General features: G+C 39.0%; 52 protein-coding genes, 1 rRNA gene and 2 pseudogenes (1 of these 55 running past the window's edge). 40 read left to right on the plus strand and 15 right to left on the minus strand.

Annotated elements, in window-relative coordinates:
• The first annotated feature begins 5 nt into the window (after nucleotides 1–5).
• The 10 genes from rrf to ABD005_RS03175 all read left to right on the plus strand — a co-directional run bounded on the left by rrf (nucleotide 6) and on the right by ABD005_RS03175 (nucleotide 8,209).
• Nucleotides 6–120: ribosomal RNA gene (rrf, locus tag ABD005_RS03130) — 5S ribosomal RNA — on the plus strand.
• 1,125 nt (nucleotides 121–1,245) lie between these two features.
• The gene (locus ABD005_RS03135; RefSeq protein WP_215978427.1) at nucleotides 1,246–1,632 is read left to right on the plus strand and encodes an ATP synthase subunit I; all 387 of its coding nucleotides are present in this window, start codon (nucleotides 1,246–1,248) and stop codon (nucleotides 1,630–1,632) included.
• Nucleotides 1,633–1,674: 42 nt separating this feature from the next.
• Nucleotides 1,675–2,445: a F0F1 ATP synthase subunit A gene (gene atpB, locus ABD005_RS03140; RefSeq protein WP_215978428.1), complete on the plus strand. Its 771-nt coding sequence runs from the start codon at nucleotides 1,675–1,677 to the stop codon at nucleotides 2,443–2,445.
• A 53-nt stretch (nucleotides 2,446–2,498) separates the two neighbouring features.
• Nucleotides 2,499–2,720 carry a F0F1 ATP synthase subunit C gene (atpE, locus tag ABD005_RS03145; RefSeq protein WP_076417406.1) on the plus strand — a complete coding sequence of 74 codons (222 nt, stop codon included), beginning with the start codon at nucleotides 2,499–2,501 and terminating at the stop codon, nucleotides 2,718–2,720.
• Nucleotides 2,721–2,768: 48 nt separating this feature from the next.
• Nucleotides 2,769–3,239 (plus strand): F0F1 ATP synthase subunit B, encoded by a 471-nt coding sequence (gene atpF, locus ABD005_RS03150; RefSeq protein WP_343814885.1) that lies wholly within the window; start codon nucleotides 2,769–2,771, stop codon nucleotides 3,237–3,239.
• 12 nt (nucleotides 3,240–3,251) lie between these two features.
• A complete protein-coding gene (gene atpH / locus ABD005_RS03155) occupies nucleotides 3,252–3,785 on the plus strand; it encodes a F0F1 ATP synthase subunit delta (RefSeq protein ID WP_215978430.1) in 534 nt (177 codons plus the stop codon).
• A gap of 15 nt (nucleotides 3,786–3,800) precedes the next feature.
• Nucleotides 3,801–5,342, plus strand: coding sequence for a F0F1 ATP synthase subunit alpha (gene atpA, locus ABD005_RS03160; RefSeq protein WP_215978431.1), 1,542 nt, complete (start codon nucleotides 3,801–3,803; stop codon nucleotides 5,340–5,342).
• 37 nt (nucleotides 5,343–5,379) lie between these two features.
• Entirely contained in the window at nucleotides 5,380–6,243 is an 864-nt protein-coding gene (atpG, locus tag ABD005_RS03165; protein WP_215978432.1) for a F0F1 ATP synthase subunit gamma, read from the plus strand.
• Between the two features lie 98 nt (nucleotides 6,244–6,341).
• Nucleotides 6,342–7,727 (plus strand): F0F1 ATP synthase subunit beta, encoded by a 1,386-nt coding sequence (gene atpD / locus ABD005_RS03170; RefSeq protein WP_215978433.1) that lies wholly within the window; start codon nucleotides 6,342–6,344, stop codon nucleotides 7,725–7,727.
• 59 nt (nucleotides 7,728–7,786) lie between these two features.
• The gene (locus ABD005_RS03175) at nucleotides 7,787–8,209 is read left to right on the plus strand and encodes a F0F1 ATP synthase subunit epsilon (RefSeq protein WP_343814891.1); all 423 of its coding nucleotides are present in this window, start codon (nucleotides 7,787–7,789) and stop codon (nucleotides 8,207–8,209) included.
• An 88-nt stretch (nucleotides 8,210–8,297) separates the two neighbouring features.
• On the opposite strand, the gene ABD005_RS03180 is transcribed toward ABD005_RS03175, so the two are convergent.
• From ABD005_RS03180 to ABD005_RS03195, 4 genes are all read right to left on the minus strand, one after another.
• Nucleotides 8,298–8,726, minus strand: a complete 429-nt coding sequence (locus tag ABD005_RS03180) for a response regulator (RefSeq protein ID WP_343814894.1) — start codon at nucleotides 8,724–8,726, stop codon at nucleotides 8,298–8,300.
• 114 nt (nucleotides 8,727–8,840) lie between these two features.
• Nucleotides 8,841–10,916, minus strand: coding sequence for a CHASE domain-containing protein (locus ABD005_RS03185; protein ID WP_343814897.1), 2,076 nt, complete (start codon nucleotides 10,914–10,916; stop codon nucleotides 8,841–8,843).
• Nucleotides 10,917–10,957: 41 nt separating this feature from the next.
• A complete protein-coding gene (locus ABD005_RS03190; RefSeq protein WP_343814900.1) occupies nucleotides 10,958–12,649 on the minus strand; it encodes a two-component system response regulator in 1,692 nt (563 codons plus the stop codon).
• 303 nt (nucleotides 12,650–12,952) lie between these two features.
• Nucleotides 12,953–15,220 (minus strand): TonB-dependent receptor family protein, encoded by a 2,268-nt coding sequence (locus ABD005_RS03195; protein ID WP_343814902.1) that lies wholly within the window; start codon nucleotides 15,218–15,220, stop codon nucleotides 12,953–12,955.
• 227 nt (nucleotides 15,221–15,447) lie between these two features.
• Between ABD005_RS03195 and glmU the strand changes: the two genes are divergently transcribed.
• From glmU to ABD005_RS03220, 5 genes are all read left to right on the plus strand, one after another.
• Nucleotides 15,448–16,821, plus strand: a complete 1,374-nt coding sequence (glmU, locus tag ABD005_RS03200; protein ID WP_343814904.1) for a bifunctional UDP-N-acetylglucosamine diphosphorylase/glucosamine-1-phosphate N-acetyltransferase GlmU — start codon at nucleotides 15,448–15,450, stop codon at nucleotides 16,819–16,821.
• Between the two features lie 44 nt (nucleotides 16,822–16,865).
• Nucleotides 16,866–17,615 carry a substrate-binding periplasmic protein gene (locus ABD005_RS03205; RefSeq protein WP_343814906.1) on the plus strand — a complete coding sequence of 250 codons (750 nt, stop codon included), beginning with the start codon at nucleotides 16,866–16,868 and terminating at the stop codon, nucleotides 17,613–17,615.
• Nucleotides 17,616–17,831: 216 nt separating this feature from the next.
• The gene (locus ABD005_RS03210) at nucleotides 17,832–18,590 is read left to right on the plus strand and encodes a DeoR/GlpR family DNA-binding transcription regulator (protein WP_215978441.1); all 759 of its coding nucleotides are present in this window, start codon (nucleotides 17,832–17,834) and stop codon (nucleotides 18,588–18,590) included.
• A gap of 50 nt (nucleotides 18,591–18,640) precedes the next feature.
• Nucleotides 18,641–20,473 (plus strand): glutamine--fructose-6-phosphate transaminase (isomerizing), encoded by a 1,833-nt coding sequence (gene glmS, locus ABD005_RS03215; RefSeq protein ID WP_343814909.1) that lies wholly within the window; start codon nucleotides 18,641–18,643, stop codon nucleotides 20,471–20,473.
• Nucleotides 20,474–20,830: 357 nt separating this feature from the next.
• Nucleotides 20,831–22,963 carry a TonB-dependent receptor gene (locus ABD005_RS03220; protein WP_343814911.1) on the plus strand — a complete coding sequence of 711 codons (2,133 nt, stop codon included), beginning with the start codon at nucleotides 20,831–20,833 and terminating at the stop codon, nucleotides 22,961–22,963.
• Nucleotides 22,964–23,135: 172 nt separating this feature from the next.
• On the opposite strand, the gene ABD005_RS03225 is transcribed toward ABD005_RS03220, so the two are convergent.
• The gene (locus ABD005_RS03225; RefSeq protein ID WP_343814913.1) at nucleotides 23,136–24,092 is read right to left on the minus strand and encodes a calcium/sodium antiporter; all 957 of its coding nucleotides are present in this window, start codon (nucleotides 24,090–24,092) and stop codon (nucleotides 23,136–23,138) included.
• A 133-nt stretch (nucleotides 24,093–24,225) separates the two neighbouring features.
• On the opposite strand from ABD005_RS03225, the gene ABD005_RS03230 reads away from it, so the two are divergent.
• The 12 genes from ABD005_RS03230 (at nucleotide 24,226) to ABD005_RS03285 (ending at nucleotide 33,955) form a co-directional block, all read left to right on the plus strand.
• Complete coding sequence (locus tag ABD005_RS03230) at nucleotides 24,226–24,747, plus strand: Na+/H+ antiporter subunit E (protein ID WP_343814915.1); 522 nt, start codon at nucleotides 24,226–24,228, stop codon at nucleotides 24,745–24,747.
• A 1-nt stretch (nucleotide 24,748) separates the two neighbouring features.
• On the plus strand, nucleotides 24,749–25,042 hold the full coding sequence (locus ABD005_RS03235) for an MrpF/PhaF family protein (protein ID WP_215978446.1): 294 nt from the start codon (nucleotides 24,749–24,751) through the stop codon (nucleotides 25,040–25,042).
• Nucleotides 25,029–25,370 carry a monovalent cation/H(+) antiporter subunit G gene (locus ABD005_RS03240; RefSeq protein ID WP_343814918.1) on the plus strand — a complete coding sequence of 114 codons (342 nt, stop codon included), beginning with the start codon at nucleotides 25,029–25,031 and terminating at the stop codon, nucleotides 25,368–25,370. Before ABD005_RS03235 ends, ABD005_RS03240 begins: the two co-directional genes overlap by 14 nt.
• Nucleotides 25,367–25,678: a hydrogenase subunit MbhD domain-containing protein gene (locus tag ABD005_RS03245; protein WP_343814920.1), complete on the plus strand. Its 312-nt coding sequence runs from the start codon at nucleotides 25,367–25,369 to the stop codon at nucleotides 25,676–25,678. The genes ABD005_RS03240 and ABD005_RS03245 overlap by 4 nt, the downstream gene beginning before the upstream one ends.
• Nucleotides 25,675–26,358, plus strand: a complete 684-nt coding sequence (locus ABD005_RS03250; protein WP_215978449.1) for an MnhB domain-containing protein — start codon at nucleotides 25,675–25,677, stop codon at nucleotides 26,356–26,358. The genes ABD005_RS03245 and ABD005_RS03250 overlap by 4 nt, the downstream gene beginning before the upstream one ends.
• On the plus strand, nucleotides 26,358–26,729 hold the full coding sequence (locus ABD005_RS03255; RefSeq protein ID WP_215978450.1) for an NADH-quinone oxidoreductase subunit K: 372 nt from the start codon (nucleotides 26,358–26,360) through the stop codon (nucleotides 26,727–26,729). The genes ABD005_RS03250 and ABD005_RS03255 overlap by 1 nt, the downstream gene beginning before the upstream one ends.
• 1 nt (nucleotide 26,730) lies before the next feature.
• Nucleotides 26,731–28,212 (plus strand): complex I subunit 5 family protein, encoded by a 1,482-nt coding sequence (locus ABD005_RS03260; protein ID WP_343814923.1) that lies wholly within the window; start codon nucleotides 26,731–26,733, stop codon nucleotides 28,210–28,212.
• A gap of 62 nt (nucleotides 28,213–28,274) precedes the next feature.
• Nucleotides 28,275–31,574 (plus strand): complex I subunit 5 family protein, encoded by a 3,300-nt coding sequence (locus ABD005_RS03265; protein WP_343814925.1) that lies wholly within the window; start codon nucleotides 28,275–28,277, stop codon nucleotides 31,572–31,574.
• 88 nt (nucleotides 31,575–31,662) lie between these two features.
• On the plus strand, nucleotides 31,663–32,520 hold the full coding sequence (locus ABD005_RS03270) for a VOC family protein (protein ID WP_343814927.1): 858 nt from the start codon (nucleotides 31,663–31,665) through the stop codon (nucleotides 32,518–32,520).
• On the plus strand, nucleotides 32,520–32,768 hold the full coding sequence (locus ABD005_RS03275; protein ID WP_215978453.1) for a hypothetical protein: 249 nt from the start codon (nucleotides 32,520–32,522) through the stop codon (nucleotides 32,766–32,768). The genes ABD005_RS03270 and ABD005_RS03275 overlap by 1 nt, the downstream gene beginning before the upstream one ends.
• 147 nt (nucleotides 32,769–32,915) lie before the next feature.
• Nucleotides 32,916–33,395: a hypothetical protein gene (locus ABD005_RS03280; RefSeq protein ID WP_343814928.1), complete on the plus strand. Its 480-nt coding sequence runs from the start codon at nucleotides 32,916–32,918 to the stop codon at nucleotides 33,393–33,395.
• 92 nt (nucleotides 33,396–33,487) lie between these two features.
• The gene (locus tag ABD005_RS03285; protein ID WP_343814930.1) at nucleotides 33,488–33,955 is read left to right on the plus strand and encodes an OsmC family protein; all 468 of its coding nucleotides are present in this window, start codon (nucleotides 33,488–33,490) and stop codon (nucleotides 33,953–33,955) included.
• A 102-nt stretch (nucleotides 33,956–34,057) separates the two neighbouring features.
• Here the strand turns inward: ABD005_RS03285 and ABD005_RS03290 are convergent, their stop codons facing one another.
• Nucleotides 34,058–34,357 carry a hypothetical protein gene (locus ABD005_RS03290; protein WP_215978456.1) on the minus strand — a complete coding sequence of 100 codons (300 nt, stop codon included), beginning with the start codon at nucleotides 34,355–34,357 and terminating at the stop codon, nucleotides 34,058–34,060.
• Nucleotides 34,358–34,481: 124 nt separating this feature from the next.
• Nucleotides 34,482–35,237 (minus strand): endonuclease, encoded by a 756-nt coding sequence (locus ABD005_RS03295; protein WP_215978457.1) that lies wholly within the window; start codon nucleotides 35,235–35,237, stop codon nucleotides 34,482–34,484.
• Nucleotides 35,238–35,556: 319 nt separating this feature from the next.
• Between ABD005_RS03295 and ABD005_RS03300 the strand changes: the two genes are divergently transcribed.
• The 7 genes and pseudogenes from ABD005_RS03300 (at nucleotide 35,557) to ABD005_RS03330 (ending at nucleotide 41,970) form a co-directional block, all read left to right on the plus strand.
• On the plus strand, nucleotides 35,557–37,779 hold the full coding sequence (locus ABD005_RS03300; protein WP_343814933.1) for a TonB-dependent receptor: 2,223 nt from the start codon (nucleotides 35,557–35,559) through the stop codon (nucleotides 37,777–37,779).
• 99 nt (nucleotides 37,780–37,878) lie between these two features.
• Nucleotides 37,879–38,559 (plus strand): Fe2+-dependent dioxygenase, encoded by a 681-nt coding sequence (locus tag ABD005_RS03305; protein ID WP_343814935.1) that lies wholly within the window; start codon nucleotides 37,879–37,881, stop codon nucleotides 38,557–38,559.
• A 417-nt stretch (nucleotides 38,560–38,976) separates the two neighbouring features.
• Entirely contained in the window at nucleotides 38,977–40,002 is a 1,026-nt protein-coding gene (gene trpS, locus ABD005_RS03310; protein WP_343814937.1) for a tryptophan--tRNA ligase, read from the plus strand.
• A gap of 42 nt (nucleotides 40,003–40,044) precedes the next feature.
• Nucleotides 40,045–40,274 (plus strand): annotated as a pseudogene (locus ABD005_RS03315) (PKHD-type hydroxylase); the annotation flags it as partial.
• A gap of 453 nt (nucleotides 40,275–40,727) precedes the next feature.
• On the plus strand, nucleotides 40,728–41,042 hold the full coding sequence (locus ABD005_RS03320; protein WP_343814939.1) for a hypothetical protein: 315 nt from the start codon (nucleotides 40,728–40,730) through the stop codon (nucleotides 41,040–41,042).
• Between the two features lie 2 nt (nucleotides 41,043–41,044).
• A complete protein-coding gene (locus tag ABD005_RS03325; protein ID WP_343814941.1) occupies nucleotides 41,045–41,452 on the plus strand; it encodes a hypothetical protein in 408 nt (135 codons plus the stop codon).
• Between the two features lie 113 nt (nucleotides 41,453–41,565).
• Nucleotides 41,566–41,970, plus strand: a complete 405-nt coding sequence (locus ABD005_RS03330) for a hypothetical protein (RefSeq protein WP_215978461.1) — start codon at nucleotides 41,566–41,568, stop codon at nucleotides 41,968–41,970.
• Between the two features lie 137 nt (nucleotides 41,971–42,107).
• Here the strand turns inward: ABD005_RS03330 and ABD005_RS03335 are convergent, their stop codons facing one another.
• Both ABD005_RS03335 and ABD005_RS03340 read right to left on the minus strand, forming a co-directional pair.
• The gene (locus ABD005_RS03335; RefSeq protein WP_343814945.1) at nucleotides 42,108–43,220 is read right to left on the minus strand and encodes an alpha-hydroxy acid oxidase; all 1,113 of its coding nucleotides are present in this window, start codon (nucleotides 43,218–43,220) and stop codon (nucleotides 42,108–42,110) included.
• A 143-nt stretch (nucleotides 43,221–43,363) separates the two neighbouring features.
• Entirely contained in the window at nucleotides 43,364–45,709 is a 2,346-nt protein-coding gene (locus tag ABD005_RS03340) for a TonB-dependent hemoglobin/transferrin/lactoferrin family receptor (RefSeq protein WP_343814948.1), read from the minus strand.
• Between the two features lie 340 nt (nucleotides 45,710–46,049).
• Between ABD005_RS03340 and ABD005_RS03345 the strand changes: the two genes are divergently transcribed.
• From ABD005_RS03345 to ABD005_RS03370, 6 genes and pseudogenes are all read left to right on the plus strand, one after another.
• Nucleotides 46,050–46,592: a sigma-70 family RNA polymerase sigma factor gene (locus ABD005_RS03345; RefSeq protein WP_343814951.1), complete on the plus strand. Its 543-nt coding sequence runs from the start codon at nucleotides 46,050–46,052 to the stop codon at nucleotides 46,590–46,592.
• Between the two features lie 15 nt (nucleotides 46,593–46,607).
• Nucleotides 46,608–47,627, plus strand: coding sequence for a FecR family protein (locus tag ABD005_RS03350; RefSeq protein WP_343814954.1), 1,020 nt, complete (start codon nucleotides 46,608–46,610; stop codon nucleotides 47,625–47,627).
• A 240-nt stretch (nucleotides 47,628–47,867) separates the two neighbouring features.
• Complete coding sequence (locus ABD005_RS03355) at nucleotides 47,868–48,641, plus strand: TonB-dependent receptor (RefSeq protein WP_343814956.1); 774 nt, start codon at nucleotides 47,868–47,870, stop codon at nucleotides 48,639–48,641.
• Between the two features lie 15 nt (nucleotides 48,642–48,656).
• A pseudogene (locus tag ABD005_RS03360) lies at nucleotides 48,657–50,303 on the plus strand (TonB-dependent siderophore receptor); the annotation flags it as partial.
• A 159-nt stretch (nucleotides 50,304–50,462) separates the two neighbouring features.
• Nucleotides 50,463–51,176, plus strand: coding sequence for a ZIP family metal transporter (locus tag ABD005_RS03365; protein WP_215978464.1), 714 nt, complete (start codon nucleotides 50,463–50,465; stop codon nucleotides 51,174–51,176).
• Nucleotides 51,177–51,263: 87 nt separating this feature from the next.
• The gene (locus tag ABD005_RS03370) at nucleotides 51,264–52,133 is read left to right on the plus strand and encodes an alpha/beta hydrolase (RefSeq protein ID WP_343814958.1); all 870 of its coding nucleotides are present in this window, start codon (nucleotides 51,264–51,266) and stop codon (nucleotides 52,131–52,133) included.
• On the opposite strand, the gene ABD005_RS03375 is transcribed toward ABD005_RS03370, so the two are convergent.
• The 6 genes in view from ABD005_RS03375 to ABD005_RS03400 are tightly spaced (at most 46 nt apart) and all read right to left on the minus strand, a layout consistent with a single transcriptional unit that may run on beyond the window.
• Complete coding sequence (locus ABD005_RS03375) at nucleotides 52,130–53,617, minus strand: DUF2271 domain-containing protein (RefSeq protein WP_343814960.1); 1,488 nt, start codon at nucleotides 53,615–53,617, stop codon at nucleotides 52,130–52,132. The genes ABD005_RS03370 and ABD005_RS03375 overlap by 4 nt on opposite strands.
• 46 nt (nucleotides 53,618–53,663) lie before the next feature.
• Entirely contained in the window at nucleotides 53,664–54,584 is a 921-nt protein-coding gene (locus ABD005_RS03380; protein WP_343814963.1) for a hypothetical protein, read from the minus strand.
• A 45-nt stretch (nucleotides 54,585–54,629) separates the two neighbouring features.
• The gene (locus tag ABD005_RS03385; protein WP_215978468.1) at nucleotides 54,630–55,478 is read right to left on the minus strand and encodes a metal ABC transporter solute-binding protein, Zn/Mn family; all 849 of its coding nucleotides are present in this window, start codon (nucleotides 55,476–55,478) and stop codon (nucleotides 54,630–54,632) included.
• Entirely contained in the window at nucleotides 55,471–56,361 is an 891-nt protein-coding gene (locus ABD005_RS03390) for a metal ABC transporter permease (protein ID WP_343814968.1), read from the minus strand. The genes ABD005_RS03385 and ABD005_RS03390 overlap by 8 nt, the downstream gene beginning before the upstream one ends.
• A complete protein-coding gene (locus ABD005_RS03395) occupies nucleotides 56,362–57,138 on the minus strand; it encodes a metal ABC transporter ATP-binding protein (RefSeq protein WP_343814970.1) in 777 nt (258 codons plus the stop codon).
• Nucleotides 57,128–57,671 carry the 3' portion of a metal ABC transporter solute-binding protein, Zn/Mn family gene (locus tag ABD005_RS03400; RefSeq protein ID WP_343814972.1) on the minus strand. Its footprint extends 389 nt past the window's final position, so 544 of the gene's 933 nt are visible here — the last part of the coding sequence; its start codon lies beyond the right edge, outside the window; it ends in the stop codon at nucleotides 57,128–57,130. The genes ABD005_RS03395 and ABD005_RS03400 overlap by 11 nt, the downstream gene beginning before the upstream one ends.

Genomic DNA, 57,671 nt, shown 5'->3' on the forward strand with positions numbered 1-57,671 from the left:
TTTTGTTTAGCGACCATAGCACTGTGGTACCACCTGATCCCATTCCGAACTCAGAAGTGAAACGCAGTAGCGCCGATGGTAGTGTGGGAGTTCCCATGTGAGAGTAGGACATTGCTAAACTTCTATTAAGAAAAGCCCGATTCGAAAGAGTCGGGCTTTTTGCTTTGTGGTTTTTAAAGAATTTATAAAACGCAGTAGCAGGATAATTAACGACAGTAGCGCCGATGGTAGTGTGACTTATGTTGCAGATAAGCCCATGTGAAAGCGCAGCGAGACATTGCTAAACTTCTATTAAGGAAAGCCCGATTCGAAAGAGTCGGGCTTTTTGCTTTGTGGCTTTTAAAGAATTTATAAAACGCAGTAGCAGGATAATAAACGATAGTAGCGCCGATGGTAGTGTGACTTATGTTGCAGATAAGCCCATGTGAAAGCGCAGCGAGACATTGCTAAACTTCTATTAAGAAAAGCCCGATTCGAAAGAGTCGGGCTTTTTGCTTTGTGGCTTTTAAAGAATTTATAAAACGCAGTAGCAGGATAATAAACGATAGTAGCGCCGATGGTAGTGTGACTTATGTTGCAGATAAGCCCATGTGAAAGCGCAGCGAGACATTGCTAAACTTCTATTAAGAAAAGCCCGATTCGAAAGAGTCGGGCTTTTTGCTTTGTAGTTTTTAAAGTTATGCGTCAAACGATCTAGCGTTTGTCGTTTTTAAATCAAAATGTTTTACGGCATTAGTACACCCTTGCACATCATGGTAGTAGTTTTACTAAAAATTACGCTTTGACTCTCATAGAACCCTTTATATTATCAACTACGTCTTATTAGCTGATATGATTTACCTAATTATAGAAAGGTATTTTATATGTTCAGTGTAGAGGGGGGGGTCAATATTTAGTCTGGTTTCCCTTTTGTTAAATGTAATAAATTGTTATTTAAGATCTTCTGTGTAGCGCATTTTAAGATAATCGAAAAATTTTAGAGTAGATAACTATTTAATAACATTTTTAGCCCTTGAATTTGCTTGTAGAGCGCTTATTTTTAAATGTTATATAGACTATTATCTGTTGATATATTTTTATTATGAATATGGGTTATTGACTTAAATAAAGGGCTTTAGGCTGTGTAATATCTTGCAAAAAAAGACAAGTTAAGTATACTTGCGCAAACTTTTTAGCGTTAAAGTTTTTACTTTAAATAAACTGTAAGTCATACGATGTTTTTCGTAATGATTTAATGCAATTACTATGAATAATAAACTAACAGGGCCAGGGCGAATTTTTGCCTATAAACAATGTGCTCTTATCAGTATTTTAGTATTGCTCTGTTCGCTATTATTGTATGTTTTTCTAGGGAAGACCACGGCGATATCTGCGTTAGTAGGTGGTGCGATTGGTGTTTTACCTAATATATTATTTGCCTATAAAGCGTTTAAATACGCTGGGGCTAAGTCGTCAAAAAAGGTTGTAGAATCTTTTTTTAGCGGCGTAAAATTAAAAATGGCTTTAACGGCTTTTCTGTTTGCACTAGCATTTAAATTTTTAGTGATCGTACCGTTACCATTTTTTGCAATGTTTTGTTTAGTTATGGCGATGCCGTTAGTAACTCCGTTTGTTATTAAGCATGAGTCGTAATTTAAGAATTTTTTTTAAACTTTAATCATTGGGATAATTAATATGGCTTCAGGTGCTGAATTAACAAGCCAAGAATATATTAAACATCACCTTCAGAATCTAACTGTGGGCGAGGGCTTTTGGGCTCTCCACATAGATACTTTAGGCTGGTCTATATTTTTGGGCTTAGTTTTTCTTTTATCATTTCGTTCGGTAGCAAAAAAGGCGACTACGGGTGTTCCCGGTAAGTGGCAATGTGCAGTTGAAATGATTGTTGAATTTGTAGATGACAGTGTTAAAAGCACTTTCCATGGTAAAAACCCGGTTATTGCGCCATTAGCGTTAACCATTTTTGTATGGGTTTTATTAATGAATGCAATGGACTGGGTTCCTGTAGATTTAATACCAACAATATTTAGCTGGTTTGGCGTTGAGTACATGAAAGCTGTACCAACAACCGATCCAAATATGACCTTTGCTTTAGCATTAGGTGTATTTATCTTAATTATTTACTATTCAATTAAAGTGAAAGGCATTGGTGGCTTCATTAAAGAGCTTACTACACAGCCTTTTGGTCACTGGTCATTATACCCAGTAAACTTTATTCTTGAGATGGTTACCTTATTAGCACGCCCATTATCACTTGCCCTACGTTTGTTCGGTAACTTATATGCGGGTGAGTTAATTTTCTTACTGATAGCAACAATTGGTTTGTTCCAGTTGCCAGTACATTTCTTATGGGCTGCATTCCACTTGTTGGTTATCCCATTACAGGCGTTTATTTTCATGATGCTAACGATTCTATATTTGAGTCTAGCTCACGAAGATCACTAGTTTTTTTAACCTTAAATTTTTAACTTTATAACTTTAAATAATCGGAGATAAATATGTTATATATCGCTGTTGCGTTACTTATCGGTCTAGGTGCACTTGGTACTGCGATTGGTTTTGGTCTTTTAGGTGGCAAGTTCTTAGAATCTGCTGCTCGTCAACCAGAATTAGCCCCACAACTTCAAGTAAAAATGTTCATCGTAGCGGGTCTTATCGATGCTATCGCGATGATCGGTGTTGCGATTGGCTTATACCTATTATTCGCAGTTGGTGCTTAATTTTTTAAGTCCATTGTTTAATCGCGAATTTTAATAGGAGGTACACAAATGAATATTAACATGACCCTTTTTGGTGAATTGATTGCATTTGTCGTATTTGTAATATTCTGTATGAAGTATGTCTGGCCACCGATTATTGGTGCCATTGAAGCTCGTCAAGCAACTATTGCTGATGGACTTGCTGCTTCAGACCGTGCTGCTAAAGATCTTGAGCTTGCTCAAGAGAAAGCGAAAGCTCAATTAAAAGAAGCTAAAGTTCAAGCTGCCTCTATCGTAGAAGCCGCTAAGAAACATGAAGCTAAAGTAATTGAAGAAGCTGCAGGCAAAGCACAAGTAGAGAAAGATCGTATCTTAGCTACTGGTCACGCAGAAATTGAAACTGAACGTAACCGAGCTAAAGAAGAACTGCGCGCACAAGTTGCACTTCTTGCTGTTGCCGGTGCCGAGAAAATTCTTGAGCGTTCAATTGATGCCGCTGCACATAGCGACATCTTAGACAAACTCGTCGCTGAACTTTAAGAGGAAAGAGCTATGTCTGAATTGACAACTGTCGCTCGTCCTTACGCTAAAGCAGCGTTCGATTTTGCTGTTGAAGCTAAAGCACTTGATAGCTGGGTTGACCAGCTAACTTTTGCTGCTGAAGTTGCTAAAGATGATACTGTTAAAGGTTATTTATCTGGTGGCACTTCAGTTGAGCTAGCACAAACGTTATTTTTAAATGTTTGTGGTGAGCAAGTAGACAGCCAAGGTCAAAACTTTTTAAAGTTATTGGCCGAAAACGAACGTTTGTTGGTGCTACCACAAATTCTTGAACAATTTTTAGCGCTTAAAGCTGAATTTGAACAAGAAGTCACTGTGGATGTAACCTCAGCTGTAGATGTTACAGCAGAGCAAAAAACAACATTAAGCGCCGCGCTTGAAAAGCGCTTGGCACGTAAAGTTAAGCTTAATTGTTTTGTTGATGCGGGTATTGTTTCTGGCTTAATTATTAAAGCTGGTGACATGGTAATCGATGGCTCTATCAAAGGTAAACTGAGCCGTTTAGCAACAACATTACAATCTTAGATAAGGGAACAGAGCATGCAACTGAATTCCACTGAAATCGCTGAACTGATCAAGAATAGAATTGAACAGTTTAACGTTGTCAGCGAAGCTCGTAACGAAGGTACTATCGTTTCTGTAACAGATGGTATTATTCGTATCCATGGCCTTGCCGATGTAATGCAAGGTGAAATGATCGAACTTCCTGGTAGCCGTTTTGCTATCGCGTTAAACCTTGACCGTGATTCGGTAGGTGCGGTAGTAATGGGTCCTTACGCTGATTTAGCGGAAGGCCAAAAAGTTAAAGGTACTGGTCGTATTTTAGAAGTACCAGTAGGTCGTGGCTTATTAGGCCGCGTAGTTAACACATTAGGTGAACCAATTGATGGCAAAGGCCCAATTGAAAATGATGGCTTCTCTCCAGTAGAAGTTGTTGCACCAGGTGTTATCGACCGTAAATCAGTAGACCAACCAGTACAAACTGGTATTAAGTCTATTGACTCTATGATTCCAATTGGTCGTGGACAACGTGAATTAATCATTGGTGACCGTCAAATCGGTAAATCAGCGATTGCACTTGACGCGATTATTAACCAAAAGAACACAGGTATTAAGTGTGTATACGTAGCGATTGGCCAAAAAGCTTCTACTGTAGCGAACTTAGTTCGTAGCTTAGAAGAGCACGGCGCGTTATCAAACACTATTGTTGTTGTTGCATCAGCGTCTGAAGCGGCTGCATTACAATACTTAGCACCATACTCTGGTTGCTCTATGGGTGAATACTTCCGTGATCGCGGTGAAGACTCACTAATCGTATATGATGATTTGTCTAAGCAAGCTGTTGCTTACCGTCAAATTTCATTACTTTTACGTCGTCCGCCAGGTCGCGAAGCATACCCAGGTGACGTTTTCTATCTTCACAGTCGTTTATTAGAACGTGCTGCTCGTGTAAACGAAGCATACGTTGAAAAATTCACAAACGGTGAAGTTAAAGGTCAAACAGGTTCATTAACTGCTTTACCAATTATTGAAACGCAAGCGGGTGATGTATCTGCTTTCGTACCAACTAACGTAATCTCAATTACCGATGGTCAGATTTTCTTAGAATCTAACTTGTTTAACTCAGGTATTCGTCCTGCTGTTAACGCTGGTATTTCTGTATCTCGTGTTGGTGGTGCTGCACAAACGAAAATCATCAAGAAACTTGGTGGCGGTATTCGTCTAGCACTAGCTCAATATGCTGAATTAGCAGCATTTGCTCAGTTCGCATCAGATTTAGATGACGCGACTCGTGCTCAGTTAGAGCATGGTCAACGTGTTACTGAATTGATGAAGCAAAAGCAATACAGCCCATTATCAATTGCAGAAACAGCAGTTTCATTATTTGCTGCTGAAAAAGGTTTCTTAAACGACGTTGCGATAAACAAAGTTGTTGATTGTGAAGCTGCTTTACATGCATACATGAGCAATGAGCAAGCTGAGTTGATGGCTACTATCAACGAAAGCGGTGACTACAATAAAGATATCGAAGCTGGTTTGACTAAAGCACTTGAAACTTTCAAGTCTACGCAAAGCTGGTAATCGAGTCTCAATAAAGTAACCTTTTCGGAGAAGAGTCATGGCCGTTGGTAAAGAAATAAAAACCAAGATTTCGAGTGTTAAAAACACTCAAAAGATCACAAACGCTATGGAAATGGTAGCTGCTAGTAAAATGCGTAAAGCGCAAGATAGCATGGCAGCATCACGTCCATATGCGACAAATATACGAAATGTGATCGGTCATATCGCGCTTGGTAACTTAGAGTATCGTCATCCTTATATGGAAGAACGTGAAATTAAGCGTGTTGGCTATATTGTCGTCTCAACCGACCGTGGTTTGTGTGGTGGCTTAAATATTAACTTATTTAAGAAAGTACTTGCTGATGCTGCTAAAAAGCAAGCATCAGGTGCTGAAGTTGAATTTGGTGTTGTTGGCGCAAAAGCCACATCATTTTTCAACAACATGGGCGCTAAAGTAACCGCACAAATTTCAGGCTTAGGTGATAGCCCTTCACTAACCGACTTAGTTGGTAGTGTTCAGGTTATGCTTAAAGCTTATGATGACGGTGAAATTGATAAGCTATACGTTGTGTATAACAAATTTGTTAATACTATGACGCAAGAAGCGACAATGGATCAATTGTTACCTCTACCTAAATCAGATGACGAAGAAATTAGTCATCGTTGGGATTACATTTACGAACCTGACGCTAACGCTTTGTTAGATCAATTATTAGTTCGTTATATTGAATCTCAAGTATATCAGGGTGTTGTTGAAAACATAGCTTGTGAGCAAGCTGCTCGTATGGTTGCGATGAAAGCCGCAACAGATAACGCGGGTGAGTTAATCAAAGACCTTCAGTTGGTATACAACAAAGCGCGTCAAGCGGCAATCACTCAAGAATTGGGTGAAATTGTTGCAGGTGCTGCTGCAGTAGGGTAACGCTACATTTTAATAAAATGTAGATAACGAAAGTTTCGTAATTTAACGACAAGTTAGCTGAGCATAGCCCAGCTAAACTTAAATTAAGAGGAATAAACATGAGTACAGGTAAAGTCGTCCAAATCATTGGCGCAGTTGTGGATGTTGAATTTCCACAAGATGCCGTACCTCAGGTATATGACGCATTAAATGTAACCGAAGGTAACCTTGAAGGTTTAGTACTTGAAGTTCAACAGCAGCTAGGTGGCGGCGTTGTACGTACTATCGCAATGGGTACCTCTGACGGTTTGCGTCGTGGTCTGAATGTAGTTAATACAGGTCAAGGGATCCAAGTACCAGTTGGTGTTGAGACATTAGGTCGCATCATGAACGTATTAGGTGAGCCTATTGATGAAGCTGGCCCAATTGGCGAAAAAGACCGTTGGTCTATTCACCGTGAAGCTCCAGCCTACGCTGAACAATCAATGTCTAACGAATTGTTAGAAACAGGTATCAAAGTAATCGATTTAGTTTGTCCATTCGCTAAGGGTGGTAAAGTTGGTCTTTTCGGTGGTGCTGGTGTTGGTAAAACAGTAAACATGATGGAACTTATCCGTAACATCGCAATCGAGCACAGTGGTTACTCAGTATTTGCTGGTGTTGGTGAGCGTACACGTGAAGGTAACGATTTCTATCACGAAATGAACGACTCTAACGTACTTGATAAAGTATCGTTAGTTTACGGTCAAATGAACGAGCCTCCAGGAAACCGTTTACGTGTTGCCATGACAGGTTTAACTATGGCAGAAAAATTCCGTGACGAAGGTCGTGACGTATTATTCTTCGTAGATAACATTTACCGTTATACTCTTGCGGGTACTGAAGTATCAGCTCTACTTGGTCGTATGCCATCAGCGGTTGGTTACCAACCAACACTTGCTGAAGAAATGGGTATATTACAAGAGCGTATTACTTCGACAAATAAAGGTTCAATCACTTCAATCCAAGCGGTATACGTACCTGCGGATGATTTAACTGACCCTAGCCCAGCAACAACCTTTGCTCACTTAGATGCAACTGTTGTACTAAGTCGTGATATTGCTTCACAAGGTATTTACCCAGCTATCGATCCACTTGACTCTACTTCTCGTCAATTAGATCCGTTAGTTGTTGGTGCTGAGCACTACGAAACGGCACAAAGTGTTAAATCAACACTACAACGTTACAAAGAACTTAAAGATATCATCGCCATCTTAGGTATGGATGAGTTATCTGAAGAAGATAAGCTAACAGTATCTCGCGCACGTAAGATACAACGTTACTTATCTCAACCGTTCTTCGTTGCTGAAGTATTTACTGGTTCTCCAGGTAAATATGTATCATTAAAAGACACCATTGCTGGCTTTAAAGGCATTTTAGCAGGTGATTATGATGATATGCCTGAGCAAGCGTTCTACATGGTTGGTTCTATTGAAGAAGCCGTAGAGAAAGCGAACAAGATGTAATCATCTAGTAAGTATCTAAACCGCTGTTTAGATACTTACGCTAATTGAGGTCGAGTCAAATGGCATTATTTACTGTAAATCTAAATGTTGTTAGTGCAGAGGAAAGCTTATTTTCTGGTAGCATTAAATCATTACAGATCACAGGTAGTGAAGGTGAGCTAGGTATTATGCCTGGTCATGCACCTTTATTGACCTCACTAAAACCAGGTATGGCATTAATCACTAAGGAAGATGGTACTGAAGAAGTTATCTATCTTTCAGGTGGTATGCTAGAAGTTCAACCAAATAACGTTATTGTGTTAGCTGATGTTGCTACACGTGCCGATGATTTGAACGAACAAGCTGCTCTTGAAGCTAAGCAACGTGCAGAAGAAAACATGAGTGCTAAAGGCATTGATGTAGACTATGCGGCAGTTGCTGCTGAATTAGCTCGCGCTGAAGCACAATTACGTGTTATTCAAGCAACTAGCAAGAAAAGCTAAACACTTGTTTTAGTGGTTATAGATTTTAAAACGGCGCTTATCGTAAGATAAGCGCCGTTTTTGATCACAGTTATTTAATTTCAATTATTTAGTTATCAGGAAGCTCTACTATTCTCCAGTAGTGATCTAATAGCTTAACCAGTTCATCAAAACCGTGCTGTAACTTTTCCTTAACAATATAACCTGCAATATTTTTATCGTAAGCAGCAAGCTTGTCCTCATCATCTTTACTGGTTGTTAAGACAAAAACAACGCTATTTTTTAGGTTTTTATCATTACGTAGTTCGGCTAATAATTCTAATCCGCCCATTCTTGGCATATTAAGATCTAATAGCATTATATAAGGTTTATCAATAGAGCCGCTTTTTAACAATTCTAAGGCTATAACACCATCTTTAGCACGTACGATAGGGTTACCAATTTTAAGCTTCTTAAATGCTCTTTCTACACCCATTGCATCTATATCATCATCTTCTACTAGCAATATTGTGGCAGGTTTATAATTATTATCACTCATTGTTACTCCATGATGTATTCACATTAATAAAGGCAACTAATAGAGAGAGGTTTATGCGTCTAAACACAGTTATTTATCCAATAGCTAGAGGTGAGTTTATTATCTCTAGTTAGGTTATTTAGGCCAAGTAAAAGTAAAGCAACTGCCACTTTCTCCATCAGAAGTCACCTTTATTGCACACTTCTTATAGTCGAGCAATTTTTTAATGATAGAAAGACCCATACCACTACCTTCTACTTCATCTCTAGGTCTAAGTGTTTTGAACAAGTCAAAAATCTTCTCGTGATGTTTTTCAGGAATACCTAAGCCATCATCTTCAACTGAAAACTGATAATAAGTGGGGTATTCTTGAGCTGTAATGTTGATACAGAGTTGGTCGCTATCTCTATGCTTAATAGCATTACTAATTAAGTTACGAAGGATAATTTCTAGTGGTAGTAAATCTGTAGATATATCTTCTAATGAACCTTGGTAAGTAATTGAAATACCTTGAGGAGGGCTTTGTAAATCAAATATAGATAAAACCAACTCGTTAATATTAACCGTTTGAATATCGCCTAGGTTACGACTGATACGAGCATATGTTAATAAGTCTTCTAATAATTTCTCTAAACGAGAGGTTCTGTTCATTAATAATGCTAAGTTATTTTTAGTGTCTTGTGTCGCAAAATCAGCAGTATCTTCTTCAATCCAAGAGGCAAGCTGCATTATACCTCTAAGTGGTGCTTTTAAATCATGAGAGGCGACATATGCAAAGTCATGTAATTCCTTGTTACTACGTTTTAGTTCATCAGTAATTTGAACATGTTCGCTTATATCAATAACGGTAGCGAGTATTTTAAAGTTATCCCCTTCTTTGAATTGTGCCAAACCAATTTCAGCAGGGAACTCCTCACCTTTTTTTGTTAAGCCAAAGACTTCTCTGTTTAACCCCATTTGCCTATTTGACGGGTTCTTATTAAAACCTTCACGAAGCTTAGGGTGTTGTTGTTGAAATCGCTTTGGGATCAGCATATCAATTTTTTGATTAATTAACTCATGACTTTTATAACCAAATAATAATTCTGTTTGTGGGTTTATCTTTTCTATTTCCCCCTGCTTATTGGTAATAATCATTCCACAAGGAGCTGATTCGATTATATGCTTATAATGCTTTTCACTTATTGCGAGTGTTTTAGCAATACTATTCGCTTTTTGTTGAGATCGTATCAAGGTAATAAAAACAAGTAACAACAAGCTATTAATAATAATACCACTACCTAAAATAATAAGAGGTTGGCTTGAATGTGTGGCTTTTTTAAAAGAAAGCGCAGTTTGCATGTTGAATGTCCATGGTCGACCATACATTTCCATGGTGATTTTTTTCTGAAAGAGGGGGTTGCCATCATAATTGTTATTGTCTGTGGTTAGTTCATTATAAAAGCTCTGATTACCGTCAAATAAACTAAATACTATATGCCTATTTTTTTGTTTAAGTGTCGCCTCCATTAGTTTGTTCATGATAAAAGGGGCATATATATGACCGACAAAATGTTTTTTACGCTGTTCCTGTGTTGTAAGATCGGTGGCATTATAAAATGGAATAAACTGCAAAAATCCAGGTGATTTTTCGGTATCTTGCACCAGCACTATGGGCGCGGTAATTTGCGTGGTAGCTGTATCCCTTGCTTTTATTGCAGCGGCTAGACGGTGTTCTTCAAAAGTAATATCTAATCCTACGGCTTTGTCATTATCCTGCAAGGGTTCTATATGAGTAATCGGCCAATACTCTTGTTTAGTATGTTGAGGATGAATATTGAAGTGGGCTCTATCTATACGTTGTTGTGCGATAAAATGCTCAACTTTGCTTTGAGGTAAGTAATAAATAACACCAATACCATTAATGCCAGGATAGGTCTCTGTTAGGTTCAATTGTTCAGAAAATGTCTTCCAATCGGTTATTAGCTCATTTTCGGGAATATTTTTGATAGTAGCCGCCCCAGCTTTTAAAGCGACTTCATAGTAAGACATTCTTTCGGATATTTGATCTAGTAGTTGCTTTGTTTCTACTTTAAATAATTCTAGTCGCTTTTCCTGAATTTGATTATCAGAAACCTTCCAAGCAATCAGGGTAAGTAAGAGTGAAGCGGATAATACTAACCAATGATACCAGTGTAACAACTTGTTCGGTTTATCAAGTTCTTCAGTCAATGGATATATCCTTTAATGTTTTTTAGCATGTTGATGGATATTTACAGATACTCTTTTTCAATATCATGCTGGCTTTTAGGGCGAGAATAATAATAACCTTGGGCACGACCAATATTGAGCTCTTGGCAAAATAGTGAGTGTTGTTTTGTTTCAACACCTTCAGCAATTACCCTCAAGCCTAATATACTTGCCATAGAAACAAGTCCTTTAACTAGGGCAATATTTCTGATGTCTTGACTATTAATAGGCATCAAGCTTTTATCAATTTTGACAATATCAATGGGGTGGTTACTTAAATGGGCAATAGAGGAATAGCCAGTACCAAAGTCATCTAATGACAAATGACAACCGCCTTCAGTTATGCTGGCAAGTATTTGACGCGAAGTCATGGAATCTTTGAGTAAAGTGGTTTCGGTTAACTCAATTTCAATTAAGTGTGCGGGTACATTATATTTTAATAAGCATTCGCTAATGGCTTCGACAACGGTAAAATCACCTATTTGTACGGCAGAAACGTTAATTGCCATCGTTAAGGGTTTTCGTCGTCCTTGGTTCCATTTTGATAAGGTGGATATCGCCTCTTCGATGACCCACAGGCCTATAGCTGAAATTTGCTGTGTTTCTTCTGCGATTTCAATAAATTCATCGGGCGTACGAATAACATCATTAATTTGCCAACGAATGAGCGCTTCAAATCCGGTCAAACTTTCATTGATGGGGTCAATTACTGGTTGATAAAATAATTTAAACTGCTGCTTATTAATAGCTTCTCGTAGTTCTAACTCAATTTTTAATCGCTGATGAAATTTTTGCTGCATTTCATCTTCAAAACAACAAATCTGATTACGACCTAGTTTTTTAGCACGATACATTGCGATATCGGCATACTTAAATAATTCTTCACTAGTCCTGCCATTACAGGGATGAAAAGCAACGCCAATACTGACGGTAGAGTTTATTGTAGAAGTAGAAATCTCAATTGATTCTTGCATTGCACTGATGATACGCTGAGCTACAAGTAAAGCTTGTTCATTGCTTTCGAGATTGCTAAGCGTTATTGCAAATTCATCACCGCCTAACCGTGAGAAAAGTTCATTTCCTCTCAAGCATCCTTTAATTTTAGAAACCGTCTTATTAAGTAAGCAGTCACCAACATCATGACCAAAGTTGTCATTTATTAATTTAAAGTTATCAATGTCGAGTAATAGTAATGCGAGTGTATGATTATTTCGTCGATTATTGGTTATCGCTAATTTTAACGACTCATCAAAGAAGTAGCGGTTGGGTAAGCCAGTTAACGAATCAGTTTCCGCGAGTTGCTTAACTTGTTGATATGTTTGAAATAGCTGTTTTTCTAGTTCATGTCGTGTTGTTGAGTGGAGTATTGCTCTTCGTAGTTTTTTTACAGAAACATCTGATTTTGTTAGAAAATCCTGAGCACCCGCTTTAATGCATTCTAAAGCAATATTCTCATCTTCAACGGTGCTCATCATTACGATAGCAGTCCCTGAGCCTTTAAATTCATTTCTAATGTCTAAAATCATTTCAATACCATCGCGTGCTGGCATTTTATAGTCCAGCAAAATAATATCAAAAGAGTGTTTTGAATATAATTCTAGTCCTTGATCAACAGTTACTGCCTCGACAATATTAACGTTTAAGTTACTTTTTTTTAAGGTACGAACAATGGCGGCTCTATCAACTTGATCATCATCTACTAACAATATATCCATATAACCCCTTTAGTATTCCTATTACTTGATATTTAACTACCAGTAATTTGTGCACTTTATGAGATGAACTGAAATACACAAAAAGAATAGTATCGCGTTGTTCACTATTTTTCAGAATACTTACAACTATAGATCATAAAAATATCAATGCAGGTAAATTTTCATATTACTATCAAACTCGTTTGCTAGCTTTAAAGCCGAAAGTTCTATTAAATGATCAGCATTGAATATTATGATTTGATTAATGAATTTAACGGCTTAGTTTTTGATTAGCCTTACAGTGATTTAAATTGTGTATTCAATTTAAAATTGATAATTCACACCAGCAGAGAACTGTTGCTCTCGACCTGCAACCATGCCATCAACACGACTAACTAAATAAAGCTCATCAGTAATGTTTTGACCATTAATATAAAGGGTTAGTTGCTCTGTTGGTCGATAATTAACGGTTAAGCTGAATATAGTATGTGAAGGAATTATGCCTTCTTCGCCACTCTCAGAGGGAATAGTGGTATTTGCTCCATCTACAAACTGCTCACTAACATAATTGAGTCCAATACGGGCATCAACAGTACCCTGTGCGGTTTCAAACCCTAATGCTAATGAAGCCATGTGTTTAGGTGCATACGGCAGGCGATTTCCAGCTTCAAATGATGCGCTTTTGATAATGTTTTCACTACTGTCGTCTCGTATTTCTTTTAAGCTGTTGAATTCAGCTAAAAATAAGTTTGTGTAATTACCTTGCAGGTAAACGTTGTATAGGGTTTTATAAAGATCGGCAAAATTCAGTTGTCCAGCAACTTCTAAACCTGCTTGGCGAGATTCGCCCGCATTGACGTAGCGACCACTGGTTGCTTGAACAACAATTTCATCAAAGTCAGTTAAAAACAAAGTGGTATCTAGGCTTATTGCGGTTATTTCAGTGCTCCTAAAACCGAACTCATAATTAGTACTTTGCTCTGGTTTAGTCGCTAAGTATGAAGCATCAGGGTTTTCGTCTTCAATATCTCGATTGGGTCTTGCAGGTGAAAAACCTTGGTGAACTCCTGCAAAAACTGTGCTGTTATTGTTTATTTCATATGTTGCACCAATACCTGGTAGTAATTCACTATGGCTTTGGGTATATCTTTTTTCTGGATTTGTAGGGGCTGCACCTTCGGTTCTTATATAGTCGGTGGTTGCGGTGATATCTTCTAAACGTAAACCAGGAGTAATTGTCCATGCACCTGCTTTAAAAGCATTTTTTATATAATATGAGCGTGCTGTTACATCAATTTGAATATGCTCTTGGTGCCAGCCTGCACGGTTATCGTCTTGATCAAAATCCGTGTAGGTTTTGGCAAAATCAAGCGATTGAAAGCGAGAATCATACCCTCTAAATTGATGGCGTTGAATATCTTCACGGTGATAACGAACACCAATAATTGCTTCACTGTCTGACCCTAACCATTGGTGATTAAAGGTGAGACGTGGCTCTATGCCCCAATAGTTATAATAACGTGGCCGCCAACGACCACCACAAATTTGTGAGTTATCTTCTGTTGCTGGCAACGCTCGGCGCGCACCAGGAACATCAGAAAGGTCATCAACGGTTGGGCAATATTCTATCGCTTCACCGGGGCCATTAATTTGTCGAAAAGAGGCACGGTCATTATCAACATGGTAAAACTGGCTCGATAGCACTACATCATTATTGATTTTGTAATCATGAATTAAGTGCAGAGTGTCACGTTGCTGAATAAAGCCATCAACTTTACCCGTTGGTGCTTGAAAAGGGTTTGTGGCATATTCTGCTTCAGATAGCCCAGTTTCTGAAATGTTAGAGTCTTCTTTAAATTGTGCGTACTTCGCGGTGATAGTGTGGCTATTATTGATATTCCACTGTCCTTTGAAGGAGAGCTCACTGATATCAAGCTGATGATTCTCGCGAATACCATCACCACTTTTATCTGTTGCACTGATCAGTATTCCACCTTTTTCACTACCTACACCCGCGCGGGCGTAAATGTTCTGAAACCCATTAGTGCCTAATTCAATATTTACGTTACCTGTTACACCTGATGTTGGTACAGGTGTAGTAACAAAGTTAATCATACCGCCAATAGTTTGTGGGCCATAAAGAACTTGGCCAGATCCTTTGACTACTTCGATATATTCAAGATTTTCTATTGGTGGAGAGTAATGGGCTGATGGATCACCATAAGGAGCCAAATATAGTGGCATACCGTCTTCCATTAACAGCGTTCGTGCACTGCGCCTAGGATTTAAACCACGCATACCAATATTTAAGTGAGTTGAAAATACATCTTCACCGACCACATTAATACCAGCAATATTCTCAAGCGCTTCTTTGATAGAGAAAGGACGTTGACGCTCTATTTCTTCTTTATTTAAGGCAACAATGGCACCAGCAATATTATTATGATTTGGTGAAATTATATGATTAATTGTAATGCGCTCTATCGCTTGTTCTTTATTGTTTTCTTGTTCTGTCGTGATTGTTTCTGCTTGTGTAGGCAGTTGAATACTTAAAGCGGTTATTAGAGCGAGAGAAATAGAGCTTAATTGCATAGAAAACTTACCGATATGTGAACAAAATATTGAACGTAAGCCACATTATAGTACATAGGTTGTTATGCATAATAGCGCCAAATACATTAATTACTAATGGTAAGATCAGTAGCATTTCATCCTGAGTTTCAACTAATAATTACGGTGCTATATTTCAGTGCTAGTAAAGTTAACTTATTCTTAGTTACAATAGTGCATTATAAAAATGCTAACTGAATGGATTTTCTATGTCGCTCTCTGTTGTTATTCTTGCTGCGGGTAAAGGTACCCGCATGCGCTCATCTCTACCTAAAGTACTGCACACTATTGCTGAAAAGCCAATGGTTAACCATGTTATTGATAGTGCTCGCCACTTAGGTGCCAGTAATATTTATGTTGTGTATGGTTTTGGTGGGGATATTTTAAAGCAACAAGTTACCGGTGATGATTTAACTTTTGTTGAACAAACAGAACAGTTAGGTACAGGCCATGCGGTTGATCAGGCCTCACCTTTTTTAAATGACGATGAAGATGTGTTAGTGCTTTATGGTGATGTGCCACTAACGAAAGTGTCTACTTTAGAAAGCTTATTAGCGGCAAAGCCTGATAATGGTATAGCGTTATTAACTGTGCATTTAGCCAACCCAAATGGTTATGGTCGCATTGTTCGTGACTTCTCCAGCAATGAAAATGGCACGGTTGTAGGTATTATTGAGCAAAAAGATGCTAACGATGAACAGCTAAAAATTAATGAAGCCAATACTGGCATACTATTGGCCAATGGTGGTGACTTAAAGCGTTGGTTAAGTGGGCTTTCTAACGACAATGCCCAAGGTGAATATTACCTTACGGATATTATTGCCAGTGCTCATCAAGAGGGCAAACTTATTGCCACTGCGCACCCTGACACTGAAATTGAAGTTGAAGGCGCTAATAATCGCGTACAACTCGCTGCCTTAGAGCGCGCATTTCAAGCCCGCGTCGCTGAAGAATTAATGATTGCTGGCGCTAGTTTACGTGATCCTGCGCGTATTGATGTTCGTGGTAACTTAACCGTGGGCGCTGAAGTTGTTATTGATGTGAATTGTATTTTCAATGGAGATGTTAGCTTAGCAGATGGCGTGGTTATTGGAGCCAACTGTATTATTACTAATAGTATTATTGCTGAGAATACCGTGATTAAGCCTAATAGTATTATTGAAAATGCAACTATTGCACGCGATTGTAGTGTTGGCCCGTTTGCCCGAATTCGTCCTGGCTCAGTTATGCAACAAAATACCCATATTGGCAACTTTGTTGAAATGAAAAACACCACGCTTGGTGAGGGTAGTAAAGCAGGTCATTTAAGCTATTTGGGTGATACCATTATTGGTACTAACGTAAACATTGGCGCAGGTACTATTACTTGTAACTATGACGGCGTGAATAAATCAAAAACGGTAATTGGTGACCATGCTTTTATCGGATCAAACAGTTCATTGGTGGCGCCCGTTACTATTGGTAATAATACTACGGTTGGTGCTGGCTCAGTAATTAGCAAAGACGTAGATAACGACCATTTAGCCATTGCCCGTACTAAACAGCGTAATATTGAAGGTTGGCAGCGACCAGTGAAAAAATAGCTGCTAATATATAGGTATGCTAAACAAATAAGGTTAGCTCCGTTATGCCATTAAAAGTAATCATAATATTATTATTGTTTACGACACAGCCTGGTTACTCTGTTGCTGCTAGCAGAGAATCGTCTGAGTTAATGGTAGTTGCCAATACTAACTCTTTGCTTCAATACCAAGATGATGGTGTAAACAAAGGTCCTAGCATTGAAATTTTAAATGGTATTTTAACAGAGGCACAGCTGCAAGCGGATGTGTCTTTTATGCCATGGGCTAGAGCCTTTTCAATTGCCAACAACAGACCTAATACCTTAATTTTAAGTATGATAAGAACGGCGGAACGAGAAAGCAGTTTTTATTGGTTACTTAAGGTTAGTCATATTGTTCGTGTTTTTATCTCATTAAAAAGCAAGCCCGAAAATTATGTTGACTCGATTGAGCAAGCTAAGCAAAAAATTATTGCGGTGATTCTAGACTCTGCTGCCCATAAAGAGCTGACCATTGCGGGTTTTTCTGAGCAAGAAAACCTCTATATCGTCTCATCTGACGAACAAATGGTGAAGTTGTTAGCTACGGGCCGTGTTGATTTGGTTTACACCGATCCTAATAATGTTACCAGCTATCTGAAAAAAATTAATATGCCACATGTTGAAATTCGCTATAAAGAAATTTCAGTACAAAATCAGCGTAATGGCTATATCGGTTTAAGTATCAATAGCGATAAAGAAATTGTAGAACAATTACAACAAGCGGCAAAAAGATTTAGTAAAACCACCGAGTACACCTCACTACTGCTTCAGTAACTTACCTCACCTTAAATATCTCTTCAACCTAGCTCAGGTTAAATAATAAACTCATCTCATGCTGGTTTTGATGTTCACTGCGTTGAACTTACCTGCTATCGCTAGTTATAGCGTCTTCATCATACCCCCAGGTAGTTAAAGATTAATTGCATTATCTTTCGAAATGAAACACAATATAATCAAAGTGAAAGTTAACTGAAGATTTATTGATTAACCATGTCTAAAAGAAATACCCAACAACGTCGCCATAATATTATTTTAGATCTTAATATTCATGGTGAAGTTAGTGTAGAAGCACTTGCTAAGCATTTTGAAACATCAGAAGTGACTATCAGAAAAGATCTCGCTGCCCTAGAAAACAGCGGATTGCTGTTAAGGCGTTATGGCGGTGCTATCGCATTACCCAGTGAAATAACCGAAGTGAAAGCAGAAAAGCTTTCACAACAAAAGCGCGCTATTGCAAAAAAAGCTGCCATGCTCATTCGTGATCATAACCGTATTATTATTGATAGCGGTCAAACAACCTCTGCTTTAGTGGCTGAGCTTACCCATAAAAAAGGCTTAGTAGTGATGACTAACGCCTTAAGTATCGCAAATGAAATTCATGCCTTAGAAAATGAACCAACCTTATTGATGACCGGAGGCACTTGGGATGCTAATTCTGAAGCATTTCAAGGGCAAGTTGCTGAGCAAGTATTGCGCTCGTACGACTTTGATCAACTCTTTATTGGTGCAGATGGTATCGACATTGAGCGTGGTACTACCACGTTCAATGAACTTATTGGTTTGAGTCGCGTCATGGCTGAAGTGGCGCGTGAAGTGATTGTGATGATTGAGTCGGGGAAAATAGCGAAAAAAATTCCTAACCTCGAACTTGCTTGGGAGCATATTCATACTGTGATCACCGACGACGGCCTGTCTGATGAAATGCAAGCTGCATTAATAAATCAGGGCGTTAAGCTCATTGTTGCCTAAACTTAGTTATTAGTTTGGTATTCACCCCCTATTGAACAAGGAAAAATATTATGTGCGGTATAGTCGGTGCGGTAGCACAAAGAGATGTTGCAGACATTCTAATTGAAGGACTTAAACGTTTAGAATACCGAGGTTACGATTCAGCAGGTATTGCTGCTATTGATCAAAATAACCAACTTATTTATGCGAAACGCTTAGGTAAAGTGCAAGAATTAGCACAAGCTTTACAAGATAATCCATTAGAGGGGAGTACAGGTATAGCACATACGCGCTGGGCTACACATGGCTCACCAAGCGAAGTGAACGCTCACCCTCATATTTCTAATAGCACTATTGCCGTAGTACACAATGGTATTATTGAAAATCATCAAGCATTACGTAGTAAGTTACAAGGTTTAGGTTATGAGTTTTTATCGCAAACCGATACTGAGGTTATTACTCATCTTGTACATCATGAACTAAAAACAAATGATACGTTATTAAGTGCAGTGCAGCATGCGGTAAAACAGCTAGAAGGTGCTTACGGTACCGTTGTAATGGATAGTACCAATAAAAGTAGTGTAATAGTTGCCCGCTCAGGTAGCCCATTAGTGATTGGTCATGGTTTGGGGGAAAATTTTATCGCCTCAGACATAATGGCGTTATTACCAGTAACTCGTAAATTCTCTTATTTAGAAGAGGGCGATGTTGCCGAAGTTACTCGCTTTGCTGTGAATGTATTTGATATAAACGGTGTAGCGGTTGAGCGCCCAGCGAAAGAAGTTAATGTTTCGCATGATAGTGGTGATAAAGGTGAATATCGCCATTATATGCTTAAAGAAACATATGAGCAGCCAACCGCAATTCGTAATACTTTAGAAGGCCGTCTAGTCAATAATGAAATATGTACCCAAGCCTTTGGGGCTGGTGCAGACGAAATTTTTAAAACCATTGAACATGTACAAATAATTGCCTGTGGCACTAGTTATCATGCCGGTATGGTTGCTCGTTATTGGCTAGAGTCACTTGCAGGAGTTTCTTGTAATATTGAGATTGCCAGTGAGTTTCGTTATCGAAAATCATTTGTACCTAAAAACTCCTTGTTAGTCACTATTTCACAGTCTGGTGAAACCGCTGACACCTTAGCTGCGCTACGTTTAGCGAAAGAAATAGGTTATCAAGCTAGCTTAGTTATTTGTAATGTTGACGGCTCGTCATTAGTGCGTGAATCTGATCTCGCTTTTATGACTAAAGCTGGCGTTGAAATTGGCGTTGCATCGACTAAAGCATTTACAACACAACTGGTTGGCTTAATGTTAATGACACTCGCTATTGGCAAGCACCATGGCATGCCAGCAGATAAACAAGCTGAAATTGCTCAATCATTAATGTCACTACCAGCAAAACTTGATGAAGTATTAGCACTGGCAAGTGATATTGAAGACTTAGCGGAAGACTTTGCTGATAAACATCATGCTTTATTTTTAGGTCGTGGTGATCAATACCCAATAGCAATGGAGGGCGCACTAAAGCTAAAAGAAATCTCATACATACACGCCGAAGCTTATGCGGCTGGCGAATTAAAGCATGGCCCACTGGCATTAATTGACGCTGAAATGCCAGTAATCGTGGTAGCTCCAAAAAATGATTTAATTGAAAAATTAAAATCAAATGTTGAAGAAGTACGTGCTCGTGGTGGTTTAATGTATGTTTTTGCCGACAGTGAAGCTAACTTTGCTAGTGATGAAACTATGACCGTAATAAATGTCCCCGTATGTGATGATTTAATTGCGCCAATTGTTTACACCTTACCGCTACAGCTGCTTTCTTATTATGTTGCCATTATAAAAGGCACTGACGTTGACCAACCGCGTAATTTAGCGAAATCGGTTACTGTAGAGTAAGCGCTATCGATTTCAGCACAATATAGCTAGCTATGATTACCGAATAACGACCACCTTGTTTACGAGTGTAAGCAAGGTGGTTTTTTTATGCTGTTGTTATTACTTCAATGGCTATCTATATAAATCTTCAATACCTCGTAAGGTCACTTATGCATTGCTGTAATTAATAGCTTTAGGTTTATCTTTAAATATTAACTAGGTAGTTAGAGTATGAAAAAACCGTAAATTATCATGCATAAAAATGAACTTTATTAATAATAACTTTATTTCTTAGTGGCTAGCTGTGTACTAATAGAATCTAAATGGTTATAGTTATCATTTGTATGTACGATCTTTTTATTGTTTGAGACTTAATCGATGTTAACTAAAAAAAATTTTTTAAAAGCGCCTATTGCAAGTGCTGTTATAGCCGCTTTTTGTTGTAGTAATGTATACGCTGAGCAAGTGGCTTCTGAGCCAAAAGAGAAAAAAATTGAAAGAATTACAGTTGTTGGAGCAACAACAAACTCAGAGATAACCCCAGAAGAATTAGAAAATTACCAAGCGAATGATTTAGAAGATATTTTTCGTCACACCCCTTCAGTGACTGTTGGTGGCTCGTTAGGTATTGCGCAAAAAATATTTGTTCGTGGTATGGAAGATTCAATGGTTAATGTAACGGTTGATGGCGCGCCGCAAACCAGTACTTTATTTCACCATATTGGTCGTGTTGCGATAGAGCCTGAACTGCTACAAAGTGTTGAAGTACAAGCTGGCGCAGGTGAGGCAACATCAGGTACAGGTGCTGTTGGTGGTGCTATTCGCTTTAAAACAAAAAGTGCTGACAATTTATTACGTGCAGATGAAAAATTTGGTGGTATTGCCAAGGCTAGCTACTTTTCTAACGATGGCCACAAAGAAAGTATTTCGTTATACGGTAAGCTAACGGATGAGGTGGGTGTACTTGCTTCTTACGTGAATGTTAGCCGTAATAACATGAAAGATGGCGATGGTGCAGAAATTCCGGGTACAGCAGCAGATCAAACTCTAGGCTTTATTAAAGTAAATGCTGAAATTACCGAAAACCAAGAATTAACCGTAAGTTACGAAAATCGCCAAGAAGAAGGTGAGTTTGGTAAACAAACTAACTGGGCGCCGCTAGCAACCGATCCATTATTTAAGTCATGGGGCGAGCGTGAAACTATCGTCTTAAATCATGCTTGGTACTTAAATGATCTAGTAAACCTTGAAACAACCCTTTATAGCACAGAATCATCGTTTAAACGTGAGCTATACACATGGGATGCTACCATCAAAACGACAGGTTTTGATATACGCAACACGAGTGAAATAGGTATGCACTCAATTACTTATGGTATCGAGCGAAAAGTTGACGAAGTGCACTCGCAGTCTTATGAAGACTTTGGCGGTATTTTTGACGAAGAAGGCACCGTAACGGGAGTTTATGTACAAGATCACTGGCAATTAACCGATGATTTTTTACTTAGTTTTGGTGCACGTTATGATGCTTATGAGCTTGACCATAACGGTATTGAAGCAAACTGGATCAAAGTAGACGGTAAATGGGTTATTGAAACCGATGCTAGCGGAACGCCAGTTACTTCTAATTCAGAGTTTTCAACCGATAAACAAGACGGTTTTAGTGGCAATATTGGTTTTGAATATAGCTTTACCGATGCACTTAAACTTTCAGCAGGCTACGCACAAGCATTACGTGGTAGACAAGTTGCCGATGCTTTTACTGTTGGCGAGCTGTCTCACAACCCTGAACTTTCACCTGAAGACGTTGATAACACTGAGCTTGGTTTAGTGTATAACGATGGTACATGGTTATTTGAAGCATCTGTTTATTTAAGTGTTATCAACGATGTTGTTTTTGACAAATTTAAAGGTCGTGAAGGCGTATTTTACGAAAATATTGGTGATTTAGAAACTAAAGGTGTTGAACTGGTAGCTGGTTATCAGGGAGATAATTTTGATGTTATCGTTAGTTATAACCACAACAATGTTGAGTTAAATAACGCTGCATTTGTTTGGCCAGATGCAAATGACGCATCAGGATATAGTACTGTTGTGTTAGATGGTGTTGATATGGCTGCTTATGAATATGGTGGTTTGGGTAATGCCGTTGGTGACGCACTAAACATTAATTTTAATTATCATATTAATGATCAAATTCAATTAGGTTTGAACTATAACCATGTTGCCAGCTTAAATGACATTGAAGTATTCCATCGTTCAATGGAACTCGGTTGGGTAACAGAGTTAGAAACCGTTAATAAACCAGGTTATAACTTATTTGATGCTTACGTAACCTACGAGCCAATTGACAACTTAAGGTTGGATTTGTCAGTACAAAACTTATTTGATGAATCATACCGTAGCCACGGCAGTGTTGCAGATTACGGGCATATTCCTGGCTATGAAGGGGTTGTTGGTATTAAAGAGCCTGGTCGAGATATACGTTTAACAGCGTCATATCAATTTTAATAAAGCGTAATGCGTTGGCTTAAATCAATGCATTCATACTTGTATAATTAGGTGCTCATAAAGTGTAGCTTTATGGGCACCTTATGCGTTTATAGCTTAGCTTATGAGTGATAGTGTTAACGCTCAGCAAAGGCTGAATGCTTATGCGGCTTATCCAAATAGTATGGAATCTCTAGGTAAAATATAAGTAACCGACAATGATATAAATCACATAAAAGCTTAACAAAGAGATCGCTTTGAGTCGGCTAACAGTATGGCTGAATAATAAAAAAAGCGTCAGTACTAGAGTAATTAAGAGTAAAGCCCATTGATCGAAGCTAGCAAAGCGACCATCAAATGAGATAGGAGATATTAAAGACGACACACCCAGAATGCCTAAAATATTAAAAATATTACTCCCCACCACATTACCAACCGCAACATCCATATGCTTACGTAATACAGCAACTAGCGATATCATAAACTCAGGTAAAGAAGTTCCTACAGCAACAAGTGTTAAGCCTATTAGCGCTTCAGACACGCCAAATTTGGTCGCTATTATTGTCGCCCCAGTAACAAACCATTGTGCGCCTAGTATTAAGAATATTAACCCTATTGTGATAGATAATATGATTAAATAGCTGTTGTGGGGACGACTGTGTAGCGCTTTACCTTCGTCTTGGTGAAGTTTTTGTGATGGGTTTTTTTGGTTTTTTTCTTTGAGAATAGTTAGTCCTAGGTAGGCGAACAGTGCCGTAATCATTAGCACCCCGGACAGCAGAGAAAAAGAGCCAGACAACCCCACTATTACGAGTAATGATGTTGCGCTTAGCATAACAATAGCGTCGCGCTTAAGTGCCAACGGCTTAAATGCCAAAGGAGTGATTAAAGCACAAGTGCCAAGAATAAGCCCTATATTGCCAATATTACTGCCAATAATGTTACCTAAGGCAACAGAAGGGGTATTATTTAATACGGCATTAATTGACACAATTAACTCTGGCATTGAAGTGCCAAAGCCGACAATAATTAAGCCACTTAAAAATGGTGATACTTGAAGTTTATTCGCAGCAGACATTGCTCCACGTATTAGAAGCTCACCACCACTAAGTAGCATGATAAGCCCTGCAATAACCATGATGTAATTCATTCATTCACCTGAAGAAAGTTTTTTGCATTATATAGGGTAAGTTACAAAATTATGTGTTTTTTTTATAGGCTTTATCTCCTATAACTCCTATACTCGTTGCCAAATTAACCTTGACAATATTAAGCGCATATCTTTGTTTTCATTCATATCTACATTACTCTTAGCTGGGTTTTGGTTTCTCCTTGCAGAGGGTGACCTTGCGTCGCTATTAGTGGGTATTGTTTTCATTCCTTTAAGTGTTTTTGTGTTAGTAAAGCTTTCTGAAAAGGCGAATACTGCTCGTAGTGGTGCGCGTCTTCAGTTTATTAAAATCCCTAAGTTTGTTGGTTTTTTTTTATATCAGTCAATTAAAGGGGGTAAAGACACTGCATTACGTGCGTTTTCGTTGAACATGCAGTTACAACCTGAGTTTGTTCATTACCCTATTAAGCATATTCCCGCAGGCTTACCAATGAATTTATTTATGAATGTTGTCAGCTTATTACCTGGTTCAGTCGGTGTAATTAGAGAGCCAAATAGTGTGCTTGTCCATGTATTAGCAGTAACCGACCAGACACTCAATGAAATTTATGCGTGTGAACTAATTGTGAGCGAACTATTTGGGTTAGATGTGTCGGCGCCTAAGCGTAACCCCATAACTAAAAAGGCTACTTGAGATGAACTATTTTTATATAGCAGTCGTTGTTACTTTGTTGTTGTGCTTAATTTTAGGGTTAATAAGAGTATTAGCGGGCCCCGATAATGCCAATCGTATGTTAGCGGCGCAATTATTTGGCACTATAGGTACAACCGTTGTTATTGTACTCTCTGTACTTCAACATAATGAAGAAATTACCAATGTTGCGCTTGTTTTTACGCTATTAGCATCAATCACTGTTGTTGCTTTTTTAAAGTTAGCTGAGCAACCCTTCGACTCGACAACAATAGATAGCAACAATGATGATCGTTAATATTTACACCATTTTTATGGTGTCACTCGGCTGTTTGTTCTTTATTGCAGGTACCTTGGGTTTGTTACGTTTTCCTGATGTATTTTGTCGATTACATGCATTAACTAAATCAGATAATTTAGGCTTAGGGTTAATTACTTTAGGCTTATTACCACAAGTAGACAGTGTTTCTATGGCGATAAAGATTTTACTGATTTGGACATTATTACTTTTAACGAGTGCAACGAGTTGTCATTTGGTGGCTCGGCATGAACGGCGGAGACAGTTGAGTGAGCAAGCTGAAGGTCTACACAATAACCCACACAGCGAAGGAGGTAATGAACCGTGAATGTAGACTTATGGATTGACTTTTTATTATGCGTGTCTGTTTTAGTTATAGCGAGTTCAATTTTTTTAGTAAAGCAGTCGTTCACTGCTATCGTATTGTTTATTAGCTTAGGGCTCGTTATTACTTTGTGTTGGATACAGTTAAATGCTATTGATGTTGCTATCGCAGAGGCCGCTATTGGTGCTGGGCTAACTGGCGCCATGCTACTTGCAGCATGGCGAAAATTATCAATGGATAAAACCGCAGAAAAAGCCATTGTAAAAACTGTTGAAAATACCAATACAACAAAGCCACGAGGTGAGGTTTGAGTACTTTATTAAAGAGCCATCGGCAAGCTATAGAAAAAGCGATTATTGTTGGTTTGGTGGTTACTTTTATCATAACTCTCTTGTTAGCTTTGTTTAACCAACCAGTCCATGATAATAGTTTACAAGCGCTTGCTGTAGCGGATATTAATCAAACTGGCGTTACCAATATTGTTACTGCGGTGCTCTTAAACTATCGCGCCTACGATACTTTTATCGAATTTTCGGTTTTTTTATGTGTCGCCATTGCGGTACTTCCTTATATTCTTGAAGTGCCTGTAGTGAAATTTCAATTACACACAGAATCCCAAGTATTACTTATCGCTAAAGCATTTATTCCGCTAACTATTGTTATGGCGGGTTACTTATTATGGATAGGCTCAAGCAAGCCTGGTGGTGCTTTTCAAGCAGCAGCATTACTAGCGGGCTGTTTAGTATTGTTATCGCTAGCGAATGTGAGGGTTATTGATTTTACTAAGCTAGGTTACCGTTTGTTAATGTCTTCGGGCGTGTTAGCGTTTTCAGTGGCAATACTATTGTTTTATCTCGAGTCACAAGCGTTTATAAAATTCCCCGTTGAGTTAGCTGGCGCAAGTATTTTAGCGATAGAGTTTTTTGCTACATTTGCGATTGCCCTAATATTGTTTCTTTGTTTTGAGTCTATTAATAAAGGGCATGCATAATGGAGTTAACACAAACTAATCTATACACCTTATGCGCCATATTGTTGTTGGCAATCGGCTTACTTGGTTTCCTCCTAAATACTGACTTTATCCGAAAAGTATTGGGGTTGAATATTATTGGTATTGCCATTTTTATGTTGTTACTTGCAGTGGCGAATACTTACCCAGCAGCGATAGATCCCATTCCTCATGCAATGGTACTTACGGGTATTATTGTTGCAGCTGCGGGCACGGCTTTAGGGCTTAATTTAGCGTCAAAAATAGCAAAATTTTCTCGAATAGTACAAAAAGAAGAAGTGATAACCTCCGCCGAGTCATTGTCTGATAAAGCTTATATAACTAGCCCAAATAACACGCAAGAGAGAGGTTAACTTGTTAGATAGCCTTATAACAACTTTCGTTAGTACGTATTCAATTCCGGTTCTCATTGTTTTACCTGTGGTTATTGCGGTTATTTGCTTTGTGGTAGGTAACATTACTTTAAGCCGTATTGTTAGTGTCGTTAGTGGCATATTTCTTGTCATAACCTGTTTATTGCAGGCAGGTTATGTTTTACAACAAGCCGCTGCTATTGAGCTTGTTGTTGGCAATTGGCAGCCACCATTAGGTATTCGGCTATCGGTTAATGAATTTAGTGCCATTATGCTATTAATGACTTCTACTATCGGTTTAGCAATCACTTTTTACAGTACCAAATACTTTAACAGTGATGATAAAGAAGTACGCTTTTGGCCATTATGGTGGTTTCTAATTACGGCGTTAAACGGTATTTTTATTTCATCTGATATTTTTAATACCTATATTATGCTCGAGCTACTGGGCTTAACTGCGGTTAGTTTAATTGCCATTCAAGGCACGCAGCAAGCATTACAAGCATCATTTCAATATTTACTAGTTGGGCTGTTTGGCTCATTAATGTACCTACTAGGTGTCGCTATTATTTATCGCACTTATGGGGTGCTTGATAACCAGTTGATTGCCAATATGGTTGAAAATAATCTTAGTATGCAATTAGCTTTGGTATTGATTACCTTAGGGATGATGATGAAGTGTGCGTTATTTCCCTTACATTTCTGGCTTCCCTCTGCGCACTCTAATGCTTCTGCGCCAGTGAGTGCGATGTTGTCGGCTTTAGTCGTGAAAGCGGCATTTTTTATATTATTTACATTTTGGTTTGAAATTTTAACTGCTGTTGTTACAACGGCGGCAGTAACAGTGATGGGGATTTTCGGTGCCATGGCTGTGATATATGGCTCGTATCGTGCTTTTACCTCGCCACGGTTAAAACAATTAATTGCTTATTCAACAGTGGCACAAATTGGCTATTTATTTCTCGCTTTCCCGCTAATGATTGCAACGCCTGAGTTAGCCAGAACAGCCGTTATTTACTTTATTGTTGCTCATGGTTGTGCCAAAGCGGCGATGTTTTTAGCTGCTGGCGTTATTCAAAAAACCATGGGTCACGATCAACTATCACAGCTGCAAGGTATTGCAACTAAGTTACCTTTGAGTATTTTTATTTTTGCAGTAACCAGCGCAAGCTTAATTGGTTTGCCACCTAGTGGTGGTTTTATTGCTAAATGGCTGTTACTAAATAATGCCGTGGAGGCGGATCAATGGTGGTGGGTTTTAACATTATTTATTGGTGGTTTATTAGCGAGTGCGTATTTATTTAGGGTACTGAACTTAGCTTTCACGACACCTGAAAATAAAGACGGATCTGAAGAAAAATTCCATACTGTTTCAATGGTTAGTGAAAGTAAACTGTTAGGTGCCGTGGGGCTATCTATTATCACTATTGTTATTGGGTTGAACGCGATGTGGTTAACTAACCTAATAACGAGTAGCTATTAAATGATACAAAAAAATCACCATAAAACCACTAATAGCTTTCAGGTAGTAAGAGGTCGGTCATTATGTTAAACCAGTGGTTGCCGCTTATTATATTAATTGTTGCGTTTGGTACTGGCATTTTTATGCTGGTTATTAACGAGAAAAGTGAAAGGTTAAGAACCTCTGTTAACTTAACCAGTGCTGCCGTTAATATCGTACTAATTGCAATGATGTTGCTAGGGGTTTCTCAAGGGGAAGTATTTGAAACACGCTTACCCTTACTACCCGATATTAACTTGGTTTTAAAAGCGGATGCCTTGTCATTGGCGTTTGTTACGCTTTCAGGCGTATTATGGTTTTTTACCACAATTTATGCGGTAGGTTATTTTAAGCATGGTAAAAATCGTAGTCGTTTTTTTGGTTTTTTTAGTCTGTGCGTATTTTCAACGCTGGGTGTCGCCTTAGCGGGAAATTTAATTACATTTTTAATTTTTTATGAGTTACTTACTTTAGCGACATACCCGCTAATTGTACACAAAGGCAATGACGCTTCTTTAAGTTCAGGAAGAATCTACTTACGCTACACTATGATTGGTGGCGCAATTTTAATGGTTGGTGTGGTTTGGTTAAAATCTATTGCGGGCGCATTAGATTTTTCAACGCCGGACATTTTGCAAAATACTCCCAATATAGATCCAATGGTTATCACCATTATTTTTATCATGTTAATAATAGGGTTAGGTGTAAAAGCTGCCTTGTTCCCTCTACATGGTTGGCTACCTCGCGCTATGGCCGCTCCTGCTCCGGTTAGTTCTTTATTACATGCTGTTGCTGTTGTTAAAGCTGGGGCTTTTGGCATTATTCGAGTGGTGTACGATGTTTATGGTGTTGACTTAGCTAATTCACTTGGCGTTTTACAAGTACTGCTAATTATGGCTTGTATCACCATTATTTATGGTTCAGTAAGGGCTGTTTATCAAGATGATATTAAAAAGCGCTTGGCATATTCAACCGTAAGTCAGGTTTCCTATATTACTCTTGGTATTGCGTTAGCAGGTCCTATTGCAGCGGTTGGCGCTATTATGCACTTGGTGCACCAAGGATTGATGAAGATAACAATGTTTTTTTGTGCTGGCTTGCTTGCAGAAACTCATCATATTTACAAAGTAAGTGAATTAAACGGTATTGCTAAAAAAATGCCGATTACTATGACTGTTTTTACTATCGCTGTTTTAGGTATGATAGGGATACCACCAATCGCGGGCTTTGTTTCTAAATGGTATCTTGGCGTTGGTGCTATTGAGGCAGGTCATGCTTGGGTTATTGCAGTGTTGGCGGGTAGCAGTGTTTTGAATGCTATTTATTTTTTGCCACTCATTTATCGAGCTTGGTTTGTTGAGCCTAGATTAAATGATAACGCTCATGCTGAGTTACCTGTTTCACCTAATAAGTCGTGGTCGCTTGAAGCACACTGGATGATGCTGTTGCCACCTGTGGTAACTATTACTTTCGCTACATTAGCGGGACTATTTGCTCAGAGCCAATATAGTGCTTTGAGTTGGGCGACACTTATTGCCTCATCTGAATCGATAGGCTTTAGTCAAATCAGTAGTATGTTACAACCAATACTTTTAACAGTGCCAACATCAAACCTCTTGCTATGGTGTGTTGTACTGCCTTTTATTTTGGCGGCACTTCTCGCGTTACTCCCAAGGGTAACTCGACTAAATTATTTGATGCCCCTTTGTGCACTGCCTGCGGTTTATCTTGGTTTACAGCCAAGTGATCTTGTTCAAATAACTCCTTTTATGTTTTTTGGTAGCGAGTTGCTCCTTGATGACTTCAGTCAGGCATTTTTATTACTCGCAGGCATACTGTGGTTGTTGAGTTCAAGTTACGCGTTGTTTTATCCGCATATAGGTCGTAACAAGTCAGGCTTTGTCAGATTGTTTTGTATTGCCATGGGCAGTAGTTTTGGTGTGGTGCTTAGTACTGATATGTTTGGGTTTATCACCTTCTTTACACTTATGAGTTTATCGTCTTATGTTTTGATTATTCGAGATAAAAGCGATGCTGCCATAACCGCTGCTAACGTATATATAAAATGGGTTATTGTTGGTGAAATTGCTATTTTTAGTGCATTTTGTGTTTTAAATTATATGGCGTTATCTCAACAAGTTGTTGTAACCCCTTTACTGCAGTTTACGGGGATAATGCTTGTTGTTGGCTTTGGTATTAAAATTGGGTTATTAGGTTTTCATTCATGGCTACCTTTAGCGCATCCTGTTGCAGCGGTACCAGCCAGTGCTTTGCTGAGTGGTTTTATGGTTAAGGCGGGTATGATTGGCTGGTTAAGGTTTTTTCCATTTGAATATAATCTTACCGTGAATAATGAAGTGATTTTTTATCATTTAGGTTTATTAACCCTTGGTCTAGGTATTAGTGGTGCGTTTTATGCTGCAATAAAAGGTATGTTGCAGCAAAACCCTAAAGCGGTATTAGCGTATTCAACAGTAAGTCAAATGGGGATATTGTCGGCTTGTTTTGGAGTAATGCTTGTTTTTCCTACTTTAAAAGAGGCTATGGTCATTGCGGTGGTGTTTTATGCTATTCATCACGGGTTGGCTAAATCTGCGTTGTTTTTATCTGTTGGTATTGCACCTCTCTTAAATACGAGAACTGAAGTTGCTCTTATAATACGAACTCTTACTTGTGTGGCTGTAATATTTCCAGCACTCTCGTTAGTAGGAATTGCCTTTACAAGCGGTTTTTTTGCTAAATCAGAGGTGAAGGCTTTATTGTATGATTTACCCTCTTTGAAATACGCCATTGTGATAAGCGCCGTGTTTACGGGGCTACTAATGTGTCGTTTTGTTGATAAACTTTATGCTAAAGCCCAACAGCAAGATATACATGAGCATAATGAACATCCTAATAATATTTATTATCCACTCTTAGCTATTTGTCTTGTGAATTGTATATTGGTGCTGTTGGCACCGCTTTATTTGCTGAGCGAGCAACATACAATATCAACGTTATTATCAAAAGTGACGATAAGCAGTGCGCTGCTCTCTATTATACCAATAGTGTTTTCATTATTAATATATAAAGGGGTAACTGCCCTTGGGTTTGACAAACGCGCTGGTTCAGCTAAGAACATGATATCGAATGTAAATGCACTAAAATGGGTACTTTTTGTTAGCCATTTATTTAATAATATCGCCGTGAAACTTTCTACTCTTAATATATTCATTCGAGCCAAGGCTTATGTTGACGATAAATTGTCGGCTAAAGAGGTCATGCCGTTAAATATGCAATCTACTTATGTGTCATTAGTATTAATGGTTGTTTGTATGCTGTTGTTATTTTCTTTTGTGAGCTAATTACTGTCAGCATTAATCATTATTTTGTGTAAAGTGTGTTAGGTTGAGTAATTGTAGTAAAGCCATGCCCTAATAAGGAGCTTACACCATGAAAGTAACAAGCAAGTATTGCGCAGCAATGCTTTTCATTTTGCTGATATTCAACAAGCCTATATCTGCTGCTGAACCTGAGCAGCCTATTGCTGCCGACACTATACAAGGGAAAATAATACAAGGGCAAATAATTTGGGGTGATTTATATACAGGTAATGTGCAAGCTTCATTAGATTTTTATACGGCCACGTTTGGCTGGACGACAAAAACCTTCGGACAAGACAATACCCGGTATCACTTATTGTATGATGGTGATCAAGCCATTGCAGGCGTATTAAAGCGGCCCACACAACGTAATAAAACCGAGAGCGCACTTTGGATTGGTAGTTTTGCTACAAATAACGTTCAGTTGGCCGTCAACAATGCCAGTAACAAGCAAGCAACCATTATGTTAGCGCCGCATAACTTTGCGTTATATGGAGAGCGTGCGGTTATTGCTGATCCTCAAGGGGCTATTGTGGCATTACTTGACCTTGATGAGAAAAAGCAATCACACCAAAACATTAGTGCTAAGTGGGACTGGGCACAGTTATTTAGCGTTAACACTCAAAAGGCCGCTGACTTTTATCGAGATGCATTTAGCTACAGCATCGAGCAGGTTGAGAATAACAAAGGTAGCTTTTATTTATTAAAACAAGAAATATTGAGAGCCAGTATTGTGAGTATTCCTGCGTCGTTCGAACAACGCGATCGCTGGGTGAATTTTGTAGTTGTGGATAATTTAGCTAAAACACTCGTTGCCGCAGATAAAAATGGTGCAGAAATAATTTACCAGCCTCAGGGAGCGCAAGTTGCAATTATTGCTGATCCTCAAGGAGCACTTTTAGGCCTTACTGAGCAGGAGAGTGAATAATGAAATTGATTAAAATTACGGTTATCTCTTTAGCTACTTTACTCATAAGCCTGACCTTATCGGGTTGTGAAAATACTCATGTTAGCGGCTCAATAAGTTACGGCATGGGAATTGGCGGCGGCTATCCAATGTATTATGGTTCGGGCTATCCACGCCATTCTAATGTGGTGGTAGTTAAACCACCAAGACAAGCAAGACCACGACCAAATAGACCTAGCACAAGGCCTGCACGAGTAGGCCGACGTTAATTTAAAGGGCTCGCCTATTAACAGTGAGTCCTGTCTTATTGCTCTCCTAATGCCGAATGATTACTTTATTATATTATATTCCTTATTTGTATATTGAACGTAAATCAGTTATAAAATGAATAGTGCTTATTAAAAAGAGGCTAGTCAATGTTAACTCGTTTATGCGTTTTTGGTATCTCACTTCTGTTAAGTCATACTGCTAGTGCTAATGAAAAGTTCATGATTAACTTTGAATTATTACAGGGTAAAACACAGTTAGAGCAAGGCTCATTACCTACGTCAAAAAAATTAGTTGGCTGGAATAAAGGTCGGCAGAAAAGCTATCTTCGCTTAAGTTGTAATCAGCAAGATAATGGTAACGCTGAAAAGTTACTTTCTACTGTTGATCTATTTGATGGCTTAAAAATCACGCAAAAAACGTTGGGAGATTTAATTGAGCTAACTGTGGTGTTTAATAAGGTAACCTCAAGCAACTTAGCGATTAGGGCGTTAGAAAAAAATGAATGTGTTGAGCTGGCGCCAACCGTTGATACAATTACTGAAACCTATCGATTTGTAGCGCATAAAGGCCTTGAACAAGATCAACCATTTGGGCAATTTATGACCTTTAAAAGTAGTATTAAATAATCATAACCTGAGCATGTAAAAAATTGAAAGTGCATTGCTATCTAAAGCCTTTATAATAAAAGCCTCTTAGTAGCAATTACACGGATAGGCTTATGTCTCAGCATATCGCGCAAGTTCTTTGGCAACGTGCCAGTAATGAAAATTTCATCGATAATAAATACAGTAGAGCACATCAATGGAACTTTGATGGCGGTATTAACGTTGCCGCATCACCTTCGCCACTCGTTGTTCCAGCCCCTTATTCTGTCGCTGATAATGTTGACCCTGAAGAGGCTTTTATTGTCTCATTATCTAGCTGCCATATGCTGTTTTTTTTAACGATCGCTGCCAAGCAGAAGTTTATCGTCGATGAGTATATTGACGATGCTATTGGGGTGATGTCAAAAAACGAAGCAGGAAAAGTGGCTATGACAACCGTAACATTACGCCCCAAAATTACTTTTTCAGGAGCATTAAAGCCAACACGAGTTGAGCTTGAAAGTATGCATCATCAAGCGCATGAACAATGTTTTATTGCTAACTCCGTTAATACCAAAGTTGTGACAGAAGTGATTATGTAACTGAGTTGTCAATTGATCATGTTATTGTGGCACTTTTACTGTGCTGATAATAAAAGTACCACAATACACCTACCCAGTATGAGTTATTTGCAGTACAGATCTTTATTTTGCCAACCTTTGCTCTTTTAAATTTAGGCGTTTATGTGAACTAAATACTCGCCTATGTTCGTCACCCTTTGTTAAGTATGCGTCCATTTCAACAGTGAAAAGTGATGAAGGGTAAATTTCTAAAATACCGTATTCGCCTAAGCTTGCAGACAGTAAAGCAACTTTGCCGTTGGCAGTGAAACTTTTATCAAAATCTTTAAAGTCGCCATTAATATATAGCTTTGCGCCATGAAACCATGAGTTGGTGATTTTGACCTTGTGGCCTTTCACCGTAAATGTAAATTCTTTTCTCATTAAGTACCTCTCAGTCTAAAAATCCATCGCTCTGACAAAATTGAGTGTGATTAGCCTTATAGTCTTAGCTTTCAGGGTTTTATTACAAAGAGCATGGCGATATAGCGCTTTTATTTATGTCGAGTTACCAAATTCCTTTCGCGAGACAACGACTTTTTACCACATCATTATTGTTTTTTTGTAATTGCGCTATTTTTTTAGTGCGAGTACATTCCCATTGTTCTACGGGGTACATTTTATCCCACGCTATCATGAGTTGGCGTTGCTGCTTACTCATATTAAATGCTTCATAGGTAGCGTCCATGTACAAATAAGTGCGAGATATTGCACCACGGGCAATAACGGGAGGCTCTGCTTTGCGCTGTTCTATTTTCATTTGACAACTACCAAAACTACTTGGAGTTGTAGGTAGCATAGTGAAATTATAATTACTGCGTAATGCGTTTACCGCGCCTATAGCGGGATATAAATTAAACATGTCAGCCTGTAAATAACGATACTGTTCATTTATTTTTTCAGCGCAACGTCGGCCTTTATAGGTTTTACCTTTGCTGGTAACACATTGATTGTCGCCTACGCGCCACTCTTTGAAGGCTCGACCAAAATTCTCTGCGGGTACTATATGTTCCCACTCTATTCTTGCGGCACGTTTTTTATGTTTAGTGGCGCTAAAGCCTGATGGCAAGGCTACTTTTTTGTCAGCGCTGAAACTAGCGTCACAATAAAGCGTTTTACGGTTGTCGGGATAGACTTCACGCTCAAGTATTTTTTTTGCTTGATTAAAGGATTGAATCGACTGGTTGGAAGCAAAACTGGTAACCGTAAAAAGCAGTAATAGTACAGGTGACAGTGCAGATAATAGTGTCAGAATAAATTTCATGAATGTTTATCGTTATTATTTTTATCGTGCGACAACATTAAACGATATTACGCGTACAAGCGTTATATCGTAGACATTGTCTTTATTATTATTAGGCGTGAAATATATTACATTGTTGCCTGTGATGCTAGCGATTGCAGCAAGCAAATTAGTTAACTCGGATTCAGGTTAAATACTAATGCTCACCACTGGATCATTCTGCGTTACTTTAATAAGTTCAATTTATTTACTAATAATATTGCAAATGATAACTATTATCATTACTATGTCGGCATTGTTAAAGTCAGGTGACTTTCTTATTAAAAATCAGGAGTGATGTGTGTCTATTTCTAACCGTTTTACCCGTTCTATTTTGTCAAAAGCTGTGGCGCTTGCTGCAACTACATTAGCACTTAATGCTTATGCAGAAGCTGAAACATCGACTAAATCTTTAGCAAAAACTACAGTAAGCAGCGAGTCGTCATCTGAGTTTAAAAAAGAAAAAGTGTCGAATCATAAAATAACCACATCGCTTTTAGATACTGCAAAAACTATCAGTGTTATTGATGCTAAAGTACTTTCAAACCAAGGTGTTACTAGTTTAAATGATGCTTTACGCAATGTTACGGGTGTTTCTACATTTGGTGCAGGTGAGGGTGGCGGTGGTAATGTAACCACCAGTGATAAAATAACCATTCGTGGTTTTAGTGCTAACGGCAATATTTATATAGATGGTATTCGAGATATTACCGGTTATTCACGCGATTTATTTAATACTGAACAAGTTGAAGTGTCGAAAGGTGCTAGCTCAAGCATTACTGGTAAAGGTTCTGCTGGCGGTACAGTAAATATGGTCACCAAAAAAGCGACGTTAGATGACTTTGCTAATGTTAATGCTTTATTAGATGATGCCGACACTAAGCGCTTAACTGCTGATATTAATACTAAGCTCGGTGATAGTAACGCTTTACGTATAAATGGCTTAGTCACCGATGGCGGCGACCCACTTGATAATGGTATTGAAACTTACCAAACCTTAGCGATTGCGCCATCTATTTATCATGAGTTTAGTGAGCGCACTAACATTACCGCGGATGTATTGTTAATGAAACAAGATAATACGCCAACCTTAGGCTTACCTTATATTTCTGAGGAAGCCGGCGCTCAAATTGGTATGGAAAGCCCGCTCAATGCTTCACTTTGGGATAAATTCTACGGTAATAAACAACGCGACTTTGAAGAAGTAAACATCAATGTAGGTACTGTTGTTATTGAACATCAATTTTCAGACACTGTTAGTTTAGTCAACCAAACTCGCTTTGCCAGTAATGATAAAAAATCAGTCACCGCACGCCCTATGATACATCGTACTTCTTACGATAGAGATACTCAAAAAAGTACATACGCCAACGAGTATGATGCTGCCTATACGTTAAATATTGATAGTGCTAATACGTTATTTGTTAACCAGTTTGATGTGCTGGCTAACTTTGCTACCGGCAGTGTTGACCATAACCTAGTGGTGGGTGTTGAGTTATATCAAGAAGAGCAAAAGACTTATAATTTAGCGAATGATATTGTTTTAGAAAATAGGTACCTGCCGATTGACCAACCTAACCCGTACCAAGGCTATACCGGCTCTATTTACCGTGATGGTGCGCCTAGCGAAGTAGAAGGCACAGGCGCCGCAATTTATGCATTAGACACGATTACATTTAATGAACAATGGTTATTAACCGTAGGCGCACGTTTTGAAGATTATAAAGCCGAAGGTTCAGCATATCAGTGGAAGCGAGTGAACGATAAATGGGTACGTGAGTTGAAAAATGGCTTAGCAGCAGATTCTACTTTTACCAGCTGGAATAGCGCCTTAAACTACAAACCAACAGAGCAGTCTAGCATTTATGTCTCTTTTGCTAACTCACAAGACCCTGCTGCTGGCGATATGGCTTTTCCGCGTCGTGAAGCTGAAAGCGAGCTTGACCCGCAAGAGTCTATTAACTTTGAGTTAGGTGCTAAAATTGATTTGTTTGATGGTAACTTACAGTTAGCCACGGCGTATTTCTCTACTACTAAAACGGTGACCGATCGCAACGATAAAGGGGAAACTTTCTTATCGGGCGAACAAGAAGCAACGGGTTTCGAGCTGAGCGTAAACGGTATGCTTAATGAGAATTTCAGCATTTTAGCTGGCTATACTCATCAAGACACCGAAGTAACTAAAGATTTCACGCCAGAATCTGTGGGTAATGGCTTATCAGCAGCACCAGAAAACAGTGCGAATATTTGGTTGCAGTATCAGCAACAAGCATTAACCCTAGCATTAGGTGCACAATACTCATCGGGCAACACCTACTGGCGTCGTAATACGGCTTATTATGAAACAGGCAGTAGTACTATTTTACAAGCAATGGCCGCTTACCAAGTTACTAAAGCTCTGCAGGTACAATTTAATGTTGATAACCTCACTGACGAAGAGTACGTTACTGATTACAGTGCCCGTGGTCACTTTCGCCCAGGTGCACCGCGTGTGATGAAACTCTCAGCAACTTATGCTTTCTAAGCGGTTAAGCTGACAATAAAATTAATAACTGAATAAATACAGGAGCTAAAACCAGCAGGTTTAGCTCCTTTTTTAGGATAAGTTTCTCAGGAGTAATATGTGTTAGTTAAATTAGAGCAAGTATTAAGTCAGGCACAAGTTGCTGAAGCACAGCAAATGCTAACCCAAGCTGATTGGGTTGACGGTAAAACTACCGCTGGGCATTTAGCGCTCGATTGTAAAAATAATTTACAGTTACCACCTGACAGTGAAACCGCTCGCCAATTAGGAGATTTTATTCTCGCGCGTTTGCATGACCACCCTTTATTTAATAGCGCAGCATTAGTGAATAAGGTTTTGCCACCCATGTTTAACTGTTATCAAAGTGCAGGGGAGTTTGGCAACCATATTGATAACGCGATTCGGTTTGTGCCAAACAGCGCCATTAAAATACGCACTGATATTTCAATTACCGTGTTTTTTTCTGAGCCTGAGAGTTATCAGGGGGGCGAGTTAATTATTGAAGACACTTACGGGCAGCAATCGGTAAAATTAAAAGCCGGCGATGCAGTGTTGTATCCATCAACCAGCACCCACCGCGTTACACCTGTAACCAAGGGCAGACGATTAGCGTCATTTTTTTGGATTCAAAGTTTAATTCGTCGTGATGATCAGCGCCGAATACTTTTTGACTTAGACCAAAGCATTCAACGCTTAACCGCGGCTAAGCAAAGTAGTGAAGAAGTAATAAAACTCAGTGGTATTTACCATAATTTATTACGTCAATGGAGCGAAACCTAAAATGGGAGCGTCATAAAATATAAGGCGGGTAAAGATATCGGCCTATTTAACGTTCCTATTTCATTGCTCTATTTCATGGTTAAGTAACACGGCGAGCATACTCACAAAGTATTTAACACTTAACAAGAAATCAAACAACAGTTGGCTTTTTTTCACTATATTCACTCATTTTAGCCAACAACTATTTGCTTCTTTACGAGGCGTGATACCCCACAAGTAAAACTCGAGTTGAATTGTTTTCCGGTGAGTGCTAGATTAAAACAATGCAAGTAAATCATACGTTTAATCTTATCTCACTTTTATGGTGGCGTTCTATTTTATAGAGCGGCGCTGAATCACATTTGTTCAAAGCCGTCGGAAGACTGCTTATGAATAACGTAATTTATGTCTCCGATGGTACAATTTAGGAGTCATATTTTGCATAATCAAATACATACCATTAAAAAAGAAAAAGTGTTAACTGGTGATAGAGCTACAGGGCAGTTGCATCTCGGACACTTTGTTGGTTCACTTCAGCAGAGAGTAGCGTTACAAAACGACTATGAACAAACCATTTTGGTTGCCGATTTACAAGGTTTAACTGATAACGGTCATAACCCCCATAAAGTATCTTCAAATATCTTGAATGTTGTTGCTGATTATTTAGCCGTTGGCATTGACCCACAAAAAACTACTATCTGCTTGCAGTCAGCGATCCCTGCATTATCTGAATTGACAATGTATTACTCAAATTTGGTATCTGTTGCTAGGTTACAGAGAAATCCAACAGTTAAAAATGAAATTGCAGGTAAGTCATTTGGAAACTCAATTCCTACGGGTTTCTTAACATACCCGATTAGCCAAGCTGCCGATATTACTGCATTTAGAGCAACGCTCATCCCTGTTGGTGATGACCAGTTACCAATGATTGAGCAAACGAATGAAATCGTGAGAAAACTAAATCATGTAGCCCAAGATAACATTTTAGTTGAGTGTCGACCGTTATTGAGTAAAGTCCCTCGTTTACCAAGCACGGATGGTAAAAGTAAAATGTCTAAATCAATGGGTAATTGTATCCTCTTAAGCTCTGGAGCAAAGGACATATCAAAGGCGGTAAAATCAATGTATACCGATCCTAATCACTTAGCAGTTGAAGACCCAGGTAAAGTTGAAGGTAATGTTGTTTTCACATATCTAGACGCATTCCATCCAGATTTGGCGTACGTTAATGATTTAAAGATTAGGTATCAAAAAGGTGGTTTAGGCGATGGAACCACAAAAAAAATTCTTGAAGAATGCTTGCAGGAAACTCTAATGCCAATTAGAGAACGTCGAGAAAAATTCATATCAGATAAAGCTCAATTGATTGAAATTCTTCGTATTGGTAGTGAAAAGTCACAAGATGAATCAAATCAAGTGTTAGGTAGCGTTAAACGAGCATTCGGTCTTAATTTGTTTCAGTAGTCGATATCAACGTGGGTATAATAATGCAATCAAGATGATGCGGTATTATACCCCTCAACCAGCACCCATCGCGTTACACCAGTAACCAAAGGCAGACGATTAGCCTCATTTTTTTGGATTCAAAGTTTATTCGTCGTGATGATCAACGCCGTATACTTTTTGATTTAGACCAAAGCATTCAGCGCTTAACCGCGGCTAAGCAAAGTAGTGACGAAGTAATAAAACTCAGTGGTATTTACCATAATTTATTACGTCAATGGAGCGAAACCTAAAATGGGAGCGTCATAAAATATAAGGCGGGTAAAGATATCGGTTTATTTAACGTTCCTATTTCATTGCTCTATTTTATGGTTAAGTAACACGGCGAGCATACTCACAAAGTATTATATTAAAGCCACTTAACTAGTCTTCGCTGTTGCCACAAAGCCGGCCTCATCACTCTTGAGTTCATTACAATAAATCATTATTAATGAGTTTATTGAGTCATATTGCTGAAAAACCCCAGTAATCCCCAAATTAGCGTAATAATTTAAGTCTTGTGATTCCTAAAGGCATGAAAGTGTGTGATATTAATAACAATTATGAGACGGGCGTTACTGAGAAGTTTATATAAGCTGTTAGGAATTTTTATAATTGTATCAATCATGAGAATATACTTAAATATTTTCGATGCTTTTCAGAAAAATTGAAAGTAATACTCAATTAACCATAAAAAAGGAATTTTTATGTCAGATCCCAAAGTTATACTACAACGATCTTTTAAAATAGGTACTGCTTTAAACTATCTCCATAAAGTGTTTTTTCGTGATGAAAAAAATGCGAACAAGTTATATTTAGCTATTTACCCTACATTAAAGTCAACGGTTCAATCAAAAGGAAGAAACTTACAAGACGCAATAGCATTACTTGAGGCACTTGCTGATGCAGCACCTTTTAGAGCAAAATCTCGGAACTTCAAAAGGAGGTATGTAGAAAGGGCTGATGGGTGGCGCTCATTACCTAAAGACCCTAATCAGATTCCTTACGGGTATTGGCACTAATTATGGGCAAAAGAAACTTGTGTAAATTGATTTTTATATTCTCTTTTCTTATGAGTTTACTTGCTGTTTATGATGGGGCAACCTTGCCTAGTATTCTTCAACCAGTCCACCCTAGTTGGCTTAGCTGGTCACTTTCTATTTCTGATATATTTATGTTGATAGCGACGTTTTGTGTGGCATTTGAATATAAAGTCCTTCCAATTAATTTTTGGAAATTTATATTGGTCAGTTATATATTTAATGCGCTATTAGCTATGTACTATGAATATAATGCTGGTGGTTACTCTCAATATGAAATTATTGGCCATGGGGCAACTTCTTTATTTATTTTAGGAATTATTTGTTTACCGATTATTTATTATTTCGATGATCTTAAAAGTGAGCATGATCATAGTGTTATGGTTAGATGAGATAACCATAAGTCATTCAATAATAACTAAAATAGTTGGTTTTTTCTCCTTCTTCGCTTATTTTTACTCTGCAATTATCAGCCCCTCAAATGGGATAGGAGAACAAGGACGTTATGAAAATATTAATTATTTTAGTGTTACTTTCCACCCAAGTTATGGCAGATAAGTCTAAAGATTTAGCTCACGTGGTTTATGTTGCAGCAATGCAAATTGATGATGGAAGTTGGTGTTTCAAAACCTCTGTAAAACATAACGATCAAGGCTGGGAGCATTATGCAGATGGTTGGCAAGTTACTGACTTAAAAGGTGTCCAATTAGGGTATCGTGAAATAACTCACCCACATGTTAACGAGCAGCCTTTTACTAGGCGCCAATGTGAAATAAAAATTCCAGTAGAAATTAATAAGGTTATTGTTAGAGCAAGAAATAATACAAACGGATATGGTGGGCAAACTGTAGAGGTAGACTTAAATAATATTGAATCTACTAAATATTCTGTTAAACGATGGGACTTTTAAGTCAGACTGGTAACTGTTTTATCAGCTTTGCTTTGCTCAAGTTTAGCCCCCATTATTTGCCTATTTTGGGCTGTTATTTTACCCTCGGCTGTTATACGCTTGAAGCTGTCACTCAACAAGCGCTTTGCAATATAAAGCTACGGCAGCCGTATTTTATCAATAGTTATATCACTAATGCTGGCGCAACCGGTTAATGCCATGGTGAGTTGTAATTCATCTTTAAGTAAGCGCAAACAATGTGCTACACCCATGGCTCCTGCGGTAGCTAATCCATAAATCACTGGGCGACCTACTAAAACGCTGTTGGCACCTAACGCTAGTGCTTTAAATATATCACTGCCAGAACGAATGCCGCTGTCGCATAGTATTTCTATGTCGTGACCTACCGCTTGTCTTATTAAGGGCAACATTTCTATGCTAGTGGGTACGCCATCTAAAATTCGACCCCCGTGGTTTGATACTATAATACCGGCCGCACCAAGCTCTTTTGCTTTTTTGGCATCGCTAACCGTTAAAATACCTTTTAAGTACACCGATAATCGCGTGTTGGCGATAATATCGCTAATGTCTTTCCAGCGTGGTGATTGGGCCAATAACCTCGACAACATCACTTGTTGAGAAGATAAGCCCGTAGCTGCTTGGTTTGACACTGATTGACTGTAAGGCTGTAAGTTTTGTGCTTGAATATGCTCGGGCAAGGAAAATTGATGGCGCTGTTCTCGATTACGTAAACCATTAATTGGCGCATCTAAAGTAATTACCAATGAGGTGTAGCCTGCTTGTTCAGCTCGCTTTATTAAATCATAGGTATGCTCTTTATCGGGCTGAATATAAAGCTGAAACCATAACGGTTGGCTGGTTTGATATTGGGCAACCTGCTCTAAAGAGGTACTTGATAATGTACTCAATACCATGGAAATGTCTTGCGCATTAGCGGCTTGTACTGTGGCAAGTTCGCCATCTTGATGGGCAAGTTGTTGATAAGCAATAGGAGCAACTAATATTGGATTTTCATGGCGCTCTGAATTGAGTATAACCCGAGTATTTATTTGATTAATATCAGGCAATAAAGTTTGCTGGAGACCAAATTTATCAAAGACGATATTGTTTGCTTTTAAGGTGCTTTCATTACCGCTTCCGCCAGCAATGTAATGCCAATGAGGTTGAGGTAATATTTGTTCAGCATAGCGCTCATAATCGTGGCAACAGGCGATATCTGCAGGAATATCATGTTGTTGTAATGAAGACATAAAAAATCCGTATTTTAAGTTAATCAATAAGTTGTAATACGAGTACGCTTAGCTAATGTAAATATACTCGTATTTAATTGATTAATAATACAGTTTTATAAGAACTAGGTATATACCTAGTTCTTCGTAGGTCGGTTTACGGCTTAAAACTGATAGCTAATATTGGCAGAAATACTACGACCTGGCTCGCTATAGCGATTAATGCCATTGTCACTCACGCCTCCTCTAAAGCCACCACTACCGTTACTAACGCGGCGCACTTTTTGCCAGCTGTAATAGTTTTCATCGGTAATATTACGCACGGCAATATTCAATGTTAAATCGTCAGTTAAGTAAATGTTAGCGTGCATATCTAATACGGTTGAGGTATCACTTAAATAGTCACTTACAGGCTCCTGTTCACCACTACTATTGGTTTTATAAGCATCGCTTGGCTTTTTCTCGGCTGTGTGGCGTAATTGAGTGCGTAGGTTCCACTTATCGGCAGAATATACCCAGGCAATAATCGCAGAACTTGGAGAAATAGACTCCATCGGATCGCCATCTTCGTATTCGCCATTAACATTTGAATAAGACGCTTGTAGGGAGTTGCTGTCATTAATTTCCCATTGCGCTTCTACCTCAAAGCCTTGGCTACTGGCTTTACCGACGTTAACGGGCATTTGATATTCGTCAGTTGTTGTAGAGCGTTTTTTGTATGAATGAGTAGTCCTATCGTAGTATGTTTCAATTTTAGGCTGAGCTAACTCACGCGTTAGTGTGGTGTATTCAATAAAGTCATCATATTGGGTTTTAAAAATGCTGGCTTTGATAAAGGCACTTTCGTTTTGCCACTGGTACGCTAATTCAAGGTTGGTGGCCGTTTCAACATCTAAATTATAATTTGGCAGTGTGGTCCAGTTATCTTCTGACGCACCGCGTGAGCCATAATAAACGTCTTGCACTGTTGGTGCCTTATAGCCTTGGTTGGCATCAAAAAATACGCTGTGGTGATTATTAATGGCGTAAATTGCTGATAGTTGCCAGCTAAGGGCTGAAATATCTACATCTTTAATTAAGTTTTGATCGTCTTGGAAAAATTCATTGGTTTGCGGTTTGTATTGGGTATTGTCGTAACGTAAACCTGCATTAACGGTTAATGCATCGGTTAACGCAATGGAGTCACGTAAATAAAGGTTGATTATGGCCACGTCGGTTTGTGGTACAAAGCTAGCGTCGCGCTCAGGGTAGTGAGTTTGTCCATTGGCTTTAGGGCGACTTAACGGGCGATAACCTGAGTCAGGAGTTGCGCCATTCCAGCGGTGATCCCACATCACATTTTCTAAACTTCTATCTTCGTATGAAAAGCCATAAACTAAATCGTGTTTAACACTGCCAGTCGCGAAATCTTTACTTAAATCAAAATCAAATTTTAAGTTTTCTTGTGTGAAATTACGGTTTTCTTGGCGTAAATAAGGGCTAGCATACTCAACACAGCGACGTCCTTCGGCTTTTAAGCAGCCCGCGTATAGCATGTTAGTTACCCCTTGGGTAAACAACTCTTGGTAGTTTAGTTCCCAAGAAAGTTCATCAAAAGCAACATTATTCGCTTGCCAAGTATAAAAAGCGCCCATACGTTTACGGTTTGACTCATCTTCGGTCCAACGCGCTGGCATTTGTTGAGTAACACGCGATAGGTTATTTAAATCACTACTGGCATCACTTTGCTCAAATACTATTCCAAAGTTTTGTGCGGCGGTTAACTGGTATGATGATTTAAACAAAAACGATAATCTATCGGTTGCTAATGGGTCGGGTATTTCACGTGCTGAACCGCTAATATTCTCGCCATCGCTATGCGACTTTGTTTCTTCACCGTCGCGCTTAGTGACCATAAATAGGGTTGAAAAATCACCGCTATTATTGGCTAAAGCTGCCGAGTATAGCTGCTCAGCATTTCTACCGTCATAGCCAGCTTTTATACTCACCACGGTATCGTCTTCATCTGTTGTTATATAATCAGCGGCACTTTTGGTTTCAAATAATACTGCGCCGCCTAAGGCGCCACTGCCAGAGCGTACCGAGTCAGCACCTTTAACAATTGTTACCGATTTCATATGCTCTATTTCAGCGCCATTACGACCAGAACTAAAAAATTCATAAGGACCAAAGCCAGGAGGATCTAAACTTTCACCTTGTGACATGCCATCGACTAAAATTGCCACGCGATCGCTGTCCATACCACGAATGGTAAAGCCATTGGCACCAAATCGCCCTAAATCAGCAACTTCAACACCGGCTACTGAATCAGCCAAGTCGTAAATGTTTTCAATATTACGGCGCTCTATTTCATCCATATTAAGTACGCGTTCATTACTCGCGGTTAATTTTTTTTCGCCTTCGACTACCGTTTTATTTAAGGTTTTTTGATCATTGTTTAGGGCTTGAGCTTGAGCAGGTAAGCAAGCAGTAAAAATTGATAACGCAAGAAAAGAGTAGGTACAACGCACAATATATTCCTTTGAAAGTAGGGGATTAAATAACTTGATGCGAATGATAATGAATATCATTTTGGTTTGCAAGAGTTTGTATTTATTGTGTTACTTTAAGTAATGTCTATAAGGATTAATAAAAGGGTACTAACCATTGCTTCTAAAAGTTAATTAGTTGCAGTTTTTCTTTTTGCATCACTATCAAATAAAAGTATAATGAGAATGATTATTAATTACCTCGTGTGTTTTTGTTCATTAGATAACTTTTAAATCTTATTTAGGGGTCAGCAGAAATAAGATTTTTACTATCAAAATAATGCGCGAATATGTTGTTTCTGGGTTAGGAAAATGGTTATTTATGTTGTCTCAATCTGTCATTTTAAATTTTGAACCTGACAATGCAGTCACGAGTTATGAGGAGTTAGATAAGCAAGCACTATCTCAACTTTATATTGACCATCAACCTTGGTTGCATCAATGGTTGTGTCGTAAATTAGGCTGTTCATATCAGGCTGCAGATTTAGCGCAAGATGCCTTTATTAAGCTACTTACCCAGCAACACCAGAAGCTAAGAGAGCCAAGAGCTTATTTACAAGTATTGGCACAACGAACACTTTTTGATTTTTGGCGGCGAAAAGAGTTAGAGCAAAGCTATAGTCAAATGTTGCTAACTCAAGAGCAAAGTTATTATCCAAGTGAAGAAACACGAGCGTTAGTAATTGAGGCAATTAATCAATTAGATCAGCTACTTTATAGGCTCGACGTAGTAACTCGACAAGTTTTTTTATTAAGCCAATTGCGCCAATTTACTTATCAAGAAATTGCCGAACAAATGGCTATTTCGGTAATGACAGTGCGACGACATATGAAAAAAGCGATTTTAGCTTGCGTAAGCACATAAGTTGGAAATAAACATATGAGCTTCTCTAGTGAGCAAAATATTGATGAGGCAGATAATTTAGCTGAGCAACTACGAGAACAAGCAATTGATTGGATGGTTACTTTGCAATCGGGCGAGGTTACCGCACAAGAACAACAGCGTTTTTTGGCTTGGCTTACGTTAAGCACACAGCATCAAGCCGTATGGCAAAGCATTACGGATTCAATAACGCAACCTACTAAAGCATTACAAGATTTATCTCATACTCAACAGCCACTCGTTGAACAAGTATTACTGCGAAATAACACAGCGTTTTCAATTAAGCGAAGAGCTTTTTTGCGTAATAGTATTGTGGTTGTTGCTCTGGTAGGAGTCGCTCATCGCTATCAGCCACTATCTAACCTAACAGCAGACTTCAGTACAGGGACAGGTGAACGTGCAACGCATACTTTAGCTGACGGAAGCGAGTTAATTTTAAATGCTAGAACACAAGTGAATATTAATGTTACTCGTGCCCATGGCTTGACCGACTTAAACAGAATACTTTATTTAACTCAGGGTGAGTTACAACTGACAAGTAATCAGCAAACAACGCCTTTTATTATTCAATGTCGCGATGGCGATATTTCACTCGAGAGTAATGAAAAAGCAAACCACTGTTTGGTTAAGCAATATGAAGATCAGACTTTTGTTTTAGCATTAACAGGAAAATTAGCACTAAAAAATAAGCAGGGCAGTACTCGTTATTTGAACGCAGGAGAGGGGGTATACTTTAATGAAGTGTCTATAGAGCAAACACAAAATAATTTGAACCATAAAACTCAGTGGTCACAGGGACTTTATTTAGCAAAAAACGAATCATTACATGCGCTCACACAAGCATTGTCTGATTATTATCCAGGCTTTATTCATGTGTCAGCCGAGGCGAAAAAATTACAGGTGTATGGCGGCTATCCTCTTGATGAACTCGATAAAACTTTTACTACACTCGAACAAACCTTAGCCATTAAGGTTCGCCGTTTGGGTGATGTGGTAACATTTATTACATTAGCTTAATCCCTCATTTAGTCATTATTCAAATCATTTAATAATCACCCTGAGCTCAGCTTAACAAATGTTGCTCTAGCAACTACTTTCCCTAACTTCTTCGTTAAATTTACTTGCAATAGGCCAGCTATTGACGCGAAATTTTCCTTGAATTAAGTCAATACAGTGAACACTTTTTCAAAGTCATTCGACATAAGCATTAAGAAATGATTTTAACCAATAGACTTTACATGGAGATTTTTTAATATTATGCGTAAACAGACATTACTTGCTCTTGCTATATCGAGTGTATGTACAGGGTTACTGTATAGTTCGCAAGCGCTTGCAAACCAAAACATAGTACAACCACTTCCAACGAATACTCACCAACAAGTATTTAACATTAATTTACCTGCGGGTGTACTCGGCGATAATTTAGTGGCGTTATCAAAACAAACAGGCAAGAGTATTTCGGTAAACTCAACGTTAATTAAAGGCATGAACAGTGCCGCGGTTAAGGGTAGTTATAATACACAACAAGCAATTAATGCACTGATTATTAATCTACCGTTAACACTGCATGAAACATCGGCAAATAGTTTTACGTTAAAGGCGGCAGCTAGCCAAAAAAAGCAAGCTTATACGTTAGCAACTACTCAAGTGGTTGGTGCTCAAGAAAAGGCATTAGGTCCTGTTGATGGCTATGTGGCTAAGCGCAGCGCGACGGGCACTAAAACCGATACTCCCATTATTGAAACACCTCAGTCTATTTCGGTATTTACGGCAGATCGTATTGAGGCATTAGGGGCTAGTCGTTTAACTGAGGCGTTAAGTTATGCGCCGGGTGTTAATGTCTCGCCGTTTGGTGATTTGGCGCAATATGACTGGTTAACTTTACGTGGTTTTGATGCTTATAGTCCGGGCTTTTATTTAGATGGAATGCAATTGCGCAATAATGGTAACTGGGGTTTATGGTTAACTGAAAATTATGGTCTTGAGCGTATTGAATTATTGCGTGGCCCTTCGTCTGTGTTATATGGTTAAAATGGGCCAGGTGGCTTAATTAATATGGTCAGTAAAAGACCGTTAGCAGAAGGTAAAAAGGAAGTTGAGCTGCAATTAGGTAGTGATGACCATAAACAAATAGCCGCTGACTTCTCTGGTAAGTTAAGTGCAGACGGTGACTGGCTATACCGCTTAGTAACCTTAGTACGAGATGCTGATTTATCAAGCGAGGATCTCAAAAATGATCGTGTGTTTATTGCACCATCCTTAACATGGCAACCTACAGAGCAAACCAGTTTAACCCTGTTATCGCAATATTTAGATGCGGATGCTGGCGCGGTTTGGCCTGGCTATCCGTTAGAAGGCACTTTATTAGATAACCCTAATGGAAAAATTCCACAATCAACACTTATCGGTGAGCCTGATTTTAATCGTTATGTGCAAGAGCAATGGATGGTCGGTTATGATTTTACACACCAGTTTTCTGATACTTGGCGTATTGCACAGAGTGCTCGTTATGGTGATTATGATCTTGATTATGGTGTTGTTTGGGGGAAATGGTTGACCACAAATGAGCAAGATCCTAATCATGCAGAAAACTTTCGCCTTTATGACAGAACACCGTTTCAAAGTATTGAAACTACTACATCATTCACACTAGACAGTCGTGCTGTTGCAGAGTTTACTCTGGGTCGCTGGCAACATACTTTACTTATGGGGGTTGATTACCAAGAAACAGAAAACGACACTATTGCGAATTGGGGCGGTGATTTAGCTCCACTTGATTTATTTAATCCTGTTTATGGTGCGCAAGTGACCATGAATGCTCCGTTTATTAATGCCGTTACTGAATTAAGTCAAACGGGATTTTATGTCCAAGAGCAGCTTAAATTTGATGAGCGTTGGGTGCTTACTTTAGGGGCTCGCTACGACAAGGCTAAAGTAAGCACAACGGATAGGGGCTCACAAGCAACAACATCACAGTCTGATGGTGAATGGTCAACACGCGCAGGCTTGGTTTATTTGGCCAGCAATGGTTTTTCGCCTTATTTAAGTTATGCAGAATCATTCTCTCCTAATACGTCAGTTGACCCATTAACAGGAAAACCATTTTCACCTGAAGCGGGACGACAATATGAAGTAGGACTGCGTTATCAACCTAATAACCAGCAAGCGAGTTATAGTATTGCCGCTTTTGACTTGGTGAGACAAGACTATATTGTTTGGGAGTGGCAACCTAACCCTGGACCAAGACAAACGGGTGAAACCACAGTGCAAGGGGTGGAATTTGAAGCCTTAGTTGAAGCAACCGAAAGTATGAATGTTACTGCAAGTTATAGCTGGACACCTAAAGCTGATGTTACGCAAAGTGTGAATGTGAGCACTGTGGGTAAGCAAGACAAAGCCGTTTCAGAGCACCAAGCGAATGCGTGGCTTGACTATCAGTTTGAAAACAACTTAACGCTAGGGTTTGGTGTACGCTTTGTTGGCGGTAACTGGGGCAATCAAGAAAAAGCACCTATTAAAGTTTCTTCATATACTTTATTTGACGCTTCAATAGGTTATCAAGTTGATAACTGGCAATTACGCTTAAATGCCCGCAACCTTGGTGATAAAGATTACTTGTCGGGTTGTAATGACACGGGTTGCTATTATGGTGAACGTCGTAAAGTTGTCGCCTCATTAACCTATCAATGGTAAATCGTCTTCGACAAATGTGTTGAGTAACCTAGAGCATGGATGCTCTATATACGCTAGCAATGTTTGTCGCTTATGCTTGATTGCATATAACGATTGCATTACATTGTTTTTAAAGTTTATTTTTAGCTAACTGTAGAACGTTTATTCAAGGAGAAGTGCGTGCCTTTATTGTTTACCGTTATTATCTGTACGTTGCTTGCAGGGCTTGGGATGACGTTAGGCGCTGTTATTGCGCGTTTCGAAAATATTGCCAAAGATTGGCTTGAGCAAGAATTCAGACATGGCGTGATGGCATTTGGTGGTGGCGCACTATTATCTGCGGTTGCTTTGGTTTTAGTGCCTGAAGGTATTGCGCACCTTACACCTACATGGGCTTGTTTATGGTTTATTGTTGGTGGCGCGAGCTTTATGTTACTCGATATTTTTCTCAATAAAATTAATACACCAGCGAGTCAGCTTGCAGCAATGTTGTCGGATTTTATTCCCGAGTCTATTGCCTTAGGTGCGGCTTTTGCTACGGGAAGTAGCAGTGCTTTTTTGCTTGCTGGTTTAATCGCTCTGCAAAATATTCCTGAAGGGTTTAGTGCTTATCGTGAATTGAATGCAAGTGGTGCCTATAAACCTCGAAAAATCATAATATTGTTTACCATAATGGCTTTACTTGGCCCTATTGCCGGTATTTCAGGTTATTTTTGGTTAGCTGATTTACCGAATGTGCTTGCCGCTATTATGTTGTTTGCTGCAGGCGGCATTCTCTATTCAATTTTTCAAGATCTTGCCCCACAAGTGAAATTAGAAAAACACTGGGCGCCACCTATGGGCGCGGTACTTGGTTTTGTGTTGGGTTTACTGGGTTTTATGTTAACCGCCTAGGCAACTTATCGTCAGTATTATGGTCTTATCTATTTCAATGCTCGTTTGTGCGAGCAAAACCTCCTATATTAATATGGATATTATTTAATGAAGCTATTGCTAATTACTTTTACATTATTATTTTTACTCTCTGGTTGTTCGGTTAATATCACTAAAGATAACTTTATCTACCAAGATGAAAAGGTTGAAGTGCAGCTCGATTTAGCGGCGATTAGCGCTAAAATCACCAATGATGCCGATCTAACGACTGTTTCTACAGTATCGCTGGTCACTGATGCTGGTGAAACCTTAAAAGGCGTGCAATTACTGCATGAGAAGGCGCGTGTTAATATTGTGCTGTTTGGTGGCAGTGGTATGAAAATAAGCCAATCAGCTGCTATTTTAAATAACTTTGCGTCAATACCAGCCAATGTTATGTGGTTTGATTATCGCGGTGTTGGCGTGAGTGAACGCAAAGGTGAGCTTAATCTAGAAGATATTCTACAAGACTCATTACAGGTATTTGACTTAGCTAAGCGTAGTTTACCAACGAATATTCCAATGGTTGTACACGGTATTTCTATGGGCTCTATTGTTGGTAGTGCCCTTGCTAATGAACGTACGCTTGATGGTTTAGTGCTTGATGGCGCTATTAGTTCAGTACCTGAATTGGTTGAAAATACTGTACCAGCGTGGTCAAAAATATTTTCAACAGTTACGGTATCACCCGAATTAGCACAGCTTAATAATATTGATTTTATCAAGCAGTATAAAAATCCGTTGTTATTTTTGGCTGGTACAGAGGATACCATAACACCTATCGCTTTTTCACAAGCGCTATTTGATATTTCAGGCAGTGAAGTGAAAACGTTAGCTACTATTTCTGAATCTAAACACGGTATGAGCATGAAAAGTGCTGCGGCTATTAAAGCGTACACCGTGTTTATTGATCAGATTACTGGCTCTGGTGTACCTTAGCGCATTGCGTGAATATTCAGCTGTAATGGACCAATTTCACCTTGCGCGGGTTTAGCTTGCTTAAAGGGTAATTCATTGCTGTTAAAACTGAAGTTTGCCAAGGTGGCTGCGCCATCTTCTCGACTTACTTCTATGTGTAGCTGATATTCACCCATCGCGACTTTATTGCCGTAATCGTCGCGCCAATCCCAACTTAACTGATAATGACCTGGCTTGCGACTCGGTCGAGCAAGGCCATCGAGTAATAATTCATGATGACGTCCTGACTTTCGCCACCAGCGTTTATTGGTTTGTGCCCATTGCTCACTTTTACCTAGCATTAATAAGTTTTTTACTACTTGGCGTTTTGCATTGGTTATCCATACCGCAACATAGGGTTTTTCATAGTCATCAACATCTAACGCGGGAATGGTAAAGTCAAAACTAAACCTTGGAATATTTAATTGCGTATGTTTGTCTGCTGCGGTTGTCGCAGGTAACTGATAATGATGCCAACGGTTTGAAGCTAGTTGAAAGCCTTGCTCACTAATCACTAAAGCCTCAACGTTATCGAGTTGATTAACCCAGTCAATACCCGCTTGCATGGGCTTAGCGTTTAATGCCGTTGCTATTGCATCGGCTGTGGTTGCATCAGGGGCAATAACAATTGCTCCGGGTGCATTGTTTAGCGGCCAAGCATCACGTGGGTTAAGAATATGATGAAATTTTTGTTGTTTAATGAGGTAATGCCTACTACCAAAACCACTGGCGGCGATGGCTTGGTTAATCACTTTTATTTGTGCAATGGTTGCGTTGTCATGGGGTTTAAAAGGTTGGCTTATACCAATAGTGAAAGGTTTTTGTTGCTGTTGCCAATAGCGCCCATCACCACCAATATCAATACTGAGAGAGGTTAATGTTGGTAGGCTAGCTTTTAAATAAGCAAAGGCGTGGTCAATAATATAACCTTTTGCTAAACCGTTAATATCAAAATTGACGATTGTAGGTTGCGGTATCGTTTGCCAGTTTTCTATAGGTAAGTTAACGCTAAACTTTGCTTTACGCGCGGCTCTTGCAAGGCTGCGTAGCGCTTTTCTGTCGGGCAATATTTGGCTTTTTTGTGCATTTTTCCATAAGGATTGCGCCGCTCCTAATTTACAGCTGAAAGCATTACTACTGCGCGCTTGCCATAATTTACATAGGGTTAGTATTTGTTGTAGCTCTGCAGATAACTTACCGGTGAAGTCACCTCGGTTTAATTGACTTAGCTCACTATCGTTTTGATAGTTAGATAAGAGCATCTCTAAGCGTTTTATTTCGTCAAGGGCTAAGCTGACTTGTTGCTTAGCCTCTTGTTGAGTAACACCGCCAAGGGTGATGTCAGCTGAAGTGCCAAGTACCCCCTGTACTGTAAATTGTACTGTTTGAGGTGCGGCAAAAGCCACAGCACTCAAACCGTATAACAGCACTAACAGGTAAGCTTTTTTTAGCGGGTTGCTTTTCATAAATAGTAACTAATATTAACGAATAGGAGGTAATTGCGTACGCACGCTATAGCTTACTTAATGCCAGTAAACTGACTGGTAGCATTTGTTCATTAACAGCTTCTTCAAAACTTACCTGGCCGTTGTTGTCGGTATCGAAGTATGTGAAGTTAACTAACGCGTTTAATTGAAATTCGGCAACTGAAATTTGCTGATTATTGTTTTTATCTAAGCTGGCGAATAAGGGGGCGTTTTTATTCAGTTCAGCGGCTTTAATTTTGGCGATTTGTGTATCTAGGCGATCTTCAAATTCAGCAACGTATTCATCGTTAGTAAGGTCTTTATCACCATTTTCATCGGCTCTAGCAAAGTCGATATTACGTTTTTGTTGGTATTCAGCCCATGTAATTTGTTGATCATCATTTAAATCGTATTTGCCTAGCATGCCCGACTTACTATGGGTGGTTGGCATACGTACTACGCGCGTAGCATTACGCATTTGGCGCTTGCGTTTTTTCTCGGCTTTTTCGGCGTCAGTTAACGTTGATTTTTTTGTTGAAGTAAATGTGGGTTTTTTATCGTCGAGAGTAATAATACCGCTTTTGTCGGTATCATAAAAATCAAAGCTACGCTTAGCGGTGGCCATGTATTCGTCATACGACATTAAATTATTATCATTTTTGTCCATGGCATTAAAACGTACATGAGTTTGTTTAATGCTTTGTTTGCGGTCGTAATCTATTTTTTCTTGCAGGTTACGCTCAAAAAATTGTTGATGCTCGTTGGCGTCAATAACCTTATCTTGATTTTTATCGGCTTGTTCAAATAACGTCGCACGCGAGCTATAAAGCTCTTCAACATCAATAGTATAATCTTGATTACTATCGTACTGTGCCAACCAGCGATATTTTTCATTTTCAATATCAGTGGCTGCGGTTGCGCTAAGCATGAAACAAGTGCTGAATAAGGTTAGGGCTGTTTTTTTCATTTAAGTATTCCTCATACAAAGAGTTTTTATGTGTAATTAACGAGTTTATAGCGCAAGGTTTTCTACGGTTTTCAACCAACGTTCAGTAAAGGTTTTACTACTGGTTTTGCTGAAATCATCAATTGACCAAATGCTTATATTGCTGGTTAACTCGGCGCTTTTAGCTTTTATTTTGCTAATATATAAACTGTTTAAGCCATTATTTTTAGCTTGCGCTAACGTGACAATAGGTAGTGCAAAGCTGGCGGCAAAGTCGGCAAGTTCATCTTGCGCAACCACAAGTTGCTCAATCTCTTTTTCAAATAAAACATCATCAAGTTGCATTGATATTCCGCGCAGCTGTTGATTGATTTTCGCCGCATTATCATTAATGACTTTTGCTTGTTCAGGCCAAATAGCGGTTAAATCTCGGCGCAAAATACCCGTCATTAACAGCGCATTGTTTATATTCAACCAAAAATAACCGTGTTGATTTTCTTGATAAATAGCGACTTTTTCGCCTCCGGGCATTAATGCTTGGCCAATATCAATGTTAATGGTGTGAATGTTCTCTTTACGCAGAGCCGTGTAAAAAGATAGTTCTGGGCGCAGTGCATCAATACCAATAACCGCATTGACATTCGGTTGTATTTTGCTGGCATGTGTTGTCACCCAATTGCTTAAACGATTGATCGGTAAGCGTTTGGGCGGTAAATAATGAACAGTGATGGAGGTATTACTTAGCAATTGTACTAATAGGCTATGCGCGACAGGGATAACCGTGGCGACTGTTTGCTTAGGCTTACTGTGCACGCTGTTGTTAGTTTGCGCCGCGTAGCTAGTTGGTGCTGGTAGCAAGGTTGTGGTTAACACTAAAGAGAGTGTTATTAATGAAAACTTAAGTGAGTTAAGCATGAGCTGTTTTTCCTCGTGCGCCATGTAATATCAGGGTCATAACAAAGCAGGCACAAGCACATAAAATAATGGCAGGGCCAGTCGCAATAGCAAGTTGGAAGTGCATCGGTATTAATACGCCTGCTACCGCACTAAAAGTAGATATAGCGACAGAGCACAGCACCATAGAGCGAAGATCATGCGTAATTAGTCGTGCACTTGCTGCAGGTATTAGTAGTAATGCGCCGACTAAAATGGCACCAATAATTTTTACCGCGGCGACGGTAACTAGGGCGATTAATAGTACAAAACCGTAATCGTGCATTTTTACCGATATTTTGTTGTTATGGGCAATATCTGGCGCAAGAGCGACTAGAAAAGCCTGATTGCCAAAACGCCACGCGAGCGTAATAACCAATACAAACATAATGAGTAATACTTTAATATCACTGGCTGCTGCCATTAATACTGAGCCAAACAAAACCTGCTCAACTAAGTGGGCATTAACAAACTTGGCAACAAACATCAGTAACGCCGCACCAAGGGCTAAAGCAAATGAAAGAAATACCCCGATTAGTGCGTCATAAGGTACGGTGGTTCTACCGCGAACCCATTGCAATACCAACGCAAATAACACCGAAAAGGCAAATAAGCTTATCCAAGGTGCGGTAATTGGTTCACCAAGTAAAATACCAATAGAAACCCCCGTTAAGGCACTATGACCAACGGCTTCAGATAAAAATGCCAAACGCTTTACCACCACTAAGGTGCCTAGTGCGCCCAGTAATGGACCTATCATTAAACTTGCGATTAACGCGTTAATTAAAAAACCGTAGCTGAACATTTCAGGTAATAGGTTATTAGCGACTAAGTCGGCGAACACCTGATGAATATAATCTAACATTTAGGCGGTTCTCGCTTCATCGGTTTGGTTATTAGCAAGCAGCAAAGACTGTTGTTGGGCTTGCTCAAGAGATTGTTCAGTAAGTTGCTGTTGCAATACCTCGGTTGGGTTACCGCTTTTTTTCAAGCCACCATCAATGAAGTAGGCTTGATCACAGTATTGCTGTAACACTTGCCAGTTGTGCTCTACCATCACAATAGTCCCACCTTGTTTTTTAAAGTCGGTAAGTACAGCGAGGATTTTTTCTTGGCCAGCTTTGTCGATACCTGCTAACGGCTCATCAAGTAATAATAATGATGGCTTTTGCAGTAACGCACAGGCTAATAAAACGCGTTGACGTTCACCCATAGATAAAGTGCCGACACGATTATTGAGGAGTGTTTTAATGGCAAGTAATTCAACAACGTCATTAATTTCTGAGCGCTCTTTAAAACTTAACCACACTGGACGGTTTTGACTGTTGAGTCGCAAATAGTCGAGCACTGAAATAGGGAGTGATTGCTCAAAAGGCGCTAATTGCGGCATATAACCAATGATTGGCGCTTTGGTATTTGACCATAACATTGCAATACTGCCACTGTGCGGCATTAACCCAGCAATAGACTTTAATAATGTGCTTTTACCACCACCATTGGGGCCAACAATGCCATGCCATAAACCAGCAGACATAGTAGTTGAAACGGCAGAAAGTAAAGTTATTTTACCGAGCTGAATGCCAAGGTTATTAATTTCTATGGCAGGACCTGTGATGCCAACGGCAGCTAAGTTAGCCTTCACTGTGCGCTCCTTGGGGTTTGTTAGTCGCAAAGCTAATGGCTTGCGCGAGCATGTCCAAATTGTATTTCATTTCGTTGAGTACTAAGTCTTGGGTATATTCGCCATGAGTCATGTGAGAAAAGTGAAATAATTTCACACCCGTTTCTCGCTCTATAGTATGTACGGCACTGTTTTTCATATTTAATTCGGTAAATAGTACGTCAATATTTAGCGCTCTAATTTCATCAATCGTGCCTTGTAATTGTGATGCGGTTGGGGAAATACCATGAGCAGGTTCCACTACGGCAGCAACAGTTAAACCAAACTCTTGTAAAAAATAGCCGTAGGCATTGTGGGTGCTAGCAATTTTTACCTTGCTAAGATCTAACGCCATTAATTGTTGTTGTACGGGTTTTTTCGCTTTACGCAATTCTCGTGCATAACGCACCGCATTTTTTTGAAATAGCTTACCGTTTTCAGGATCTAGCTTAGCGAGCTCTTGCGCAATGGTGTAAACCTGACGAATGGCGGTATCAATACCCACAAAAGTATGT

Origin of the sequence: Colwellia asteriadis, from assembly GCF_039523295.1 — a bacterium.
In the GTDB taxonomy this organism is placed as follows: Bacteria; Pseudomonadota; Gammaproteobacteria; order Enterobacterales; family Alteromonadaceae; genus Colwellia; species Colwellia asteriadis.

Coding starts and splice junctions, on each gene's coding strand:
- ABD005_RS03135 (WP_215978427.1), top strand. CDS start 1,246: ATGAATAATAAACTAACAGGGCCAGGGCGAATTTTTGCCTATAAACAA.
- atpB (WP_215978428.1), top strand. CDS start 1,675: ATGGCTTCAGGTGCTGAATTAACAAGCCAAGAATATATTAAACATCAC.
- atpE (WP_076417406.1), top strand. CDS start 2,499: ATGTTATATATCGCTGTTGCGTTACTTATCGGTCTAGGTGCACTTGGT.
- atpF (WP_343814885.1), top strand. CDS start 2,769: ATGAATATTAACATGACCCTTTTTGGTGAATTGATTGCATTTGTCGTA.
- atpH (WP_215978430.1), top strand. CDS start 3,252: ATGTCTGAATTGACAACTGTCGCTCGTCCTTACGCTAAAGCAGCGTTC.
- atpA (WP_215978431.1), top strand. CDS start 3,801: ATGCAACTGAATTCCACTGAAATCGCTGAACTGATCAAGAATAGAATT.
- atpG (WP_215978432.1), top strand. CDS start 5,380: ATGGCCGTTGGTAAAGAAATAAAAACCAAGATTTCGAGTGTTAAAAAC.
- atpD (WP_215978433.1), top strand. CDS start 6,342: ATGAGTACAGGTAAAGTCGTCCAAATCATTGGCGCAGTTGTGGATGTT.
- ABD005_RS03175 (WP_343814891.1), top strand. CDS start 7,787: ATGGCATTATTTACTGTAAATCTAAATGTTGTTAGTGCAGAGGAAAGC.
- ABD005_RS03180 (WP_343814894.1), bottom strand. CDS start 8,726: ATGAGTGATAATAATTATAAACCTGCCACAATATTGCTAGTAGAAGAT.
- ABD005_RS03190 (WP_343814900.1), bottom strand. CDS start 12,649: ATGGATATATTGTTAGTAGATGATGATCAAGTTGATAGAGCCGCCATT.
- ABD005_RS03195 (WP_343814902.1), bottom strand. CDS start 15,220: ATGCAATTAAGCTCTATTTCTCTCGCTCTAATAACCGCTTTAAGTATT.
- glmU (WP_343814904.1), top strand. CDS start 15,448: ATGTCGCTCTCTGTTGTTATTCTTGCTGCGGGTAAAGGTACCCGCATG.
- ABD005_RS03205 (WP_343814906.1), top strand. CDS start 16,866: ATGCCATTAAAAGTAATCATAATATTATTATTGTTTACGACACAGCCT.
- ABD005_RS03210 (WP_215978441.1), top strand. CDS start 17,832: ATGTCTAAAAGAAATACCCAACAACGTCGCCATAATATTATTTTAGAT.
- glmS (WP_343814909.1), top strand. CDS start 18,641: ATGTGCGGTATAGTCGGTGCGGTAGCACAAAGAGATGTTGCAGACATT.
- ABD005_RS03220 (WP_343814911.1), top strand. CDS start 20,831: ATGTTAACTAAAAAAAATTTTTTAAAAGCGCCTATTGCAAGTGCTGTT.
- ABD005_RS03225 (WP_343814913.1), bottom strand. CDS start 24,092: ATGAATTACATCATGGTTATTGCAGGGCTTATCATGCTACTTAGTGGT.
- ABD005_RS03235 (WP_215978446.1), top strand. CDS start 24,749: ATGAACTATTTTTATATAGCAGTCGTTGTTACTTTGTTGTTGTGCTTA.
- ABD005_RS03240 (WP_343814918.1), top strand. CDS start 25,029: ATGATGATCGTTAATATTTACACCATTTTTATGGTGTCACTCGGCTGT.
- ABD005_RS03255 (WP_215978450.1), top strand. CDS start 26,358: ATGGAGTTAACACAAACTAATCTATACACCTTATGCGCCATATTGTTG.
- ABD005_RS03265 (WP_343814925.1), top strand. CDS start 28,275: ATGTTAAACCAGTGGTTGCCGCTTATTATATTAATTGTTGCGTTTGGT.
- ABD005_RS03270 (WP_343814927.1), top strand. CDS start 31,663: ATGAAAGTAACAAGCAAGTATTGCGCAGCAATGCTTTTCATTTTGCTG.
- ABD005_RS03275 (WP_215978453.1), top strand. CDS start 32,520: ATGAAATTGATTAAAATTACGGTTATCTCTTTAGCTACTTTACTCATA.
- ABD005_RS03280 (WP_343814928.1), top strand. CDS start 32,916: ATGTTAACTCGTTTATGCGTTTTTGGTATCTCACTTCTGTTAAGTCAT.
- ABD005_RS03285 (WP_343814930.1), top strand. CDS start 33,488: ATGTCTCAGCATATCGCGCAAGTTCTTTGGCAACGTGCCAGTAATGAA.
- ABD005_RS03290 (WP_215978456.1), bottom strand. CDS start 34,357: ATGAGAAAAGAATTTACATTTACGGTGAAAGGCCACAAGGTCAAAATC.
- ABD005_RS03295 (WP_215978457.1), bottom strand. CDS start 35,237: ATGAAATTTATTCTGACACTATTATCTGCACTGTCACCTGTACTATTA.
- ABD005_RS03320 (WP_343814939.1), top strand. CDS start 40,728: ATGTCAGATCCCAAAGTTATACTACAACGATCTTTTAAAATAGGTACT.
- ABD005_RS03325 (WP_343814941.1), top strand. CDS start 41,045: ATGGGCAAAAGAAACTTGTGTAAATTGATTTTTATATTCTCTTTTCTT.
- ABD005_RS03330 (WP_215978461.1), top strand. CDS start 41,566: ATGAAAATATTAATTATTTTAGTGTTACTTTCCACCCAAGTTATGGCA.
- ABD005_RS03335 (WP_343814945.1), bottom strand. CDS start 43,220: ATGTCTTCATTACAACAACATGATATTCCTGCAGATATCGCCTGTTGC.
- ABD005_RS03345 (WP_343814951.1), top strand. CDS start 46,050: ATGTTGTCTCAATCTGTCATTTTAAATTTTGAACCTGACAATGCAGTC.
- ABD005_RS03350 (WP_343814954.1), top strand. CDS start 46,608: ATGAGCTTCTCTAGTGAGCAAAATATTGATGAGGCAGATAATTTAGCT.
- ABD005_RS03355 (WP_343814956.1), top strand. CDS start 47,868: ATGCGTAAACAGACATTACTTGCTCTTGCTATATCGAGTGTATGTACA.
- ABD005_RS03370 (WP_343814958.1), top strand. CDS start 51,264: ATGAAGCTATTGCTAATTACTTTTACATTATTATTTTTACTCTCTGGT.
- ABD005_RS03375 (WP_343814960.1), bottom strand. CDS start 53,617: ATGAAAAGCAACCCGCTAAAAAAAGCTTACCTGTTAGTGCTGTTATAC.
- ABD005_RS03380 (WP_343814963.1), bottom strand. CDS start 54,584: ATGAAAAAAACAGCCCTAACCTTATTCAGCACTTGTTTCATGCTTAGC.
- ABD005_RS03385 (WP_215978468.1), bottom strand. CDS start 55,478: ATGCTTAACTCACTTAAGTTTTCATTAATAACACTCTCTTTAGTGTTA.
- ABD005_RS03390 (WP_343814968.1), bottom strand. CDS start 56,361: ATGTTAGATTATATTCATCAGGTGTTCGCCGACTTAGTCGCTAATAAC.